Source organism: Flavobacterium melibiosi (assembly GCF_048158545.1).
In the GTDB taxonomy this organism is placed as follows: Bacteria; Bacteroidota; Bacteroidia; order Flavobacteriales; family Flavobacteriaceae; genus Flavobacterium; species Flavobacterium melibiosi.
The window spans coordinates 1-57,671 of record NZ_JBLNKU010000009.1 but is presented as its reverse complement, the minus strand read 5'-3'; the positions used below and the strand labels follow the sequence as shown (position 1 = coordinate 57,671).

General features: G+C 33.8%; 54 protein-coding genes and 3 tRNA genes (1 of these 57 running past the window's edge). 7 read left to right on the top strand and 50 right to left on the bottom strand.

Features of this window, described 5'->3' with window-relative positions; genetic code table 11:
• The 14 genes from ACM55F_RS12045 to ACM55F_RS11980 all read right to left on the bottom strand — a co-directional run.
• Window positions 1-448, bottom strand: the 5' portion of a protein-coding gene (locus ACM55F_RS12045; protein WP_416854045.1) for an HORMA-1 domain-containing protein. 68 nt of this gene lie to the left of the window's left edge; the window shows 448 of its 516 coding nt (coding positions 1-448); its start codon is at window positions 446-448; its stop codon lies off the left edge, out of view.
• Window position 449: 1 nt separating this feature from the next.
• Window positions 450-1,430, bottom strand: coding sequence for a CBASS oligonucleotide cyclase (locus ACM55F_RS12040; protein WP_416854044.1), 981 nt, complete (start codon window positions 1,428-1,430; stop codon window positions 450-452).
• A gap of 111 nt (window positions 1,431-1,541) precedes the next feature.
• Window positions 1,542-5,036, bottom strand: coding sequence for a DEAD/DEAH box helicase family protein (locus ACM55F_RS12035; RefSeq protein ID WP_416854043.1), 3,495 nt, complete (start codon window positions 5,034-5,036; stop codon window positions 1,542-1,544).
• Between the two features lie 102 nt (window positions 5,037-5,138).
• Window positions 5,139-5,708, bottom strand: a complete 570-nt coding sequence (locus tag ACM55F_RS12030) for a GIY-YIG nuclease family protein (RefSeq protein ID WP_416854042.1) — start codon at window positions 5,706-5,708, stop codon at window positions 5,139-5,141.
• Window positions 5,709-5,755: 47 nt separating this feature from the next.
• Window positions 5,756-7,801, bottom strand: coding sequence for a DUF262 domain-containing protein (locus ACM55F_RS12025; protein WP_416854040.1), 2,046 nt, complete (start codon window positions 7,799-7,801; stop codon window positions 5,756-5,758).
• A 58-nt stretch (window positions 7,802-7,859) separates the two neighbouring features.
• On the bottom strand, window positions 7,860-8,462 hold the full coding sequence (locus tag ACM55F_RS12020) for a hypothetical protein (protein ID WP_416854038.1): 603 nt from the start codon (window positions 8,460-8,462) through the stop codon (window positions 7,860-7,862).
• Window positions 8,459-9,637, bottom strand: a complete 1,179-nt coding sequence (locus ACM55F_RS12015; protein ID WP_416854037.1) for a restriction endonuclease subunit S — start codon at window positions 9,635-9,637, stop codon at window positions 8,459-8,461. The genes ACM55F_RS12020 and ACM55F_RS12015 overlap by 4 nt, the downstream gene beginning before the upstream one ends.
• Before the next feature lie 2 nt (window positions 9,638-9,639).
• The gene (locus ACM55F_RS12010; RefSeq protein ID WP_416854036.1) at window positions 9,640-11,301 is read right to left on the bottom strand and encodes a type I restriction-modification system subunit M; all 1,662 of its coding nucleotides are present in this window, start codon (window positions 11,299-11,301) and stop codon (window positions 9,640-9,642) included.
• Between the two features lie 20 nt (window positions 11,302-11,321).
• Entirely contained in the window at window positions 11,322-12,245 is a 924-nt protein-coding gene (locus ACM55F_RS12005) for a hypothetical protein (protein ID WP_416854035.1), read from the bottom strand.
• Window positions 12,242-14,704, bottom strand: a complete 2,463-nt coding sequence (locus ACM55F_RS12000) for an N-6 DNA methylase (RefSeq protein WP_416854034.1) — start codon at window positions 14,702-14,704, stop codon at window positions 12,242-12,244. Before ACM55F_RS12000 ends, ACM55F_RS12005 begins: the two co-directional genes overlap by 4 nt.
• Before the next feature lie 60 nt (window positions 14,705-14,764).
• Window positions 14,765-15,304 (bottom strand): WYL domain-containing protein, encoded by a 540-nt coding sequence (locus tag ACM55F_RS11995; RefSeq protein ID WP_416854155.1) that lies wholly within the window; start codon window positions 15,302-15,304, stop codon window positions 14,765-14,767.
• Between the two features lie 300 nt (window positions 15,305-15,604).
• Window positions 15,605-15,687: transfer RNA gene (locus ACM55F_RS11990), tRNA-Leu, on the bottom strand.
• Window positions 15,688-15,729: 42 nt separating this feature from the next.
• A tRNA-Lys gene (locus ACM55F_RS11985) sits at window positions 15,730-15,802 on the bottom strand.
• A 37-nt stretch (window positions 15,803-15,839) separates the two neighbouring features.
• Window positions 15,840-15,912, bottom strand: a tRNA-Lys gene (locus ACM55F_RS11980).
• Window positions 15,913-16,039: 127 nt separating this feature from the next.
• Between ACM55F_RS11980 and ACM55F_RS11975 the strand changes: the two genes are divergently transcribed.
• A complete protein-coding gene (locus ACM55F_RS11975; protein WP_416854033.1) occupies window positions 16,040-16,558 on the top strand; it encodes a shikimate kinase in 519 nt (172 codons plus the stop codon).
• Here the strand turns inward: ACM55F_RS11975 and ACM55F_RS11970 are convergent.
• Window positions 16,550-17,050: a phosphoribosyltransferase family protein gene (locus tag ACM55F_RS11970; RefSeq protein ID WP_416854032.1), complete on the bottom strand. Its 501-nt coding sequence runs from the start codon at window positions 17,048-17,050 to the stop codon at window positions 16,550-16,552. The two genes, ACM55F_RS11975 and ACM55F_RS11970, sit on opposite strands and share 9 nt — an antisense overlap.
• A 117-nt stretch (window positions 17,051-17,167) precedes the next feature.
• Complete coding sequence (locus ACM55F_RS11965; RefSeq protein WP_416854031.1) at window positions 17,168-17,566, bottom strand: RNA-binding S4 domain-containing protein; 399 nt, start codon at window positions 17,564-17,566, stop codon at window positions 17,168-17,170.
• A 79-nt stretch (window positions 17,567-17,645) separates the two neighbouring features.
• Here ACM55F_RS11965 and ACM55F_RS11960 point away from each other — a divergent pair, with 79 nt between their 5' ends.
• A complete protein-coding gene (locus ACM55F_RS11960; RefSeq protein ID WP_416854030.1) occupies window positions 17,646-18,632 on the top strand; it encodes an FKBP-type peptidyl-prolyl cis-trans isomerase in 987 nt (328 codons plus the stop codon).
• Window positions 18,633-18,705: 73 nt separating this feature from the next.
• Here ACM55F_RS11960 and ACM55F_RS11955 read toward each other — a convergent pair whose 3' ends face one another.
• The 16 genes from ACM55F_RS11955 to ACM55F_RS11880 form a co-directional block, all read right to left on the bottom strand.
• The gene (locus ACM55F_RS11955) at window positions 18,706-19,659 is read right to left on the bottom strand and encodes a transketolase family protein (RefSeq protein WP_416854029.1); all 954 of its coding nucleotides are present in this window, start codon (window positions 19,657-19,659) and stop codon (window positions 18,706-18,708) included.
• Between the two features lie 128 nt (window positions 19,660-19,787).
• Window positions 19,788-20,639 (bottom strand): transketolase, encoded by an 852-nt coding sequence (locus ACM55F_RS11950; protein WP_416854028.1) that lies wholly within the window; start codon window positions 20,637-20,639, stop codon window positions 19,788-19,790.
• 215 nt (window positions 20,640-20,854) lie between these two features.
• Complete coding sequence (locus ACM55F_RS11945) at window positions 20,855-21,493, bottom strand: YciE/YciF ferroxidase family protein (protein ID WP_416854027.1); 639 nt, start codon at window positions 21,491-21,493, stop codon at window positions 20,855-20,857.
• 133 nt (window positions 21,494-21,626) lie between these two features.
• Window positions 21,627-21,944 carry a rhodanese-like domain-containing protein gene (locus ACM55F_RS11940; RefSeq protein ID WP_416854026.1) on the bottom strand — a complete coding sequence of 106 codons (318 nt, stop codon included), beginning with the start codon at window positions 21,942-21,944 and terminating at the stop codon, window positions 21,627-21,629.
• A gap of 5 nt (window positions 21,945-21,949) precedes the next feature.
• Complete coding sequence (locus ACM55F_RS11935; protein WP_416854025.1) at window positions 21,950-22,225, bottom strand: rhodanese-like domain-containing protein; 276 nt, start codon at window positions 22,223-22,225, stop codon at window positions 21,950-21,952.
• 124 nt (window positions 22,226-22,349) lie between these two features.
• Complete coding sequence (locus ACM55F_RS11930) at window positions 22,350-23,519, bottom strand: hypothetical protein (protein ID WP_416854024.1); 1,170 nt, start codon at window positions 23,517-23,519, stop codon at window positions 22,350-22,352.
• A gap of 6 nt (window positions 23,520-23,525) precedes the next feature.
• Window positions 23,526-24,248, bottom strand: a complete 723-nt coding sequence (locus ACM55F_RS11925; RefSeq protein WP_416854023.1) for an ABC transporter ATP-binding protein — start codon at window positions 24,246-24,248, stop codon at window positions 23,526-23,528.
• A gap of 5 nt (window positions 24,249-24,253) precedes the next feature.
• Window positions 24,254-25,465: an ABC transporter permease gene (locus tag ACM55F_RS11920; RefSeq protein ID WP_416854022.1), complete on the bottom strand. Its 1,212-nt coding sequence runs from the start codon at window positions 25,463-25,465 to the stop codon at window positions 24,254-24,256.
• Between the two features lie 13 nt (window positions 25,466-25,478).
• Window positions 25,479-26,693, bottom strand: coding sequence for an ABC transporter permease (locus tag ACM55F_RS11915; RefSeq protein WP_416854021.1), 1,215 nt, complete (start codon window positions 26,691-26,693; stop codon window positions 25,479-25,481).
• Window positions 26,690-27,436 carry an outer membrane lipoprotein-sorting protein gene (locus ACM55F_RS11910; protein ID WP_416854020.1) on the bottom strand — a complete coding sequence of 249 codons (747 nt, stop codon included), beginning with the start codon at window positions 27,434-27,436 and terminating at the stop codon, window positions 26,690-26,692. The genes ACM55F_RS11915 and ACM55F_RS11910 overlap by 4 nt, the downstream gene beginning before the upstream one ends.
• A gap of 585 nt (window positions 27,437-28,021) precedes the next feature.
• The gene (gene dnaB, locus ACM55F_RS11905) at window positions 28,022-29,566 is read right to left on the bottom strand and encodes a replicative DNA helicase (protein ID WP_416854018.1); all 1,545 of its coding nucleotides are present in this window, start codon (window positions 29,564-29,566) and stop codon (window positions 28,022-28,024) included.
• 140 nt (window positions 29,567-29,706) lie between these two features.
• Window positions 29,707-30,660 (bottom strand): acetyl-CoA carboxylase carboxyltransferase subunit alpha, encoded by a 954-nt coding sequence (locus tag ACM55F_RS11900; RefSeq protein ID WP_416854154.1) that lies wholly within the window; start codon window positions 30,658-30,660, stop codon window positions 29,707-29,709.
• Window positions 30,661-30,774: 114 nt separating this feature from the next.
• On the bottom strand, window positions 30,775-31,662 hold the full coding sequence (locus ACM55F_RS11895; protein ID WP_416854017.1) for a DMT family transporter: 888 nt from the start codon (window positions 31,660-31,662) through the stop codon (window positions 30,775-30,777).
• The gene (locus ACM55F_RS11890; RefSeq protein WP_416854016.1) at window positions 31,649-32,737 is read right to left on the bottom strand and encodes an LptF/LptG family permease; all 1,089 of its coding nucleotides are present in this window, start codon (window positions 32,735-32,737) and stop codon (window positions 31,649-31,651) included. Before ACM55F_RS11890 ends, ACM55F_RS11895 begins: the two co-directional genes overlap by 14 nt.
• A gap of 96 nt (window positions 32,738-32,833) precedes the next feature.
• On the bottom strand, window positions 32,834-33,964 hold the full coding sequence (gene tgt, locus ACM55F_RS11885; RefSeq protein ID WP_416854015.1) for a tRNA guanosine(34) transglycosylase Tgt: 1,131 nt from the start codon (window positions 33,962-33,964) through the stop codon (window positions 32,834-32,836).
• 551 nt (window positions 33,965-34,515) lie between these two features.
• Window positions 34,516-34,680 carry a hypothetical protein gene (locus ACM55F_RS11880; RefSeq protein ID WP_416854013.1) on the bottom strand — a complete coding sequence of 55 codons (165 nt, stop codon included), beginning with the start codon at window positions 34,678-34,680 and terminating at the stop codon, window positions 34,516-34,518.
• A 592-nt stretch (window positions 34,681-35,272) separates the two neighbouring features.
• On the opposite strand from ACM55F_RS11880, the gene ACM55F_RS11875 reads away from it, so the two are divergent.
• Window positions 35,273-36,532 carry an asparagine synthetase B gene (locus ACM55F_RS11875; RefSeq protein WP_416854012.1) on the top strand — a complete coding sequence of 420 codons (1,260 nt, stop codon included), beginning with the start codon at window positions 35,273-35,275 and terminating at the stop codon, window positions 36,530-36,532.
• 38 nt (window positions 36,533-36,570) lie between these two features.
• Window positions 36,571-37,482 carry a glutaminase gene (locus ACM55F_RS11870; protein WP_416854011.1) on the top strand — a complete coding sequence of 304 codons (912 nt, stop codon included), beginning with the start codon at window positions 36,571-36,573 and terminating at the stop codon, window positions 37,480-37,482.
• Window positions 37,483-37,814: 332 nt separating this feature from the next.
• Here the strand turns inward: ACM55F_RS11870 and ACM55F_RS11865 are convergent, their stop codons facing one another.
• The 3 genes from ACM55F_RS11865 to cphA all read right to left on the bottom strand — a co-directional run bounded on the left by ACM55F_RS11865 (window position 37,815) and on the right by cphA (window position 41,026).
• A complete protein-coding gene (locus tag ACM55F_RS11865; RefSeq protein ID WP_416854009.1) occupies window positions 37,815-38,069 on the bottom strand; it encodes a Txe/YoeB family addiction module toxin in 255 nt (84 codons plus the stop codon).
• The gene (locus tag ACM55F_RS11860; protein ID WP_143388783.1) at window positions 38,066-38,317 is read right to left on the bottom strand and encodes a type II toxin-antitoxin system Phd/YefM family antitoxin; all 252 of its coding nucleotides are present in this window, start codon (window positions 38,315-38,317) and stop codon (window positions 38,066-38,068) included. The genes ACM55F_RS11865 and ACM55F_RS11860 overlap by 4 nt, the downstream gene beginning before the upstream one ends.
• Before the next feature lie 84 nt (window positions 38,318-38,401).
• The gene (gene cphA / locus ACM55F_RS11855; RefSeq protein WP_416854008.1) at window positions 38,402-41,026 is read right to left on the bottom strand and encodes a cyanophycin synthetase; all 2,625 of its coding nucleotides are present in this window, start codon (window positions 41,024-41,026) and stop codon (window positions 38,402-38,404) included.
• 264 nt (window positions 41,027-41,290) lie between these two features.
• Between cphA and ACM55F_RS11850 the strand changes: the two genes are divergently transcribed.
• Both ACM55F_RS11850 and ACM55F_RS11845 read left to right on the top strand, forming a co-directional pair.
• A complete protein-coding gene (locus ACM55F_RS11850; RefSeq protein WP_416854007.1) occupies window positions 41,291-42,163 on the top strand; it encodes a cyanophycinase in 873 nt (290 codons plus the stop codon).
• A gap of 70 nt (window positions 42,164-42,233) precedes the next feature.
• Complete coding sequence (locus tag ACM55F_RS11845; protein ID WP_416854006.1) at window positions 42,234-43,076, top strand: isoaspartyl peptidase/L-asparaginase; 843 nt, start codon at window positions 42,234-42,236, stop codon at window positions 43,074-43,076.
• A 241-nt stretch (window positions 43,077-43,317) separates the two neighbouring features.
• On the opposite strand, the gene ACM55F_RS11840 is transcribed toward ACM55F_RS11845, so the two are convergent.
• The 10 genes from ACM55F_RS11840 to ACM55F_RS11795 all read right to left on the bottom strand — a co-directional run bounded on the left by ACM55F_RS11840 (window position 43,318) and on the right by ACM55F_RS11795 (window position 50,625).
• On the bottom strand, window positions 43,318-44,121 hold the full coding sequence (locus ACM55F_RS11840) for an endonuclease/exonuclease/phosphatase family protein (RefSeq protein WP_416854004.1): 804 nt from the start codon (window positions 44,119-44,121) through the stop codon (window positions 43,318-43,320).
• 14 nt (window positions 44,122-44,135) lie between these two features.
• Complete coding sequence (locus ACM55F_RS11835) at window positions 44,136-44,822, bottom strand: nucleotidyl transferase AbiEii/AbiGii toxin family protein (RefSeq protein WP_416854003.1); 687 nt, start codon at window positions 44,820-44,822, stop codon at window positions 44,136-44,138.
• Window positions 44,815-45,336, bottom strand: coding sequence for a hypothetical protein (locus ACM55F_RS11830; protein WP_416854002.1), 522 nt, complete (start codon window positions 45,334-45,336; stop codon window positions 44,815-44,817). Before ACM55F_RS11830 ends, ACM55F_RS11835 begins: the two co-directional genes overlap by 8 nt.
• A gap of 154 nt (window positions 45,337-45,490) precedes the next feature.
• Window positions 45,491-45,739 carry an exonuclease/endonuclease/phosphatase family protein gene (locus ACM55F_RS11825; RefSeq protein WP_416854001.1) on the bottom strand — a complete coding sequence of 83 codons (249 nt, stop codon included), beginning with the start codon at window positions 45,737-45,739 and terminating at the stop codon, window positions 45,491-45,493.
• Between the two features lie 196 nt (window positions 45,740-45,935).
• On the bottom strand, window positions 45,936-46,373 hold the full coding sequence (locus tag ACM55F_RS11820) for a hypothetical protein (RefSeq protein WP_416854000.1): 438 nt from the start codon (window positions 46,371-46,373) through the stop codon (window positions 45,936-45,938).
• A 634-nt stretch (window positions 46,374-47,007) separates the two neighbouring features.
• Window positions 47,008-47,313 carry a hypothetical protein gene (locus tag ACM55F_RS11815; protein WP_416853999.1) on the bottom strand — a complete coding sequence of 102 codons (306 nt, stop codon included), beginning with the start codon at window positions 47,311-47,313 and terminating at the stop codon, window positions 47,008-47,010.
• A 168-nt stretch (window positions 47,314-47,481) separates the two neighbouring features.
• Window positions 47,482-47,769 carry a hypothetical protein gene (locus tag ACM55F_RS11810; RefSeq protein ID WP_416853998.1) on the bottom strand — a complete coding sequence of 96 codons (288 nt, stop codon included), beginning with the start codon at window positions 47,767-47,769 and terminating at the stop codon, window positions 47,482-47,484.
• A 215-nt stretch (window positions 47,770-47,984) separates the two neighbouring features.
• Window positions 47,985-48,653: a DNA-binding transcriptional response regulator gene (locus tag ACM55F_RS11805; RefSeq protein ID WP_416853997.1), complete on the bottom strand. Its 669-nt coding sequence runs from the start codon at window positions 48,651-48,653 to the stop codon at window positions 47,985-47,987.
• A gap of 10 nt (window positions 48,654-48,663) precedes the next feature.
• A complete protein-coding gene (locus ACM55F_RS11800) occupies window positions 48,664-50,133 on the bottom strand; it encodes a tetratricopeptide repeat-containing sensor histidine kinase (RefSeq protein ID WP_416853996.1) in 1,470 nt (489 codons plus the stop codon).
• Between the two features lie 312 nt (window positions 50,134-50,445).
• Window positions 50,446-50,625, bottom strand: a complete 180-nt coding sequence (locus tag ACM55F_RS11795) for a hypothetical protein (protein ID WP_416853995.1) — start codon at window positions 50,623-50,625, stop codon at window positions 50,446-50,448.
• A 344-nt stretch (window positions 50,626-50,969) separates the two neighbouring features.
• Between ACM55F_RS11795 and ACM55F_RS11790 the strand changes: the two genes are divergently transcribed.
• The gene (locus ACM55F_RS11790; RefSeq protein WP_416853994.1) at window positions 50,970-51,839 is read left to right on the top strand and encodes a hypothetical protein; all 870 of its coding nucleotides are present in this window, start codon (window positions 50,970-50,972) and stop codon (window positions 51,837-51,839) included.
• A 44-nt stretch (window positions 51,840-51,883) separates the two neighbouring features.
• On the opposite strand, the gene ACM55F_RS11785 is transcribed toward ACM55F_RS11790, so the two are convergent.
• From ACM55F_RS11785 to thrS, 5 genes are all read right to left on the bottom strand, one after another.
• Window positions 51,884-53,347, bottom strand: coding sequence for a tetratricopeptide repeat-containing sensor histidine kinase (locus ACM55F_RS11785; protein ID WP_416853993.1), 1,464 nt, complete (start codon window positions 53,345-53,347; stop codon window positions 51,884-51,886).
• 419 nt (window positions 53,348-53,766) lie between these two features.
• A complete protein-coding gene (gene rplT, locus ACM55F_RS11780) occupies window positions 53,767-54,111 on the bottom strand; it encodes a 50S ribosomal protein L20 (protein ID WP_035633036.1) in 345 nt (114 codons plus the stop codon).
• 100 nt (window positions 54,112-54,211) lie between these two features.
• Window positions 54,212-54,409, bottom strand: a complete 198-nt coding sequence (rpmI, locus tag ACM55F_RS11775) for a 50S ribosomal protein L35 (RefSeq protein ID WP_022827375.1) — start codon at window positions 54,407-54,409, stop codon at window positions 54,212-54,214.
• Between the two features lie 95 nt (window positions 54,410-54,504).
• Window positions 54,505-55,062 carry a translation initiation factor IF-3 gene (infC, locus tag ACM55F_RS11770; RefSeq protein ID WP_370273076.1) on the bottom strand — a complete coding sequence of 186 codons (558 nt, stop codon included), beginning with the start codon at window positions 55,060-55,062 and terminating at the stop codon, window positions 54,505-54,507.
• A 16-nt stretch (window positions 55,063-55,078) separates the two neighbouring features.
• Window positions 55,079-57,025, bottom strand: a complete 1,947-nt coding sequence (thrS, locus tag ACM55F_RS11765) for a threonine--tRNA ligase (protein ID WP_039109229.1) — start codon at window positions 57,023-57,025, stop codon at window positions 55,079-55,081.
• Window positions 57,026-57,671: the final 646 nt, after the last annotated feature.

Below are 57,671 nucleotides of genomic sequence, written 5' to 3'. Positions count from 1 at the left end.
GATGTGAAAATGAAGTGTCATCAGTAGTCGCTGACCAGCTAAGTCGAAAATAATTGTTGGTTTGAAAATCCTTCTTTTGTTGTTCAGATAGACCGTGCCATTTGGAGGAGTAAGAGAGATACATTGTTAGATACGTATTGTCAATATTCTCCCAATCATTATTCTGTCCAGGTCTTGCGCTATCTGTTGCATTACCATCTGCATTAATAGAAAATTTTGTTGCTCTTAAAGTATGGTCATTTGAGTTTTGTTTCAATGCAATTGAAACAGTATCCAAGTAATTATTCTCGGCTAATTTAATTATGTCGTGCATAATTTTATCAACATAGTCAGTTGACCATTTATTGGTTCTTCTAGCTATTGTTCTAATGTCTGCTTCACAATTTTCAAATGTTTTACGAATATCGATAACCGTATACGTATTAGTACTTGTCTTAGTATTGTACATATTAGTTGATATTAAAAGTTGGACCAAATACTCGCTTCCATTCCTCAATCGTAGCACCTTCATTATTTTTTGATTGAGCATAATTTAAGCAGTCAAAAGCTTCTTCGGCTTGCTCAATAATTTCTTGCCACACCGTACTGTCAATTTTTTTCGAGGCATTATTTTCATTGTTCGTATCATCGGCAATGTAAATTGGAGTGGAATAAGAAGGGATCTTATTTATGGCGTGATCAAATTTGATATTTGGAAAATTGGAGCCACTAACAAATTGGAAAAAACGGATAATTGCTTCTTCAATGTTAGTTTCAACTCCTAATGTCTCGTCTAAATAGGCAACAATCAATTCAATTGCAAAGGATGTGATTCCGGGTTCAGTATCCGTTGGCTTCAGCTCCTTGTAGTTTTTCCACCATTTTAATGACCTTACAATAGCGGTGTAACTTGGATTATTCTTGCGCAAACTGATTGAGAAATCAATGTGGTTTTCGATACTTGTTATGTATTTTCCACCACCGCCTCTTTGTGGTTGCCAAACGTAACGTTCGGGATTGCTTATTGGAACCACCGGAACAATATCAACCTCTAGTCCGGAACCAGAAAAACGAATGGTTATTGATTTTGTATTGCCTTCGGCATCTACATCTCTGTTAATATCTTTTTGAGGATAGATTTCCTTTAAGTATTTGACAATGTAGTCGTGTAGTTTTTTTAAATCATTTTGGATATTACCATCTCCACCAACAAAAAGGATTAAATCGATGTCGATTGGATTGTCTCCTGTTGGTTTTAGAATGGTGTGTTTTTTCCACGAACCTGCCAATAGGTATTTGGTAACTTTGAGACCGTTACTTTCGTTATTCTTGATTTTGTTTTCTAACTTTGTTTTGAGATTGTTTATTTGATCTCGGTACTTCTGCATGTTGTCCTTTTGTAGTTTTATTTTATCTACAAAATTGAATAGTTGATTGTTTTCTAATTTCATTTTACAGTATTAAAGATTAACACTGCAAATATTAGCACTAACTATGCATTATATGTGCACAGTAAAAATGAGATAAATGTTAGTTTTTGTAAGTTGTTTTAAAACAGCACTTTAAGTTCCGGATTGATTGTTGTTGAAGTCTTGAATAATTTTAAAAATGAAGTCAGCTTGTTGTTCATTGAAAACGCCATCAATACCTAAGCTATGAAACTTTTTAAACGGGGAGTCGTATAGTTTTGTAGGATCTATTTTTCCATTTTTGGTTAAGAAAAGTTTAATCGTATCCAGAAATTGTATTTGTACTGCACTCAGTTGGTAATCGTTTATAAATTTAGCGAAAGCGGCATCCACACAATCAGCAGATAAGCCAATGAGTGATATGATGAATTGCACTAGGTTCAGTTTCACGCCTAATTCCTGTTCGATATGGTCTTTTTTGATGTCTTTTTTAAAGAGTATTGTTTCTAAGGATTCTAATTCTTTGGCTGTTATCGTTTCCCCTTTCTGGATTCTATTAATGGTTATGTTGTCTTTGTTTTTTCTAATTATTTCCTCCAGACGATGAATATTACTTGTGAATGGTGATGGATATGGTTCCCGTTTTTCATTCACAAAATCGGTAGTAACCACCTCATCTTCATTTAAGAAATCTTCAAAATCGGTAGTCACGTATTTTTGGTCTATTGGATCGATATACTTTACAAGATCTCTTATTCCGGAACGTATTTTTTCAAGATGTTGAATGCCATCAGTTTCCCAGAATTTTTCTTCTAATGGTAATTTGATTAACCCTTCTTTCTCTTTTACGTCTGGAATGGTGGTTTTCTTGAGTAACTTTTTTGATAAAATGGCCACTTTTGTAATCGGAATGGTTAAGCTAGCTACAAACTCGGGTGTGTTTGGTGTTTCCAATCGCTTAATCATAAGTGCATACAACAGCTTGTCATAAAACCTTGCTAAGTCTGTATCTCCCTTGGTTGGTCGGACTAATGGTGCTAGAATTTCCTGTATGGTTTGAACATCTTTCTTTGATAAATGGTTCCACAGTTCCCGGTTTTCGCTGCCATATTCTAACACAGCCTGCATTTTCATTTTAACATCAAATCGATGCTTATCTAGTTTTGCTATTTCTGAATGAAGTTCGTTTAGTAAAGTATTGCGATAGGCTGCTAGATAGGCATCACATTGGAATTTCTCCTCTTTTAGATATTGCGCCAATTGTAATTTTAGACCAAAGACCACCTCTGACAAACTTCTTTGAGAGCTGGTTTCAAAACCCTTTGGATTTTCTTTGAAGAACTCAAAGTTACCGCAGAGATCGAATATTAAAAATCGTTTTTTATCTTTTCCAATACCAAATAGATCCGGTCGTAATCTTGAACCACGTCCTATCATTTGCCAGAATTTCGAATAGGATTTTACGGGTTTGTAGAATACTAAATTGACACAACTCGGCGCATCAATTCCCGTATCCATCATGTCTACAGATATTGCGATTTGAGGCAATCTTTCTTTTTCCTGGTCACAGAAACGCAGTATGAATTCTTCGGCTTTTGCTTCTCCGTGCGTAATCACTTTTACATAGTCATTGCCAAATTGTTCTTTGTCCAATTCCATAAAGATGTCTTTCAGGAACTGTGCATGTTTTTTATTTCGGGCAAAGATGATGGTTTTACCCAATTCTTCGTCACCTCGTTTTTTAATCCCGTTTTTGATTACAAATTGAAGTGTTTTTCGGGCGGTGTCTTTATTAAAAAGCCATTCATCCAGTTCTTTGGATTGTATCCATTCGTTGCCAGACGCTTCTTCTCCGTCCAGAATCTCCTCTTCAAATTCTTCTTTTTCTTCGTCCGACAGTTCATCATATTTGATGCCATCTCTCAAGAATTTGGTGGGTACTTCTATAGATCTATACGGCGATAAATGTTTGTTGGCTACCGCGTCTTCAAAGGTATAAGCATCTGTGGGCGACTTATCGGCCAAGCCAAATATGGAATAGGTATTTTTATCAATACTATTTTTTGGCGTTGCCGTAAGTCCTAAGTAGAGTGCATCAAAATAGTCGAAAATAGCTTGGTATTTTTTGTAAATGGATCGGTGCGCTTCATCAATAATGATTAAATCAAAATGACCTACGCCATAAAATCGTTTGTCATCCACTTTTGAACCGTCTATTAAACCCATCATCGTCTGATAGGTCGAAAAAGCAAAACGCGCATCGGGATTGTCTTTTTCTTTTAAGAGATTCACGCTTGAATGTTCGGGCAATAACTTTACGAAATTACCTTTGGCTTGACTTACCAAACTTTTTCTATCGGCCAGGAATAATATTCGTTTTGCCCAATTGGCTTCCAGTAATAATTTAGAAAGTGCAATACTGGTTCTGGTTTTTCCGGTGCCGGTTGCCAATACCAATAAAGCGCCTCTGCTGGTTCCAATGAGTTTTCCGGTGGATTTATCGTTTCCTGCAAAATGTTCTGCAATACTTTTGATGGAACGCAGCTGGTAGCCTCTCCCAGCTATATTGGTGTCGATAATCGCTGTCCTAATGTCGGCACGGTTCTGACGGCGGTACATGAGTGTTTGTAATTCTTTCTTGGTATAAAAACCATGAACTAATCGAGCAGATTTATAAAACTGGTCGTCCCACAAGAAGGTTTCAAAACCATTACTGTAATACATTACTGGGCGACGGCCATACATTTTTTCTAAGCTATCAGCATACAATTGGGCTTGGTTTTCGCCTTTGCTGGCGCTTTCTAAGGTTTTTTTTGCTTCTACTAACGCTAAAGGCAAACCATCATCATCCCACAATACATAATCTACATAACCCGTTTCGGAGGTATTGGTTGAGGAAGGCATGTACTGTACTTTGAATTCCCGGTCTTTTATACCCGCCAAATCCCAACCTGCTTCACGCAAGGAAACGTCTATAAAATACTTTCGCGTTTCATATTCGTTGCGTGGGTGATGTACAGCATCATCGGTATTGGCTTCTTGTTTGTTGGCCTCTATTTGTATTTGTAAAGCTTCAATTTGCTTTTTGAATAGCTCATTTTCTTGCTCTAACTGCTTATTTTTATCGGAAGCTTCTTTGAGTTGTGTTTTAAAAGTAGTTAACTCTTTGTCAAACTGTGTTTGAACACTTTTTAATTGCTTTTGTGAAAGGGTATCGTGTCCTTCGGTAGGCACCAATTCCCAGTCGAACATTTCTAATGGACCTACCTCATTAACGGCATAGGATTTTGCAAACCATTTGCTGAAATAAAACAGATTGGATATAATTTGCTCTGCATCAGTATCCGAAACGGGTTTGTTGTGTATGGCCAAATTCCCCACTTTGCGGATGAGGTCTATTTCATTATACAACTTATGCGGAAATTGTTCTTTGAATTCGTGATGCTTCATCAATGAATTTAATGAAGTGTCAAAAGGGAGGTGTAGTTCGGAGTCGTTATTGAACATCCAGTTGATAGCGAGTTCCAACGCCATACGCGCGTAGGTCAACGAAGTACGTGGATCTGTAATGGCGTATTGTTCTGCTTTTTGGCTTCTTTCGAAAAAGGCCGACCATTCTTGTGCTAAAAACTGAAAGTTTGTTTTCATTTGTCTTTACTATTTGTTCTTTATGGTCAAATGTAATTCGTCTAATTTATGAACTGTATTAGTATCATACTTCCGGAAAGCACATTTCATACGACTAAGATACTAATGTGTTCTGAAACTATTCCATTTTGTTTTGAATTTTCCTGCTAAAACAACTTCCAAAAAATATAAATCGTAATCTTCTGGTACTGAATATAAAACGACTTTGTAATTTTGAATTACCGTTTTTGCTGGAGTCATATCCTCGTTTGTGACGGTTGTTCTAGTTGTTTCTTTACCTTCTAATTTTCGTTTTGCTTTTGTTTTTAAATAGGCTAGGGTACATTGATTGTGGTTTTTGCCCCAAGCGTGTTGCCGTAACCTTCTAAAAACGGTGCGACTAATACCAATATATACAGGAACAATACGACCGTCTTTCTCTTCACCAAAAATATACAGTCCTTTGAATTCATTAGACTCATTCGCTGTATAGCCCAATTCGTCAAACTCCTTTTTGTTTCTTATTCTTTTACCGTTGACTACAACATACAAATCACCAACTCTTTTACAGTTTAGTGCGTTTAATTTCTCCGTAATACTAATCGCGGCCTTATCTGCATGTTTCAGTAAATTATCTAAATCTTCTGGATATTTTTCTTGGTCGTAATTCATTTGCAATATTAAAAATGACATTTGTAATTAAAAGCATTTATTTGTGTATTTGTTACTATTCCACTCCTTTAGTTTAATTTTTCACTAGTATTTATTAATTCATTTATTTTAAGATCGTTCCAAAATTTTTCATAGATATTAATCATACGAGTTGTTATTGCTCGAAAATGATTCTCTACTTTATCATCCCAAATCCTAGTCTCTAAATTATGCCAATACTTCCAATCCTCCTTAACAAATGAACATTCTCTTATTTCTACAGGTGCAAGTCTGTCTTTAGGAGAAGCAGTATTACTTTCACTTCTGTTTTGTTCGAGTGAAATAGCACGGAAATTACCGTTTGTATTATTCCAATCTTTTAAACTTTGATTACAATATTGTTTGCGATATACCCATTCGCTTGGATAAATATGATCCCAATCCCAAGGAACATTAGTATCATCTACATCATCCATTTGGTTGTAATCACCAAAAGTTGCGTTTATATATTCTCTTTGGGCAAATAAAATCAGTTGCCTGTTATGTTGAATTTTACCAATAAATTTCCAAAAATAATCATTCGCTGTTTTTACATCGTATTCTTGCGATTTCACACTATTATAGTACTTCATTATTTCTGTACCAACACCATCTTCCCAAAGTCCCCATCTATATTCGTGTGCAGTAATAAACATATTTTCTATTTGGGGTTGTAAATAATATTCCCTTAATAAATCCGGCTTAATCAAAAAGTGGATACCATGTATATTGTCCCACCATATTAATTCGTTCAATGGTTCTTCCCAGAAATTATTATTGTTAATTTTTTCATTCCACAAACGAGGAATGTTTTCAAAATCAAACCAAGCAAATGACATCAATTTTCCAACCATTTTAAGTTTAATTTGATTGGTTAATTCGATAGTATTGATGTGTAACCAATAAACAAAGAACAAAAATAACTCCTGATTTTTCTTGATAAACTGTTTAATAATGACTGGTGGAACTTCGCCCTCAAACAAAGTATTATCTTTACAAGATAAAATATCTATTGCTTGTTTAAACAATTTTTCTAGTTGTTGCGTTTCAATTTGGATTTTTAGTCCTTCTTTAAAATCATTGTTTTTTATCCTACGTTGAAAATCTCTTACATTAATTTTCTTTACATAGTTATTATTTTCTAAATCAGAAATAACAATACGAGAAGCCAATGAAAGTACTTGTGTTGGAGCAATAAAATTTAAACCAATATTTTCCATTAAGATCTTAGCTTCTGGAAAAATGGCTTTGTAAATCGAATAGATTAAATCATCACCAGTTAAGGTTGTACCTGAAGAATTTATTCTAACAAAAAGTGTAGGGTTTTCTGTTTCGTTTTCTTCCTGTAAAACCCGATCATCAATAATATTTGATTTGATTTGTAATTCGTCAAGTTGCTTTACACTATCAAAAATCTCGTCCAGTTTCTGTTTTAATTCTGTTTTGAGCAAAGACATAAATTCACTTTTGTCTTTAAAACCGCCTCTTAAGGTAGAAAAGTAAACTGGTAAATGTTGTTCTACCTTTTCTATTACTTCATTAGTGTTTTTTGATTCAATTATAAAAGCTAATGGTATAGGATATGTAGCATCAAACGGAAATGTCGTTGTGTTTTTAAATGAGGTATATCCATCTTTATTGTCTGGATGTTGTTTGAATAAGTTTAACGCTTTGCGCCTATCTGATACGCTTAATTTGGTATCATTATTATTTGCTTGATATCCCCAAGGATGCGAACGCGTTGTTAAACGGAATAGATATTTACTTGTTGCTGGTTTGACCTCTGGTTTTATATCCAACCAAACAATAGGTAATTCTCCTTTTATAGCCCATGCTTTGGTAGCATTAAATGGATTGAAATGGCCTAAAAATATGGATGTTGCTCTTTGTTGCCCATCCATCAAATGCAGTTTGGCACTGGTTTTTGAAAATAAAAAAGAGCCAATAGGATATCCTCTCAAGATAGAGTCCCATAAATCTTCTATTTGTTTTGGTTTCCAAACAAAGCCTCTTTGAACAGAAGGTAATTCTACCATTGATGATTCGGAATCTAATTGCCAATCGGCTATTTCTTGCAATAAAAAAGTATCTTTCAATTCTATTTTGGTTTTATATTTCGGACTTTACACTAATTCTCCTTTAAATACTTTTGTGTTACAATCCTACAGCCTCTACCGGTTGTTCAATTAGAATTAAATTATTCTGTTCTATGACTTCTAATTCTTTTATATCAATTAACAAAACCTCTCTTTCCTTTTCAAAATTTTCTAATTCACTAAGGATGTGAATATGCTTTTTTATAAGACGGTTTCTAGATTTTTCTTTTATTTCTTTTACCAATTTATCAGGACTTCCATAAATAATAAAACCAAAAAAAGTATATACTAACACAATAGCTCCATTTATATTCAAAAGGCTGCCTAAATCAAAAGACCAATTTGTATAATATAGATAACCTAAGTTGATTGCTAGAAATCCGGTTGCTATTATTATCCTGGACCACAAATAAATTATTTTTTCAGTGTTGTTTAAATGATTGCGACGTGGACATAATTTTGTAATGTTTCTTTCTACTTCATTTAACCTTCTTTTCTTTTTATCAATGCTCTTCTCCGGTATAGTATCTATTTCTTTTGTTTTTGACTCCTTGCTTTTTTCAAATAGTTCGCCAATGAAAAATATAATTCCAATAACAGCAAAAACCCCTATAATGATATCGAGTAGTGACAAATCCTCTTCTTGCTTCTTTTTACTCATGCCAATTCCCCTTTAAACGCTTTTTGCAACAAGCAATTGAACAAATCTTCACTTTCCTTGAGTTCTTGTTTGGCTAATTCTTTTTGCTTTTCTATTAAATCTATTTTTTCTGCGAATTGGTTTTGGAGTTTGATAGGTGGATGTAAAATCATGATATTTTGTAATTCTTGGGCATTGATATTTGCCATACCAACAATACTCTTACACATATTTCTTAAAACCAACTTGCCATATTTGGAATTTAGATAGGCTCTTACAAAGAATGGATTAGCATTTTTATTAAACCTAACTCTAATAAGGTATCCAGCAGCAACCATAGGCTCTAAGGAATCAAAAACTGCTGTTTTACCAACAAGTTCTTTACTATTAGTTCTATTGAATAATAAATCTCCTTTTTCTACTAAATATTTATGCAAATGATTATCAGAGATGTCAACGTATTTCATACTTGAATAATCCATATAACCTTCATAAGTTAAATTATTCATTCTAAGATATGGATATTGACCTTCATCACTTGCTTTTTCACTAGTTCCATATTTAACATCATTCACTAAATCCCTAATACTTCCTTTTGGGAAGTTAAATTTATTTGTGACCGGATCACCAAACATATCTGAAAAAATAGATTTTGCGAGTAGATCATATTCTTTTAAGAGTTGCTCGGTTTTGTTACGTAGATCAGTAGCATCATCTAGAATTTTTGTGATGTGTTTTTGGGTTTCTAAAGATGGCAAAGGAATTTTCGATTTCTCTAAGTATCTTGTTAATTGTAAGTTTATAATCCCTGTTGTTTTATTTTGGAACATTTCTGTTATACCAAACTTGTGATTAGCGAAAAGAATATGATGCAAATATTTAGGAAAAACTTTCTCTCTTTTTGGTCTCAGTATTGATGTGAAGTTATTGCAAATAAAATCACCTTCTTCCTCAAAATATACAACTCTGCCAACAGGTTGTGTTGGACTACCACCAGATTTTTCTATAATAATATCTCCTTTTTGAAGTTTTTTCTGTTCAATTATTTTATCTGAAACATTTCTTGTAACTACTTTGTCAAAGTTTAAAATACCCTTATTTGTGAAGTTGGTTGTTCTAAGTACTTTAATTCCTTCGCCATCTGAACCCCACTCACCACTTATAGGCTTACTTATTAATTCTTTTAGACTTATCATAATTAGCTAAGATTTTGTTCTAATTGTTTTGCGATGACTTCTCTTAGAATATTGATACTGTTTATTCTTTTGAGAATATCTTTTGGTGCATCATAAATCACTTCTTCGTACACTATCTCTTTATAACGATTGATTGACAAATCCCAATCGTTATCTTTTATTTCCTGAAAAGGAACTAAGAAAGATTGTGAAGTTCTGTTGCTATAATCGTGGGTGCAGGTATTTTCTAAAAACTGACCAAAACCTAGATTTAGAGGTAAGTCGTTAATCTGAAGCAACTCACCATTGACTGCATGCATTTTCTTAAAAAAGTCACTTTTTATATAGCGGTAATGGTCTAAGATTTGAGGTAGGTTAAACTTTTCGTGAACAGCTAATTTTAAATCCTGATCCGCTTTTTCGAAGCCATCGCCAAAAGCAAAGGCCATGAATAGGTCTTCATCTACTAATAAATTTCTTTTATCATCTAATGATTTTCCATCCGCCAGCATATTGTAAAACCAAACATTATTTGTACCACCCGAACCTGTTTTTGTAAAGATCATAATGGCGGTGCTTACTCCAGAATAGGGTTTGAATACACCACTAGGCATAGAAATAACGGCTTCTAGTCTATTATTGGCTATGATTTCTTCACGAATGCTTTTGTGTGCTTTCCCACTTCCAAAGAGGACACCATCCGGTACAATTACGGCAGCGCGACCACCTGTTTTGAGTTGGCGAAGTATCAAGGCAAGAAACAGTAACTCTGTTTTTGAAGTATCGGTTACATTCTTTAATCCTACGGAGATACTGTCTTTGTCAATGGTACCTTTAAATGGTGGGTTTGCTAGTACCAAAGTATAAGCGTTAGAAACGGTATTGTCCTTAGATACTGCATCCACATCCACAATGTTGGGTTCTTCCACACCGTGCAGGTAAAGGTTCATAGAGGCGATGCGTAGCATGGTGGCATCGAACTCCGTTCCGTTGAACATGGTTTTATTGATATGCTCGGAATGTTTGTCTAGTTCCGTCATCTCATTGTGCTTGTCTATGTATTCTTTGGCGGCAACCAGAAAACCGGCAGTACCGGCAGAAGGGTCGCATATTGTATCTTCAAGCGTAGGTTGCATTAATTCGACCATCAACTTAATGATATGACGTGGTGTACGGAATTGTCCGGCAGTTCCACCACCTTCTAATTTAGAAAGCAGGTATTCGTAAATATCTCCTTTTGTATCTTGATTGGTCATGTCGATACGTTCCAGCTTTTCCATTACCTGGTCTAATACCGAAGGTTTAGAAATTCCGAAAGTAGCGCCTTTCATATAGGTGCTAAACAAACTTTTGTTTTGTCCTAATGAACGGATGAACGGGAAAACACCATCAACGGTATTGGTGAAAATGTTGTGTCGCGCATTGACATCCATTTCTTTGAGGTTCTTCCAACGGAAATCTTGTTGGTTCACTTCGTCTTTCTCCCCTTTGTATATTGCAAAAAGTGGGGTGTATTTAAAGCCACGTAATGCTTTGCGCTCGTTACGGGTTTCGGTTTCGTCAAGGTCTTTTATAAAGATGAGGTAGGTTAGTTGCTCTACTATGGTAATGGTATTAGAAATTCCTCCTGTCCAGAAAGTATTCCAGATGCCATCTATTTGTGTTTTTAATTCTCCGGTGATCATTGGGTGTAATTGAGTTTATTTTAGATATTTTCTTTGTATGTTTTTTTGAACCATAGTAATAATTCTAATAATCCTGAAAACATGGATTGAACCGCATAATTGGAAATAACATTACCTGTATAATGTGCTTGGTCTAAGTGATGAATATAAGTACCACAAGTTAAATAAATCCATTTTTGAAGGTTTTCAATTTCAGAAGGTTGATACTGCAGTGATGTTGCGATATATTTACCCGAGGCATTTTTAGTAATATTTCCTGAAAGATGTCTTATTTTTTTACTAAACTGATCTAGGTTAGGTAAGACTCCAATTTCTTCCAATTTAAGAAAGGTACTTTCGTGTATACTTCTAATATTTACTAGTATTGCTTTAAGCTCTGCTCTCTCGTCGTAAAACGGTTTTTTAAAGATTGATAACAATTGACTTTCAACATCATCAGGCAAAATACCTTCTTCAAAAATTGAAAATATTTCAGGATTTTCAACCTTTATAATTCTTTCAGGATTTTTATCAGCTTCATTTTTAATTTCATTGAGCAGTTTAGTAAAATCTTCGTCTTTGTTTTTATCGAAAACTTTACCATTAGCAAAACTTGTATCTTTTAGAACATCAACTAGTACATTTTTATCTTTAACAAAAGAACTTTGGCCAGAGAAAATGAACCAAGGTAAAATTTTGTTTTGGGCTTTCAAGTCACTTAAAACTTTGGCAACTTCGCCAAATGCAGATTGATCAACATCTGTTCCTGTTTGTTCTTCATTTTTTAAAAATAAACCATCCAAAATTACAGCATCGTATTCTTTATAATTGTCTCTTAATTCAGGAATTCCTTCTTTTGCATTTGAATAACCTATTAATCGAACGTCTTCAAGAAGAGCTTCGTCTTTAATAGATTGAAATTTTTGATGTTCATCATCAAACCATATTACTTTGTATTTTCTCACAGTGCTTGAATTATTGGAAAAGTTAATTCCATTGTTGTTACATATTCACCATCAATTCCTTCTGGACCAGTTTCATCAGTATAACCAAATTTTCCTTTATGAATTTTCATTACTTCGTTTACAAACCAAATACCTACACCGTCACCAGAATTCTTACCTGACGAGCTACCTTTTCTAGTCAGAGAATCGTGTGTCATACTTTCTGGGAGTGGATTTCCGGTATTAGAAATATCAATTTGAACATTATCATCTTCAAAATCATATAATAATTCTATTTTGATTTTATTACCACTATTGATACTGTTGGTGAATGCATGCTTTTCTGCATTTTCAATAATGTTATCAAACATTTTTCGAATAATGTCTTTATCTCCATGAATTAGAATGCCTGAAATGCCATATTCTTTAATTGCATTTTCATCTAAATCAAGTGTAACTGTAAATAAATTTTTAGCTCTAATTTTTAGACTTTCAGCATATTCTTTGATAAATAAGAGTAGGTCAAAATATTCAATGTTTAAATCTAATAGGTCAATTTTATCACCGGCTTTATTTACAGCTTTATTTATAGAAATTAAATCACGCTCAATGATGTTCATATAATTAGAAAAAGTGGTTTCTAATTTTACGTTAGCTTTTAAATTATCTAACTCTGGAATTTGAGGTCTAACCTGTTCTTCCAAAATCCTTTTAACAAAATTAAAAGCACCTCTAACGTTTTTTAATGATCCTGCTATTTGATGTCTTAAAAAACTGTTTTCATCATTTACATTAATTTCTTGTTCTTTGTAAACTGTATTGAATTCTTCAGCTCTTGTAGAAAGATATTTTTCAGCTTGAAAATAATATTTTTTGTTTTGTTCTTCTAAAGATGGTAATTCAATTTTTAAGTTGAATAAATCCACTTTTCTAATCATTGGGATGACACTAGCTATTCTGTACCTGTCTAGCTGTTTATTTACATAATCTGAACTAAGTTCATTTATTAAGTAATTAATATTGACTCTGTTTTCATCAATCTTAATTGCAAATATATCATTAGAAATATAGATTGCTTCACCTTGGTATTTAAAATAGGTAGGTTTAAGGGTTTTCCATCTGACTGCCACAAGAAGGCAATCCTGTTCAATTTTTCTAACATTATTACTAGGTATTTCTTTATAATCAATTGTGTTTGTGTCTAAATAAAAATTTACAATATCATCCTTTAAATCTTTAATCTTAACAAATTTGGCGATTTTTTCTCTAGCACTTCTAGTTCCAGATATGAAATGACCAATTTCTGATAATTTTATACCTTCAAAATCATCATCAATCAAATAGCGATTAACTTTTAAATTATAATCATTTTCTTGAATTTGAAATAAGTCAATATTTCTCACGAAATCATTTTCGTAATCAGCTTTTATGTAGTCCAATAGTCTTAAATCATCAAGAATTTTGCCTTTTTTATCCAATGATTTTATTGCAAATTCAGAAGCATCAACAAATTTGATAAAGTTATGATTAATAGAAGTTTTTCTAAAAATGACAATACAAACTGGAATTGCAGTATGTTTTAATAAACCAGATGGAAGAGAAATTATGGTGTCAATAAAATTATTGTTTACTAAATATTCTCTATATTTTTTATTGTTAATACTAGAAGTATATAAAAATGATTGAGGTAAAATAACAATCAATTGTCCTTTTTTAGGAAGTTTTTGTAAACTTTTTTCAATTAAGAACATTTCGACTGATGAATTTGCTCCATTAGTAAAATGTCTAGGGATTTTAATTCCAAAAGGGGGGTTAGATACAATTAAATCAAATTCTCCAAAGCTCATCCAATTTTCAATTGAATCCTCTAGTTTATAGTCAAAATGTTCTTGGTTATAAGCCATAAGACGTAAAGAACCTAAAGCCCATGTGCGATGATTTATTTCTTGACCATAATATCTCTGATTAGGGTGCAAGAATGTAGCAAAAGAAACTAAGCCAGCAAAAGGATTGTATATTGTAGCATTATCATTTAAGTCCGCTAAATTCATTATAAGTCGACTAATTTCAAATGGTTGAATAAACTCTCCAGAATTTTTACCTTGAGCATTTGAAATTCTATAAAGAATTGAATCAAAAATTTCTGGAAAAAACTCTTGTAATTCACTTTGATTTATTCTATTAAATAATATTAAAATATCACTTAATTTTTGTCTTGGAATGTATCTAATAATTGATGAATAAACTTCTGCAATATTGTCGTATTTGTTATTTCTATTATAGTAATTTATTAAATCATTATTTAAATCGATGTATTCATTTTGAAGTGTATCAAATAGACCATCTTTATACCCTGATAGTAAAAATAATAGAACATGTAGATCTTCTACAGGTATCGAACTTCTTAAATAATCAAAAATGTGCCATATCTCGTTTGAAATATTTTTAACTTGGTCGTTATTATAATATGGTTTATTCATAGATGCTTTTAAACTTCTCTGCAAAGATATATTTACATAGTGCATTATATGCGCACAGTATTAATAATTATTTAGTTGCTTTTGTATTCTTTCTTTTATTTGGATTACTAGTGAATCAGGGGCAAGTACTTTTACCTTTTCACCAAATGATAGTATCCTCATCTCTAATTCATAGTTTAGCATAACCTTGATTCTTACCTCTAAAGAACCGTCTTCAAGCAATTTTGTTTTTTGAGACCAGTGCAGTGGTTTGGTATCGATGTAAGGGGCCTGTTCTTTGCTAAATACCAATTTTACTTCTTCTACTTGTCTATTTGGATCTTTAGAAACTCCAATGATATCGTCAAAGAATTCTATCCAATCGGTAGTGTCTTCTCTATATTTTTCATTTGACTTTTCGATGTCTCCATTAATTCTGTCTAATGCCAGGTTCCAATGTTGGTTTTGATTGAATTCGTTATATCCGAAAACAAACCACCTGTTATTGTATTGTTTTAAGAAGTATGGATGAAAAGTTACTTTGTATTCCGGTGTATTGAATGGTTCATATTTTACAGTAATTACACTTTTGTTAATTATTGCGTTAAATAATGGTGTTATGTGTTTGTAAACTGGAATCGAAATTATCAGTTATAAATGAAGACAAGGATAATATTGATGACTTGTTGAATTCCGGTATAGAAAATCTCCTGAAGCTTCATGAATGCTACATTAGCGGAGAATGGGTAGATTCGCGAGATTTGATTGGTTCGATTTACCCTGAAAATTTCACTATTTTAAAAAATGAGTTTCGAACCACTAGAATCAACGAAGTTGTGGGGATTATATATTTGATTAACAGTCGAATACCCTTAAATAAAAATGGGACAAGGAAGAATTTTTCTTCTTTGTCCCATAAAGTGACCACGGTGGGATTTGAACCCACACGCCCTTGCGAGCACCAGCCCCTCAAGCTGGCAAGTCTACCGTTTCTCCACGTGGCCTTAAAAGAGAAAAGGCCAAGTAATAAATTACTCGACCTTTTGTGACCCGACTGGGGCTCGAACCCAGGACCCCATCATTAAAAGTGATGTGCTCTACCAACTGAGCTATCGAGTCAATGCTTCAAGAAAAGTATGTGTTGATCACAAATTTGTGACCCGACTGGGGCTCGAACCCAGGACCCCATCATTAAAAGTGATGTGCTCTACCAACTGAGCTATCGAGTCAAATTCTTTCCTTGAATGCGGGTGCAAATATAAGGACTTATTTTGGAGTTTTCCAAGCAATTTTATTATAAATTTGTCTTTTTTTAACAAAATTACTCAACACCTTAATTTGTAAGGTTTTATTCAGATGAAAAAAATTATATTATTAGGTTATATGGGTTGTGGTAAGTCTACAATTGCAAATAAACTGTCAAAAGTTATCGAAATCCCTTTTGTGGATTTGGATAAAAAGATCGAAGAGAAAATAAATTTGTCAATTAATGACATTTTTGAAAAGTACGGAGAAATTTATTTTAGAAAACTAGAACACGAAGTTTTTGTCGAATTATTGAATTCTCCCGACAGCTTAATTATAGGTTTGGGCGGAGGAACACCCTGTTATGCAAATAACCATGAGTTGTTAATAGGCGATAATGTGGTGTCTGTTTATCTCAAAGCTTCAATAGAGACGTTATTCAATAGATTAGCTCATAATAAGAGTAAACGTCCTCTTATTGCCGATAAAAGCGAGGACGAAATGAAAGAGTTTATTGCAAAACATCTCTTCGATAGAAGTTATTATTACAATCAAGCGCAACATAAGGTGATTGTAGATGATAAGACAGTCGAACAGACAGTTTTGGATATTGTTGAAATTTTAGCTTAAATAAGCGTAATTGTCTCCGTTTTCGTCAAAAACAACCTGTACGTGTTCTAGTAGTGAAGTGGATAGCGAGATGCCTTTAAAATCAGCTTTTACGGGGTATTTTTTATGGTTTCTATCCACTAGGACCGCTGTTTTGAATTTTTTTAAAGGAACATCGATAAAATGCCTTACTGCATAGATTAGTGTGGTGCCTGAGTTCAATACATCATCAACAAGAACTAATCCTTTATTGGCATATTGTTCTTTTAATAAAGAAGTGTGAATTGGTAATTGAGGATTCTGCTTGTTGATTTGAACTTCGCAAAGCGAAACTTTAAGTGGAGAAATAGTTTCAAGTACGAGCGCTATTTTTTTTGCAAAAGTAAAACCATTGGTTGCAATTCCTGCAATGACAATTTCTTCTTCATCTACAAAGGTTTCATAGATTTGGTAAGCTATTCTTTTTATTTTATGCTCAATTTCCTGATTCGTTAGAATGATATTTTTGCTCATGTTAGTGTTTTTTTTCTCTCCCCGGCCCTCTCCAAAGGAGAGGGTGCCATTTCTGGCAAAGGGGAATAGTTTTTTGTATTAAATATTATTTTGTTTTATAAATGTCTATTACTATTTTCAAGACTCGTCTCCCTCTCCTTCGGGGCGGGGCGGGGTGGGGATAAACCCATCGATATCTCTTCTGTCTTTTTTGGTAGGTCTTCCTGTTCCGTTTTTTCGATAATGCTCTTTCGATAATTTTAAAAGTTCTAAATGTTGATAGGCCTCGGCGGGAGTATCGTTTCTTCTATAAATATCTACCAATTTAGCCCCAACACGATTTTCTGGAATGTCCAGAACAGTTATAATTTGGGTAATTTGGTCTTTCCGGAACGTGATTTTGTCAGTAGGGAAAACTTCCTTCGATGGCTTGGCAACAAGGCCGTTTACTGTCACATGATTCTTTTTACAGGCTTCAGTAACCATATTTCGGGTTTTGTAATACCGCATGCACCATAAATATTTATCTATTCTCATAAATTTTCTAAAATCGGAGTTAAATAGTTTACAAAAATCAATCAATATTGTATCTTGCGCACTTAAAAATTTAGCTATAATGAACAAATTTAAGTATTATTTTATTCTATTAATTACAACCCTCTCTTTATTTTCATGTTCGAAGGATGATGCTGCTGAAATTGAACCACCTAGAGATTATGCAGTGCAATATGCTACTGATTTAAAGGATATTGAAGAGTATTTAAAAACATATTATATTACCGTTACAAATAATCCTGGGAAAAGCGACGATCAGGATGTGACGTTTACTAAAATTCCAGATGGAGGAACTCAACCTTCAATTTGGTCGTATAAAGATCAAACCACTTTTCCTAAACTTTTGAGTAAAGACGTAAGTCTTCATGATATTACTTATAAGGTATATTATTTAGTATTGAGAGAAGGAGTGGGGGAGTCCCCATCTAATGTAGATGGTGTATTAGCTTCATATCGAGGGGATTATTTGCAGCAAGTAACAGCATCAAATGTTACCACACTCACTGTAACACAATTTGAAGAAGTAAAATATCCACAAGCCATATTGAGTTTATTTAGTACAATAGTTGGATGGGGAGAAGTGTTTCCACAATTCAAAACGGGAACTTATGCGTCAAATGCTGATGGGACTGTTTCTTACAATGACTTTGGGGCTGGGATTATGTTTCTACCGTCTGGATTGGCTTATTATTCTTCGGGGAGTGCATCTATACCGTCTTATACTCCTTTAGTATTTAGTTTTAAATTATATGAAATTCAACGATTGGATCAAGATGTCGATGGCATACCGTCTTATTTGGAGGATTTAAATGGCGATGGTTTTATGCGAATATTAGCAACAGGAGTTGTGAATCCTGATGATACAGATGGAGATGGAGTTCCTAACTTTGCTGATGTAGATGATGATGGAGATAATTATATCACTAACTTGGAAATTAAAAACCCTGCTACCGGATTGTCTTATTCATTTACAAGTATTCCAAGTTGTGATGGTAATACAACAGATCCTGCAAGAATCAAAAAGCATTTAGATAAAACCTGTCAATAATAAAACCTGACAGTAAACAAAAAATCCCATTCGTATTACGAATGGGATTTTTTTATGTTCAAAATGAATTGAATTATTTTCTTTTAATAACTCTTTCAACAGCTTCAACAATCGCTTGGTTGTTCAATTTGTATTTTTCCATTAATTGTTCTGGTGTTCCAGATTCTCCAAAGCTGTCATTTACCGCAACAAACTCTTGTGGAGCTGGACTGTTTAATGCTAATACTCTAGAAACGCTTTCTCCAAGACCACCAAGAATGTTGTGCTCTTCAGCAGTAACAATACATTTAGTTTTAGCTAATGATTTCAAAATCGCAGCTTCGTCTAATGGTTTAATCGTATGGATGTTGATTACTTCAGCAGAAATTCCTTTAGCTTCTAAAGCTTCGGCAGCAATAAGTGCTTCCCAAACTAAATGTCCCGTAGCAACAATAGTTACATCAGTACCCTCGCTTAATAAAATAGCTTTTCCTATTACAAAAGGTTCATCAGCGGGCATAAAGTTAGGCACAACCGGACGACCAAAACGCAAGTAAGCCGGACCATGGTGATCAGCTAAAGCTAATGTAGCCGCTTTAGTTTGATTGTAATCACAAGTATTGATTACAGTCATTCCCGGTAACATTTTCATTAATCCTATGTCTTCAAGGATTTGGTGTGTTGCACCATCTTCACCTAAAGTTAATCCTGCGTGTGAAGCACAGATTTTTACATTTTTCTCAGAATAAGCAACTGATTGACGAATTTGATCGTAAACTCTTCCTGTAGAAAAGTTAGCGAAAGTTCCTGTAAAAGGAATTTTTCCTCCAATAGTTAAACCGGCTGCAATTCCAATCATGTTTGCTTCAGCAATTCCAATTTGGAAAAAACGCTCCGGATGATTTTTCTTGAAATCGTCAAATTTTAATGAACCAATTAAGTCAGCACAAAGTGCAACAACATTTTCATTCTTTTGACCTAATTCAGTCATTCCCGCTCCAAAACCCGAGCGAGTATCTTTACTTCCTGTATTTGTATATTTTTTCATTTATTTTCTTTTTAAGGTTCTGGGCCACAAAGGCACAAAGACACTAAGTTTTTTTGGATTACTAAAAACCCCTGATTATCTAGATAGTTATCGGGAATAAATACTGCGACTGAACACTGAATACTAAATTAGTAGTCCGTTTCGTCTTCTGAATAGTTTTGACTTAAAGCATTTTCCAATTGTGCGTCATTTGGCGCTTTACCATGCCAAGCGTGACTGTACATCATAAAATCTACTCCGTTACCCATTTCAGTATGCAACAATACACAAACTGGTTTACCTTTTCCAGTTCTTGATTTTGCGTCATTCATTCCGGCAATAATAGCTTCGATGTCGTTTCCTTTTTCAATTTCCAAAACATCCCAATCAAAAGCTTCAAATTTAGCACGGATACTTCCCATACATAAAACTTCGTCAGTCGTACCATCAATTTGTTTTCCGTTTAAATCGATTGTAGCGATAAGATTGTCAACTTTTTTAGCAGAAGCATACATTATTGCTTCCCAGTTTTGACCTTCTTGTAATTCACCGTCACCATGAAGCGTGTAAATGATATGGTTGTCACCATTCAATTTTTTTGCTTGTGCAGCACCAATTCCTACTGATAATCCTTGTCCAAGAGATCCTGACGCAATTCTCACTCCAGGTAAACTGTCATGTGTAGTTGGGTGTCCTTGTAATCTTGAATTAATAAGACGGAAAGTTGCTAATTCAGATACCGGGAAATACCCACTTCTCGCTAAAACGCTATAAAATACTGGAGAAATATGTCCGTTTGAAAGGAAGAAAAGATCTTCTCCAATTCCGTCCATATCAAATCCTTCTTTGCGTTCCATCAAGTTTTGGTACAAGGTTACAAGAAATTCAGTACAACCTAGAGAACCTCCAGGGTGACCTGAGTTTACAGCGTGAACCATTCGAAGAATATCTCTTCTGACTTGGATAGTTAAATCGTTTAATTGTTGTGTGTTAGGCTTCATTTTGTGTGTAAAAGTTAAACTGGTGCAAATGTAATTTTTATTTAGGGTTACCGCAAACGTTTTTTTGAATATTTAATGGATAATCCATTACAGTTTGGGATTATCTAAATTAGTAATTCAGATAACAATAATCAACAAAAAAGCCCGCGTTGAGCAGGCTTTATATCAAATAGTGAAACAATAAGAAATTACTATTCCCCAATTAAAATTACATTCTAAGTATTTGTAATGGCATCTGCTTTATAGGCTAGTCTATTGACAGCAGATAAAGCAATTCCAGTTAATGCAGCATCAGTTTTTTTCTCTTCATTAAGATTCATAGCGAGCAATTCAGCTGCTTTGTTTTCACCTAAAGTTTTTGCAAATGCATGTAAAGTACCATAGGTTGCAATTTCATAATGTTTTACTTTTTGATCTGCTGCAATAAGTCCTGCATCACGTACCATACCAATATCGGTTTCTCTAATAAGACCATTAGTTTCTTTCAATATACCTTGCATGGCATCACATTTTTTTGCTGTTGGTGCAATACCTGTTACTTCAAATATTTTTTCCAGACGTGATACATGTTCTTGTGTTTCACTTAACTGGTTTTTTAAAGAGTTAACTAATTCTGGAGAAGAAGCATTTTTTACCATTTTTGGTAACGTTTTAGTCAACACTTTTTCTGCCCAATAAATGTCTTTCAATCCAACTTCAAATAAATCTCTCAATCCATGTGCTGCATTTGATTTTGCTTGAACAGCTCCTTTAAAAGGTTCGTTTTTACTACTTTCAGTTCTCATAATAGTTGTTTTTTTAAGATTAATTGTTGTAAGTGGTACTAAATTTGGTGCTTTATCATACAAACTCATTACTTACTTTTTTAATACTATAAAATTAAACAAACTATAATCGAATCAATTGTTAATTAACTAATTGTAAATACGAATAATATGATTTTTTTTAAAATTTAACTTGCTGTATTTGTTGATTGCTTTTGTCTTATTATCCAATTTTATTTTGAAGACTACGCCATCCGCCACCGTTGTACACTTGAGTAAATCCATTTGATTTCAAAATACTTTCTGCGGAAGCGCTTCGCATTCCTGAGGTGCAACAAGTAATAATTGTTTGGTTCTTGTCTTTTAGTTGGTATAGGTTATTTCTCAAAGTATCGACGGGAATATTTACAGCACCTTTTATATGTCCTCCGGTATATTCACCCTTACTTCGAACATCCAAAACAATGGCTCCTTGTTTTATTAATTCAGAATAGTCCACTTTTGGTCCTAACCCGAATAATTTTTTGAGTCTGTTTATCATTTTATTTAAGATTGATGATAATTTACATCTAACCAGGAGCCTCCATTATAACATTCAATTCCATGCTCAGTCAGAAAGAGCTGTGCCTGTCCACTTCGGTTTCCCGATGCGCAACAAAGTACTAATGGCTCTTTAAGGGTTCGTAATTCTTCAATTCTTTGCGGAATTTCATTCAGGGGAATATTAATGGAACCCGCAACATGACCGCCCATAAATTCACCGTGGCTACGCACATCCACTATAGTTCCCAGTTTTTCTTTAATTATTTTTGCTACTTCCATTTTGTTATTTTTTAAAGATTATTCAGCCTTTTATGTAAATTTTAGTGTTACAAATTTACGATTACATAGCTGATTTTATGGTGCTATTTGTTACATAAGATAATTTTTGTTTTGATTTAATTGTCTAAAAACTCCATCTGCCTCGAATATAAATTTGGGTTATTAAATTTGTATAGGAATTGTTTTGCTCCGCAAAAAAAGATTGCGCCGTAAAATCCAAATCAAAATTGGTCGCCACATTCCACGCATAAGTGGGAACAAAAATCAACGTGTTTTTTTCGGGCGAATAAATAAAGGAAAAGTTGCATGACGCAATAGGGGAAATTGTTTTCATAATCGTCGTATAAAAATTATAGCGGAACGGAAACAACAATTTTGTTGACAAATTAGAATTATAAAAACTTCCATTGAAGGCAAAAACATTCGTAGGATTGCTATTGTATAAACCGGCAAGTGAAATATACCAATTGTTTTTAAAAGTTTGATCCGCCATGATAGAAAAGCTGACCGTTTTGGATGTCTCCAAAGTGTTTCGCTTTGGAATAAAATAACTGAATTCCCCTTTAAATCCGGCCTTTTTAATATTTCCAGCCCAACCGCCACCAAATACATAATCAATTTGATACATCCCGCCCAACATCTGAAAATCATATTTCCATTTGTTGAATTTATATAGAAAAGCGGCCGTATGTTCGTCTTTATTTTTGCTAGGCTTGTAGGCAAATTCTAAAACGGAATTATTCTCAAGATTGCGCTGAATTCGTATGGCATCATTGCCAGGTCGTTCTTCATAATCAAAATCCAGAAAGTTATAGGCATTGAAAATATCATTGGGATTCCAAATGTTGTTAATTCCCCAGTTGATGCGCTGTCTCCCAATTTTGATATCCCATTTTTCATCCCCATATTGAAGTAACATTCTATCGATAACCGAATGTGCGACGAATGATTTTTCGTCAATCCACAAATGAGAAAGATTGAATAAGCCATTGTATTTGTTGATGGTTTTTCCAAAATCAGGAATCTGTTTGACTTGTTCCCCATAAAAAATGCGATTCCGAATTTCTAACCTTCCACTTATTTTGGAAGAAATATTAAACTTAAAATTTAACCGATTGTGAATCAGATTCATTGATGCATTCGAATCAATTTTCTGAATAAAATAAGTGCTTTGCATGTCTTTGATATAGCCGTTGAGTTCTATCCAAGGCGTTTTTGTGCTATCCGCTTGCGCAACAACTGTCGTGTAAGTGAAGTATAAAATTGTGGTGAATATGTAGTTATAAAATTTCACAACAGTTTATTTTATTTCTTTTGATTCATGTATGGTTTCAGTTGGTGCGGTATCAGCAACAATTTTCCCGTCTTCGAGCGTGATGACTCTTCTAGCTCGGTTGATGACCCTTTGGTCGTGTGTCGAAAAAACAAATGTCATATTTTCTTCCTGATTGAGTTTTAGCATCATATCCAATAAATTTTCTGCTGAAACGGAATCGAGATTTGCCGTGGGTTCGTCCGCCAGAATGAATTGTGGTTTTGGTGCCAATGCTCTCGCCACGGCCACACGTTGTTGTTGTCCGCCGGATAATTCCCGGGGACGTTTATTAATTTTATCTTCCAATCCTATTTCTTTCAGTAATTCCAAAACCCGTTGCTCCATTTCTTTTTTGGGACGCTTTTGCAATAGCATGATAAACTCAATGTTTTCTTTGGCGGTAAGCACCGGAATCAAATTATAGGATTGAAATACAAAACCAATATTGTTCAATCGAAAGTCAATCAATTCATTGCCTTTCAGCTCCGTGATGTTGGTTCCGTTAATTTCGACAAAACCTTCGGAAGGAATATCCAAGCCACCAATCATATTCAATAAAGTGGTTTTTCCTGATCCCGAAGGCCCTTTAATAGCCGTGAATTCACCACGTGAAATATGAAGATGTACTTTGTTTAGCGCATAAACCGGAATGGTTTTTTCATCGTATATTTTCGATAAATTGTGCGCATCTATTACGGTTTCTTTCATGGCGATTATTTTTTTAAAGATTCTGCCGGATTCAATTGCAACGCTTTTCTCGCCGGAAATAAGGCCGAAAATAGAGCGGTAAGCAAGACTAAAAGCATTATAATTACAAACTGCCTTGACGTTAAATTGGGATAAATTATGGAACTGTAGCCAAAACTCGAATAGACATCTGAGAAGCGGCTAAAGTCGATTCCGGTTTTCTGGGTAATTCCAATAGCGGCAAAGGCAAGTAGTATCCCGACCGGACAACCGGCCAATATCAGAAAAAAAGTTTCCAGTAGAATCATCATGAATATTTTGAATTTATTCATGCCTAAAGCCAGCAACATTCCTATTTCGCGTGTTCTTTCCAAAACCGCCATCATCATGGTATTAACAATTCCAAAAGCCAACGCCAACAGAATAATCCCCATAAAAATAAATACCATTTGGTCTCCCACGGAAACTGTTAATCCAAGTTCCGGTGCTATTTCCTTCCAGTTTTTTATTTCTGTTCCGGGAAATTTTTGCTTCAGATGGGTTTGACTTTCATCCAATAATTGGTTGGATTGTAGTAAAACGGCAATTTCATTGACAGCATTTGGAATTCCTGCCAGCGAATCAATATCGGTAATTTTTACAAAAACATTACTGTCGTCATAAGGCGTATTTGTTGTTTTGTAAAGAGCCGTAATTCGGAATGCCGCCGATGCCAGATTACCTTCCTTATCCTGAAAAGTCAGAATGGTTTTTTTGTTGAGGTTCAATTTTAGTTTTTTTCGGAGCTTTTCACTCAGGATGATTTCGTTTGTCTTTTGTGGATTGAAATAATTTCCTTGTACTATTTTTTCCTTGAGATTGGTGAGTATTTGTTCCTCGGTGGGCATCACTCCGTTTATGGTTATACCACTGCTTCCGGAGGCCGAGGCAATCATTCCTTTTATAATTATGCGACCCGCTGTGGCTTTTATTTGGCTGTCTTTGCCAATGATTTCGAGCATTTTTCTGCCTTTCGGCAAATGATACTTTATTTCGTATTCTTTTCTGAACTCGGGATGATGCAATTGGATATGGGATAATTCGCTTGTTATAGCTGTATTCACGCGTTGTTCAATCATGCCGTTATAAAAAGCCATCATAAAAATACCCGCCCATAAACCAATGCTCACCGCTATGATGATGATGAGGCTTCGTTTTTTACTCCTCCAAATATTTCTGCTGGCGATTTTTGTTAACATGGTGGTTTCATTTTTATTTTTTCATTGCTTTCACTGGATCTAAGCCTCTTATATGCCAAAGCGGGTATAAGCCAATAACTATTGCCATTGCCAAAACAATAAGGGATTGGGTTAAAAAAATGTTTTGGTCCACATCGGTAGGGAAGAGGGCTTCAAAACCAAATTGTTCGTATACTTTGGCGATTTCCCCTCCAAAACGAATGGGTCTTTCTTTCAAATAAATCACTAATGGCAAGCTCAACAAAAAACCCAAAAGCACACCAAAAAAAGTAATGAGTATAGTTTCTCCCAGTAAAATCAGTTCTAATTTGGTTTTTTTCATTCCAATGGCAATCAGCATTCCAAATTCATATTTGCGTTCAGCAGTCATCATTAAAACTGTTCCAAAAAGTCCGAAGCTAATGATGAGGTATAAAATCCCTGAAAAAATGTAAAACGAAAAACCGTCGGCTTTGATGTGATTGGCAATTTCCGGCATCATTTCCTGCCAAGGCATCACTTCGTATTGTTGCCCAATGACATTCTTTAGATTTTGTGCAATCGCATCTGTGTTTTCGGGATTGTCAATTCCCAGTGAGACCGATGTAAGTCTGTTTTCGGCACTCAAAAAATATTGGGTTGCAGCCAATGGCAAATACACAAAAGCATCATTCATAGCAGGCGAAGCCAAATGAACAATGCCTTTTATTTTGTATTTTCCGGCCGCCATAACACCATGAAAACCCTGACCGAAAAGTACAATGGTATCGTTGACGCTTACATCCAATCTTTTTGCCAAACCTTCGGCAAGGAGAACTGCTTCTTCGTTTTTTTCGAAATATGTTCCTTTAATTAGTTTGCTTTTCAATTGAGTCAGATTATTTTCTCTCACGGCATCAGTTCCCACGAGCAAGCATCCTTTGGTTGTAGCTCCTTTGGAAGCCAAAACAAAAGTTTCCAATCGAGGAACTATTTCCCTTATTTGTGAATTCTGTTGAAGTTGGGCTGTTAAATAATTTTTTAGTTCAAAGCTGTTTTCGAGAACCTGTTCGTCCCAATATCCGTTTTGATGAATTTGGACATAGCCAGAATAATAACCCACCACATTTTTAATTAAATTATTGAAAACCCCATTCTGAAACGATTTCATCAAAACGGCAAATAAAACAGCAAAAGCAATCGAAGCCATCGTAATTAGCGTACGTCGGCTGTTGCGCCAAAGATTTCTCCAAATTAATTTCAGAATCATTTTACTTTGGTTAAGTTTTGGGTGGTAAAGAAAGAATCGTCCAGCGGTGTGTCAAAAACAAGTGAGTTGTATATTAAGATGGTTTTGTTTTCTTTTTTGTTTGCAGGAACCATTTCCATTTTTCCGGGTAACAAGCGACCTCCCAATAGTTTTATATCGGTACAATGCATCGTGTTAATGAGCGCTCCATCTTCATCAAAATATTCGACATGCAGCATCATGAAATCTTTTTTGTCAATCACCATAATTACTTTTCCCCAAACCACTGCTGATTTGGGTTTGGGCAGCAGTTGAATTTTATAACAAGATCTGCCATCAATAACGACCTCTTTCAAAAAGGAATGATTGTAATCTTCTAGAATAGAGGCTTCTTTTACGAAATCATCATTGGTAAAATCCGTTCCCATCCAACTTTGGCTCATCATCGAAGGTGGCATTTTGATGTTTCGTTCTATTGAGGGAATCCAGTTCCAGACTTCTTTTTTTCGTTTCAAAAACACTACACCTTTTTCTTTGGCTGGAGCCAAAACCAATATGAGGCTCAAATCATTGCCTTTTGTCCAGGCTTTCACACTCATTTCCCGGGACCAGCTGGGGCGTATGGTTTGGATGGTGATACTGGAAATTGAGGTTTTTCCTTTGGCTTTTTCGTCTGCTTTTCTTACAATGTCTTTTGCCTCTTGAGAAAAAGCAAAAGGCATAATTGATAAATGAAAAAATAATAGAAAGAGTATCTTTTTCATGCTATCGATTTTAATGGTTGCGCAGTATTTATTCGATATAATTGCTAACTTTTTTTATGAAAAGGTAATTAATCCATTAGGTCTAATGGCTTGAGATGGGCTGGTTTTCTAAACAATCGATAATTCAAAAGATGAAAAAGGATTCTTATTACTATCTCAAAGATAATCAAATATTCCTTTGTTTACTGCCAAAAAGTATTACTATTCTAAGTTAATTAGCTCATTTTTAAATATTTGTATTTTTTTACGTTTCCTATGTGAAATTTGATGTTATGAATAATATATTTCAAAAATTGTTTGTTTCAGTAGTATCGAATTTTTTTGAGTGACTAAATGGAGTATTCTTAGGTTTTATTAATCTCACGAATTTTATAATCCGTTAGATTTGTTTTAGAAATATATCCAAAATGAGGCTAAGGAAAGTACTTCCAATAAAATGAGTGATGGAAGTTTAATCGAATAGGTAGAATCATAATTCAACTAATTGGTTTTATATAAATGAAATAAAAAAACGCCTCAAATTATGTTTTTGAGACGTCTCCTTACTTTATATTAATCAACACAGTATCAAGGTTGTTTTATCCTCTAAAAAGGAACATCGCTGTCATCATCAGGGTCATTAAGATTACTTCCAAAAGCTTCATTGGCTGATGGGAGGTTTTTAGTAATAAAAGGATTATCATCTTGATTCATACTTGAAGGCAAATCATCATAACCCCCACTGAAATCTTCCAGATTATCAAACTTTCCTAAATGTCCAATAAACTTTAACCGAACATTTTCTATACTACCATTACGGTGTTTGGCTATCATTATTTCTGCCTGACCTGCAGTTGGTGAGGCTTCATCATCATCCCATTCGTCAATTTTGTAATATTCTGGACGGTACAGAAACGATACAATATCAGCATCTTGTTCAATCGCTCCTGATTCACGTAAATCGGATAATAATGGTCTTTTACTGGAACCACGTGTTTCGACCGCACGTGATAATTGAGAAAGGGCAATTACCGGAACGTTTAATTCCTTTGCCAATGCTTTTAAATTTCGAGAAATCGTAGAAATCTCCTGCTCTCTATTTCCTCCTCCTTTTCCGTTTCCACCGGCAGTCATCAATTGCAAGTAATCGACAATAATAATTCGTATTCCGTGTTGCGAAACCAAACGTCTCGCTTTTGCTCTTAAATCAAAAATAGAAAGTGATGGCGTGTCATCAATGAACAGTGGAGCTTTTTCTAAATTTTTAACTTTGGTACTCAATTGTTCCCATTCGTGTTTTTCAAGTTTTCCGGTACGTAATTTTTCAGATGATAACCCTGTTTCGGAAGAAATCAAACGAGTGATCAACTGAACCGATGCCATCTCCAGGGAAAATAAGGCAACTGGCATTCCGAAATCAATTGCCATATTTCTGGCCATCGATAATACAAATGCAGTCTTACCCATTGCTGGCCTTGCCGCTATAATAATTAAATCACTGGGTTGCCAACCTGAAGTAATCTTATCTAATTTGTCAAACCCTGTTGCTACACCACTCAATCCTTCCTGACCGGCGATTTCCTCGATTCGTTTTTTGGCCTGTAACACTAAACTCTGTGCCGTCTCCGAACTTCGTTTAATGTTTCCTTGTGTTACTTCGTATAATTTGGATTCGGCTCTGTCTAATAAATCAAAAACATCCGTTGTTTCATCATACGATTCTTCAATAATTTCAGTAGAAATCCGAATCAGACTGCGTTGAATAAATTTTTGAAGTATGATCCTGGAATGAAATTCAATGTGTGCGGAAGACGATATCTTTTGCGTAAGCTGAATTAAGTAAAAATCTCCTCCTGCCAATTCTAATTTTGCATTTTTCTTAAGTTGGGCAGAAACGGTTAATAAGTCAATAGGCTGCGTCTCTGTAAACAGTTGAACGATAGCCTCAAAAATATGTTTGTGTGCATCTTTGTAAAAAGCATCGGGCTGTAAAATGTCAATTACATCATCTACCCCTTTTTTATCAATCATCATGGCGCCTAGTACAGCCTCTTCTAAATCGAGAACCTGCGGTTGTAATTTTCCTTTTTCAAGGCTTATTATAGTAGTTTTATCAACCTTCACAGGATTAATATTTCTGAAGTTTTCCATACAGCGAAAGTAACAAAAATTAAAAAAATATTGTCATTGAGTTGTTACAAATAATTGTTCATAAGTAACTATTTTTTGTTTATAACCATAAAAAAATCCGAAACTGTAAGGCTTCGGATTAAATATCAATTTGTAAGGTTTTACTCTTTATATTCGCCCATTTTACTGTATTTCTCCATTCTTTGAGCAACTAATTGTTCTGTTGATAAGTCTTTCAATTCATTGAAACCTTTCATAATATATTGCTCCACTGTTTTGAAAGCGGTCTCTCTATCATAATGCGCGCCACCTAATGGTTCAGGGATGATATCATCCACTAATTTTTGTTTTTTCATGTCAGCAGAAGTCAATTTTAATGCTTCGGCAGCTTGCTCTTTATATTCCCAGCTTTTCCATAGAATAGAAGAGCATGATTCCGGAGAAATAACAGAATACCAAGTGTTTTCCATCATATATACCTTGTCACCAACACCTATTCCTAATGCTCCACCAGAAGCTCCTTCACCAACAATTACAGTAATAATTGGCACTTTTAGACAAATCATTTCAAATATGTTTCGGGCAATAGCCTCACCTTGTCCACGTTCTTCGGCTTCAAGTCCTGGATAAGCACCGGGAGTATCAATTAAAGTCAATACAGGAATACCAAATTTCTCGGCCATTTTCATCAATCGCAATGCTTTTCTGTACCCTTCAGGATTTGGCATTCCGAAATTCCGAAATTGACGTGTTTTGGTGTTGAATCCTTTTTGTTGACCAACAATCATAAAAGATTGTCCATCAATTTTTCCTAAACCACCAATCATGGCTTTGTCGTCTTTAAAACCTCTGTCTCCAAAAAGTTCTAAGAAAGTATCACCACATAAAGCACGTACGTGATCCATTGTATAAGGACGACTAGGATGTCTTGATAGCTGTACACGTTGCCAAGCAGTCAAATTTTTATAAATATGTCTTTTGGTCTCTTCTAGTTTTTTGTTGATTTGTTTGCAAGTATTCGTCACATCAACATCTGATTCCTGACCAATAACCAGACATTTATCTAACTGTTCTTCTAGTTCTTTTATCGGAAGCTCAAAATCTAAATATTCCATAGGATTTCTGCGTTTTGTTTTTATTTGGAAAGGCAAAGATAAAATTTTAAATCGTTCAAAAAGGTAAATTTAATATTTATGTGCAAAATTTTGCTTCATCAAACTTTGAAGAACTTATTCTATTTTGTCCTTTTGATAGTGTTTAATTACACCGTTTAGGATTACTGTGATTACAATTATTACGGCTCCGATATAGAATTCAAAGCTCATTTTTTCTTTCCCGCCAAGGATAAAATAGGCTAAAACTATCCCATAAACGGGTTCTAGATTAGTCGTCAGCATTACCGTATAAGGCGAGAGTTTTCGCATGACTTTCACCGAAGCAGTAAAGGCATAAGCGGTGCAAACAGAAGCTAAAATCAAAATTAAAATCCAGTTATTAGTAGTCAGTATAAAGAAGTCTACGGTGAATTTTTGCTGAAATAAAAAGTATACAGTAATAAAGAATACACCTGCCATGAATTCATAAAACGATATAACGGAAGGATCGTGATTTTCTATCAGTTTTCCGTTCATCAATGTAAACAAAACCCCTAATATTATGGATCCCAAAGCATACAACATGCCATCTAAATAATTGACTTCGACTTTCATAATTAATGCTAATCCAGCGATGATAATAAGTCCAAAAAAGACTTCATACCAAAGTACTTTCCTGCCGTAAAAAATGGGTTCCAGTAGCGATGCAAAAAAAGCACCCAAAGAGAAAACCGAAAGCGTAATGGAAACATTAGAAACATGAATTGCTTTGAAAAAAGTGATCCAATGCAGTGCAATCAATAACCCCACAAAAATCAATTTTAAGAGGGATTTTATAGGAACTCTAAATGATTTTTTTTTGAATAGAATAAAAAGTGATAAAAAAACGCTTGCAAAAAACATGCGATACCAAACCAAAGCATCGGCAGTTATGGTGATTAACGCCCCTAAAATAGCGGTAAAACCCCAAATAAAAACAATCAGATGTAGGTTTATATAAGGCTGCAATTTATCGTTTTGCATTTCGTAATAAATAAATGGCTAAAATTCCAAAAGCAACATTGGGCAACCAAACTGCTAACATGGGAGGAATACTTGATTTTTCGGCCAATACACCAAAAATTTTATCAAAGAAGACAAAGGCAAAAGCTAAGGCAATTCCTATTGCCAAGTTGACTCCCATTCCGCCTCTTCGTTTCATGGATGAAACCGAAACCGCAATTATGGTAAGAATAAATGCCGAAACAGGAACACTGAATTTTTTATACAGTACCACTAAATACACATTGATATTAGACGAACCCCGTTTTTTTTCCTTGTCAATAAACTTAATCAGCTTATTCAAACTCAATGTTTCAGCAATATAAACCACGGGAGCTAAATCCTCTAAATCAAAACTAAAACGGGCATTTTTTTGAGGTGCTTTTTCAATTTTATCACCAAATTCACCTACCGTTCTTTTAGTATAATCAAACATGGTATAAGTTTTATCCTTTGGATTCCATTTGATTCTGCTTGCCGTAATTTTATACTCTAGTTTCTCTTTATTGAACTTTTCCAATGAAAAATTAAAGGCTACCTTTGACAAAGCATTAAAGCTGTTTACATAGATAAATTCATTGTCGCTAATTTGTCGGTAAACATCGGTGTTATCTCCTCTCATAGCCTCTTTTCCACCAGTCTTCAGGTACGTATATCTAAAGTTATTAAAACCTTCGCTGGCAGCAGGAACCACAAAGAACCCCATCAATAAAACAAAAACAGAAATAATGGAAGCCCCAATAATGTATGGTCTTAAGAATCGGGTAAAAGAAATTCCCGAACTCAGAATGGCAATAATCTCTGTATTGTTGGCTAATTTTGAAGTAAACCAAATAATGGATAAAAATAAAAAAATTGGGAACAAGGAATTGGCAAAATAAATCGTGAAATTATAATAATAGGTAGCAATTTCCAAAAATGGAACTTTGTTCTCTATCATTTTATTAATCTTCTCCGAAACATCAATAATAATCCCAATAGGTATAAACATCAACAACATAACCGCAAAAGTGGCTAAATATCTTTTAAGGATGTATTTGTCTATTATTGTTAGCATAAAGGTTTAATCGGTTAATCGTTTATTTGGTTATTCGTTAAAATAGCTGCTGGTTCATTCGATTAAACAAATAACCGAATTAACAAATTAACGAATTTACAACCTCTGGCTCATATTCTTCACCATCATTTCTTTCCAAGGTCTGAAATCACCCGCTAAAATATGTTTTCTGGCTTCACGAACCAGCCACATATAAAAACCAAGATTGTGTATGGTGGCAATTTGTTTTCCAAGGTATTCATTGGCAGCAAAAAGGTGACGCAAATACGCTTTCGTATATTCTGTATCCACGTAAGTGATTCCCATTTCGTCAATTGGCGAAAAATCATCTTCCCACTTTTTGTTTTTGATATTTATAGAACCATTCGCCGTAAACAACATTCCGTTTCTGGCGTTACGCGTAGGCATCACACAGTCAAACATGTCAATTCCTAGGGCAATATTTTCCAAAATATTTATCGGAGTTCCTACGCCCATCAGGTAACGGGGTTTGTCTTCCGGTAAAATTTCACAAACTATTTCGGTCATCGCATACATTTCCTCTGCAGGTTCCCCTACTGAAAGTCCGCCAATCGCATTTCCTTGTTGATTTGAATTTGCAATATATTCTGCCGATTGTTGGCGTAAATCTTTATAACAACTTCCTTGAACAATTGGGAAAAACGTTTGTTCGTACCCGTATTTAAAAGGCTGCGTATCTAAATGATTGATGCAACGATCCAGCCAACGGTGGGTCATTTTCATGGAGCGTTTTGCGTAGTTATAATCACAAGGATACGGCGTACACTCATCAAAAGCCATGATAATATCGGCACCAATGGTACGCTGAATTTCCATCACATTCTCTGGTGTAAAAAAGTGGTACGAACCGTCAATATGCGATTTGAACTTTACACCTTCTTCCTTAATTTTTCGGTTGGCTGATAGCGAATAGACTTGATACCCACCAGAATCCGTCAAAATATTGCGGTCCCAGTTCATGAATTTGTGCAAACCGCCTGCTTTCTCAAGAATTTCGGTTTGTGGTCGCAAGTATAAATGGTAGGTATTTCCCAAAATAATATCTGGGTTTATATCGTCTTTCAATTCTCTTTGATGCACGCCTTTTACGGAACCAACGGTACCAACAGGCATAAAAATTGGGGTTTCAATCACACCGTGATCAGTGGTAATACTTCCCGCTCTGGCTTTGGACTGCGGATCTTTTTTTAATAAATCAAACTTCATAAACACGTTTTTCTCCCGACCGTTCGGGACGGCAAAGATAGGTTAATTTGAAACCCACATCAAAAAAATATTTTTCTTCCAATGAAATGAAAAAGTGGGTTCCTGACAACCAAAATTTAAATTTTTTTTTCAGAATAAAATTAGATAATTACATAATATAAAAATTTAATTACCATTTGGGAATTATCATTTAGCAAGGGCTAACAAAGCAGTTTTTGAATCGAATCATCTTCCAAAATTTTAAATTTGGCTGTGACCTCGTTGCAGAACTAAAGGTACAAAATTCTATTTTTACAGCAACAAGTGCGGGCTATTTTTGTAATTTCTCTTGCCTCGTTTTAAGAACGAGACAAGGGAGGATTTTCACTTTTATCCCTCACACAAGAAAATTGGAATTTCAACTCCAAAAAAAATTTTCGGTTTCAAAAGAGACAAAACCTAAAAGGATTTGAATAAAAATAATTCTATCAATATATTATTGTAAAATCAAACTTCAAGTCGTAAAAAAAACTGTCTTTTGGGACAGTCTTTATTCATTTATATAAAAAAAATTAGTTGAATTGTGCAGATACATATTCAATTAATTTTTCATCACTCATTTTATTAGAAGTACTTTCTTTAGCCTCTACATTTTTGAATTGTGGAGTCTCATTCAAATATTTAATAAATTGTTCTTGAGCTGTGCCGGTTACATATAATTCATCAACATTTTGCATGTGTGAAGTGATATTTTTGAATAATTTGTGAAGCGAATCTCTTTCAGCATTGTTTGCTGCATTTTCACTAGAGTTACTGCCTTTACCATTAGCTTTTTAATGGCCTAATATTACGAATTCACCTAAATCTACATTTTCTCTACCTACAATAGTTGCATGATGTAAATCCATCCAAACACCAAATTTTTTTTTACTTTTTTCTGACATTATATATTTATTTTGTTAATACTATTATTAAATTGACAAAAGCGTGCCGTGAAGGGTTAAATAAATTTTATTTCAAAAACAGGTGATGGTTTTCAAGTAATGGAAGAGATTCATTGTCTCGCTTTTAACAAAATAAATGTTTAACTTCCTTACTAGCGCTCATATTCGTAACCCAGAATCAATTTTTTACTTAAAATATAAACACTTTCCTTTCAGTAATTTCAAAAAAAAATACTGCCTCACCTTCATCATTTAAAGGAGTAGTTTGGCTATACATATTTTTACGTGTTTATTTCTAAAATGATTGTGTCATTTATTTAAACGTTAAATTTTAGTCATTTAAATCTGTTCCTTTCTATCTTTGATGTATAAAAATTAATAAACGATGTCCAAACGATTCTTATTTATTCTTATTATTCTTTTGTCAATAAGTGTAAAAGCCTCTTTTATTTTGTTGCCAATGGATGAAACCATGCAACAAAATCATTTAAAGGCATATGGAATCACGTATTGGTGTTTGGACAAAAATTACAAAGCCAGTTGGTTGCTGAATTATAGAGGTGGTTCTTTTTTATTGCCTGATGCTGAAGAAATACGCAAAGAGTGCCAGATTAGGGGAGTGAGTTTTGAGATCCTTTCGGATAGTGAAGAAGCCAGAATTCTAGATGAAATTTCGAGTCCTTCTCAAAATATGGAAACGGTGATACTTGAAAAAGCGCCAAAAGTTGCCGTTTATACGCCAAAAGGAAAACAGCCTTGGGATGATGCGGTGACACTGGTGTTGACTTATGCCGAAATTCCTTTTACACCTATTTATGATGAAGAAGTATTAAGTGATCAGCTGTTACTTTACGACTGGTTGCACTTGCATCATGAAGATTTTACGGGGCAATACGGTAAGTTCTATGGAGCTTACAAAAATGCGCCTTGGTACATCGAACAAAAGAAAGATGCCGAAGCATTAGCAATTAAATTAGGGTACTCGAAAGTGTCACAAGAAAAGGGCGCTGTAGCCAAAAAAATCAGGGACTTTGTTATTGGCGGTGGATTTATGTTTGCGATGTGTTCAGCAACAGATAGTTTTGATATTGCTTTGGCTGCTGATGGTGTAGACATTTGCGAAGCTATGTTTGACGGTGACGCCAGTGATGCTAATTATCAATCTAAGATGAATTACAATAATTCGTTTGCTTTCAAAGATTTTATTTTAGAAAGAAGACCGGAGCAATATGAATTTTCAGATATTGATATGACTATGAAAAGAAGAATTCCTATGGATAAGGATTATTTTACCTTAATGGAATTTTCGGCAAAATGGGATCCAATTCCCAGTATGTTGTGTCAAAATCATACACAGTTGGTAAAGGGATTTATGGGACAGACAACTTCTTTTGATGCTTCGCTTATAAAGTCTAATATTTTGGTGATGGGAACTTGTGAGTTGAATAGCGAAGCACGTTATATTCATGGCGAAAAAGGTAAAGGAATGTTTACTTTTTATGGTGGCCACGATCCTGAAGATTTTCAACATCAAGTCGGAGATGCACCCACGGTTCTTGATTTACATCCCAATTCCCCTGGCTATCGCTTGATTTTGAATAATGTTTTGTTTCCTGCAGCTAAGAAGAAAAAGCAAAAAACCTAACTGAAAGTTTTCAAAAAACATTTTATTAAATTCCTTACATGAACTATAAAAAAATTTTGCAAGAAGTATATCAAGAGGCAAAAATACTTCCAAGTAGTGGTAATGTTTCTACATCAATACCCGAATTAACAAAAGTTGACCCGGATAAATTTGGGATTCATTTGATAAGTATTGAAGGCGAGGACTTTGGAATTGGAGATAGCAACGAAAAATTTTCTATTCAAAGTGTCTCTAAAGCTTTGACTGTAGCCTTGGCATTTTCATTCTTGGATGAAGAGATTTGGGAACGAGTAGGCGTAGAACCTTCAGGAAGTGCATTTAATTCATTAGTACAATTGGAATATGAAAAGGGCATTCCTCGAAATCCATTTATCAATGCAGGAGCAATTGTTATTGCAGATATGCTTGTGACCCATTTGGAAAATCCTAAACAAGATTTTTTGGATTTTATACGAATGATTTCAGGAAGTCCAACTATTGATTTTAATTTAAAAGTAGCACAATCTGAGAAAGACACTCGGTTTAGAAATGCCGCATTGGCTAATTTTTTAAAGTCATTTGGGAATATTACAAATGATGTAGAAACGGTTTTGGATTTTTATTTCCATCAGTGTTCCATAGAAATGACGTGTAAGGAATTAGCTCATTCCTTTTTCTTCCTTGCCAATGAAGGAAAAACGATATCAGGAATACAAGTTTTAACTAAAAGTCAAGTAAAACGATTGAATGCTTTAATGCAAACATGCGGTTTTTATGATGAGTCAGGTGAATATACTTATAAAGTAGGATTGCCGGGAAAAAGCGGAATAGGTGGCGGAATTGCAGCTTTATTCCCTAAAAATTTCGTGGTTGCCACTTGGTCACCACGATTAAACGAAAAAGGGAATTCAGAATTAGGGATGAATGCTCTAGAATTATTGACTACTAAAACTGGAATGTCGATTTTTTAGAAAAAACAGAAAAAACCTCGAAAGTTTTTGCTTCCGAGGTTAATATTTTATGACTATCCGTAATGCGAACTAAAATCATTTCGAATACAATTTTAGTCGTTTGTACATTTATAAAGCATAAATAGTAGCCCACAGATTGTACAGATTATACCGATTTACACGGATTTTTTTACTTGGTGAATCAAGATAGTTATTTAAATCTGTGCAAAATCCGTTCAATCCGTATTATCCGTGTGCCCTATTTTATCCTTTGGAACATATTGCGGACTGTCATATAATATTTAATGTGATTTTAAATCCTAATCCGTGTCAACTTTTTCAAGACTAGACAATTAATAATGGTATTTACAAGTAATTATTATCAGATCTTCTTCTTTTATGGTATAAACCAAACGATGTTCGGAGTCTATTCTTCTTGACCAATACCCTAGAAGTTCGTGTTTTAAAGGTTCCGGATTTCCGATTCCTTCAAAAGGAGTTCTCGTTGTAGATTTTATTAACTCATTAATTCTTTTGAGTTTTGATTTATCTGTTTTTTGCCAATAGAGATAATCATCCCAAGCTTGTGAATGCCAAATTATTTTCATTCTTCAATCAATTCTTTTTGGAATGTTTTTTTATTTTTTACGTCTTCGACTGCTTTCAGTAATATTTCTCTGTTTTTCCCTGATAAAAGATAATTGGTCTCTTTTAAAGAATTATACTCATCAAGCGAAATTAAAACCAAATCTTTATTGTCTTTTCTTTTTACGATGATTTCTTCCATATCATCAATAACACTATCCATCCATTTTTTTAGATTTAGACGTAAATCGGTATAGTTTATTACTTTCATTTTAAATTATTTTAAAACAAAATTACAAAAAAACAACTCAATTAAGTACTTAATTGAGTTATTTTTAATTTATTGTATTTAAAGCTAGACAGTTCCGTGTTCGTTTTCTTTATCTAAATATTCTTGTACAATATCGATGGCATTAGTGACTACATCACTTAATGCAGTTATAAAACTTCCTTCTTCGGCGCAATTGATAGCGTGTTTAATGGCTTCAGTTTCTTTAGGAATAATTTCATAAGTAACTATTTTGCCTGAAGTTTTAATTCCATCGAGGATTAAATTAATAATTTCGTCTTCGGTTCTTCCTCTCAGGTATTTTTCTTGACGAATGATAATATGGTCAAACATTCGAGCTGCTATATTTGCACATTCTCTAATGTCTTCATCACGTCTATCACCAACTCCAGCGATAATTCCTATTTTTTTGGTAGCCTCAACACTTTGTAAATACTCTTCAACTCCTTTGTAACCTGATGCATTGTGAGCAAAATCAATCAATACTTTGAATTTTTTAAACTCAAAAATATTCATACGACCGGGAGTTTGTGCTGCACTTGGAATAAAAGTCTGCAAGGACAAACTAATATCTTCGGTTTTAAATCCCCATAAATAGCTGGCTAAAGTTGCCGCAAGTACATTGGCAATCATGAATTTTGCTTTCCCGCCCAGTGTTAAAGGAACGTGTGTGGCACGCTCAATTCGGATTTTCCATTCCCCTTTTTTGATGGTAATGTATCCGTTTTCATATACGGCTACTGTTTTACCTTCGGCAGAAAGTTTTTTGATGAAATCACTGTCTTCGCTCAAACTAAAATAAGCGACATTGCAATTTAGATCTTGACCTATTTTTACACAATGTTCATCATCTCCATTCAAAACTGCCCAGCCGTCTTTCTTGATACTTTTTACTACTGTCGCTTTAACTCTGGCCAAATCTTCTAAGGTGTGAATGTCACTTAAGCCCAAATGATCTTCCTGAATATTGGTAATAATTCCGATATCGCAAAGGCTGAACCCCAAACCGGAACGAAGGATTCCACCACGAGCCGTTTCTAAAACTGCGAATTCCACCGTTGGATCTCTCAAAACATATTCGGCACTTAGAGGTCCGGTAGTATCTCCTTTTTCCATCATGTGATTTTGAATATAAATCCCATCCGATGTGGTGAATCCCACTTTGAAGCCATTATTTTTTACTATATGTGCCAAAAGTCGGGTAGTGGTGGTTTTACCATTGGTTCCCGTCACAGCCATTATAGGAATACGAAAGGATTTACCCGGAGGATATAACATGTCAATAACCGGTGAAGCAACGTTTCTGGGCAATCCTTCAGAAGGAGCAAGATGCATTCTAAAACCTGGAGCCGCATTGACTTCCAGTATTACACCACCGTTTTCTTTTAACGGTTGAGTTAAATTCTCTGCCATGATGTCAACACCACAAATGTCCAATCCAATTACTCTTGAAATTCTTTCGGCTAGAAAGATATTTTCTGGGTGCATCATGTCAGTAACATCTACAGAAGTCCCGCCAGTGCTTAAATTTGCAGTGGATTTAAGGAATACTATTTCACCAATTCTTGGAATGGTTTCTAATGTATAGCCTAATTTTTCTAATAAATCTTCGGTATCTCTATCGATATCTATTTGAGTTAATACATTTTCATGGCCATAACCTCTTCTAGGATCCAGATTGGTTGTCTCAATTAATTGATGAATGTTGTCTTTTCCAGTTCCTATTACGTGAGCGGGAACACGTTTTGCGGCGGCAACTAATTTATTATCTATCACCAATATTCTAAAGTCGAAACCGGTAATGAATTTTTCAACGATGACACGTTTGCCATATTCTTGCGCAAAAGTCAAACCTGAAACTGCATCTTCCCAATTAGTGACATTAATGGAAGCGCCTTTTCCATGATTCCCACTTAAAGGTTTTAATACGAGAGGATAACCAATTTTTTTAATAGTTTCGGCCAAACTTTCCTCGTCAGTACAAATACTCCCATTGGCAACGGGAATCGATGCCATATCCAACATTTTTTTGGTTTGCTCTTTATTACAGGCAATATCTACAGCAATACTACTCGTTTTACAAGTGATTGTTGCTTGAAAACGCATTTGATTAATTCCATATCCTAACTGAACTAAGGAATTTGTTCCAAGTCTTATCCAAGGAATATTTCTGGAAACGGCTTCTTCTACAATACTTCCCGTACTTGGCCCTAGTCGCACACGTTCCCGTATTTCCCGCATTTTTTGTAAGTCGGCATTCAAATCGTAATCCGTTCCGGCGATTAACGCTTCTGCAATTGCAACAGAAGATTCTGCAGCAAAAAGGCCAACATTTTCTTCGGTATAACTAAAGACTACATTATAAGTTCCTGGAGTTTTTGTTTCTCTGGTTCTTCCAAAACCAGTTTCCATTCCTGCCAAAGATTGTATCTCAAGAGCAATATGTTCAATTACATGTCCCATCCAAGTACCGCGTTCCACTCTGGAAAAAAATCCGCCACGACAACCTTCAGAACAGCGATGCTCAATCATTGTAGGGAACATGGCTTCAATGCGTTCTCTAAATCCTTCTATTTTATTAGTTGGAAATTGTTCCATTTCCTCCAAATCCAATCGCATTTGTATTAATTTTTTTCTTTGGATACTCCAAATATTGGGTCCACGAAGGGCTTGTACTTTAATTATTTTCATAAAACGGAAATGTTATTTTTTGAATTGAAAAATGGATTTGTAATGAATTGATTTTAAATTTGATAGATTCTAACTTTGAAAAAAAGGCAGGTATTTAGATAGTGTTTTTTTAGAAAAAGTACAGAATGCAACTAAAGTAGCTTTTTTAAAATAGGAATCAAAATTTATTTCTTTAAAAATAAACAATAATTATTCAGTTTGTTATAATTTAAAAAAAAAGGCTACATCAATGGCTTTTTTTATCTTTTTGGTTATTTTTACAAAATGAATATACTAGGAAAACTAATAATAATAGGAGGTGCGGTAGATAAAGGAAGTTTTACTGAAACTGATTTAGATAAAAATGCAACTAGCAATTTAAACTTTTTTGAAACTGGGATTTTAAAAAGGATACTAAACGAATCAAAACACAAAGAGAATTCTCGAATAGAAGTTATTACAACTGCTTCAGTAATTCCAAAAGAAATTGGTCCGGAATATGTTAAAGCATTTGAGTATTTGAATGCCAAAAATGTAGATATACTTACTATAGAAAGACGCGAACAAGCTGCAGATGAAACCGTTTTAGCACGATTAAAGGCTGCCGATATCGTTATGTTTACCGGAGGCGATCAATTGCGATTGACTTCCATTCTTGGAGGAACACCGTTTCATGACATTTTATTGGATAAATACCATAAAGAAGAATTTATTTATGCCGGAACTTCTGCAGGTGCTGCAGCAGCATCCAATAATATGATTTATCAAGGGAGTAGTTCTGAAGCTTTATTGAAAGGTGAAGTAAAAATTTCTAGCGGATTGGGTTTAATAGACGGTGTTATAATCGATACTCATTTTGTACAACGCGGACGAATTGGCCGACTTTTTCAAGCGGTTGTTGGTAATCCCAGAGTACTGGGAATAGGGCTTGGGGAAGATACAGGATTGTTGATTACCAATAATACCCAAATGGAAGCTATTGGTTCCGGATTGGTTATTTTGGTTGATGGTCGTGAAATAAAAGATACTAATTTGACGAAAGTAGAATTAGGACAACCGATATCAATTTCACATTTGGTAACACATGTCATGAGCAAATTTGACACCTATAATCTAGAAACGCATTTAATGCATATACAATCTTCACATTATTTGTAATTCAGGTTTTGGGTAATTGGTCTTAGGCTTTGGTCCAAATATTCAATACCCAGTACTCAACATCCATACCATGAAACTAATTATACACGGCGGTTTTTTCTCAGAATCTTCTACTAATCACGAAACAAAAGTTGCCAAGCAAAACGCGCTGGAGCAAATTGTAAAAGATTCCTATGCATTTTTAAAAACACATTCAGCATTAGAAACAGTTGTTTATGCCGTTTCCCTTTTGGAAGATGACGAATTGTTTAATGCAGGAATTGGTTCCCAAATACAAAGTGACGGTAAAATAAGAATGAGCGCTGCGATTATGGATGGTGAAACTCAGAAAATGAGTGGCATTATCAATATCGAAGAAGTGAAAAATCCCGTTCAGATTGCCCAAATATTGATGCAATATGACGACAGGGTTTTGGGTGGGAGTGGCGCAACTAATTTTGCGCGGGAACACGGTTTCGAATCTTTTTCAACCGAGATTCCGCAACGTAGAGCTGAATATGAAGCAAAACTGAAAGCACTGGGAACAGGAACGGTGGGTTGTGTGGCTTTAGATCAAAACGGAAAAATTGCCGTGGCTACTTCAACAGGTGGAAAAGGTTTTGAAATCCCGGGACGCATTTCAGATTCGGCAACTGTAGCCGGAAATTATGCCAATGCAATTTGTGGTGTGAGTTTAACTGGAGTGGGCGAGGATATTGTAAGTAATGCAACAGCTGCCAAAATTGTCACTCGGGTTACCGATGGCTTTACATTACAAGAAGCCTTTACTAAAACGTTCAACGAATTAAAACCTTATAATGGTTTTGCCGGTGCGATTGCTATTGATAAAGAAGGAAATATGTTTCATCAGGATTCGCATCCCAGTATGGTTTTTGCCAGTTTTGATGGCCATAATTTTGAAGTTTTCGATTGATTTATTGGCACACAGATTAAACGGATGGAACAGATTTTCACTGATTTTATGTCCATTAATCTTTTTGTACCATGGATTATTTAGATGCAGATTACATGAATTTTTACCAGATTTTCAATGATAATTCATGAAATCATTGAAGTTTTTATTTTGAATTAGTAACTATATGTATGATTTTTTTAATTCGTATAAATCTGTTCAATCCGTTTAATCGGTGTGCTATTTATTTTATTCAATTTTATCAATTTAAAGAAAATTCAAACCAGATAGGAATATGATCGGATATTATTCGGGCTTCTTTTAGGGAATTAAAGTTTTTGTAAAACGAAATAACCCCCGAGTTTATGGTATTGATTTTCGAAGTTTTGAAATACATATTGTCAAATTCTGATGCGAGGCATTTATCATTTTTGCATTCTTGTTTCAGTGATGTTTTTTGGTCAACCAAAATAGACTGATACCCCATTTTCTTCAAAGGATTGAAAACCGTATGTGATTGCGGACAATTGAAATCACCTGCAAAAATTAAATTCAAAGTGGGATATTCATCGGGTAAAAATTTGAAATATTTAATCTCGGTTTCCGGTTGTTTATTTTTGGTTATAGCATGAAAATTAACGACTGTGAATTGTTTATTTTCATATTCAAACGTACAGAAATAAGGTTCTCTGTCAATCTCCAAATGGTATTTTTTTTCAAGCCAGGCTCTCCCAATTTTCTTTAACTTGGCTGTTTTCCAGATAAAAGCGTAGCGTTCGGTTTTATAAGCACTGCTGCTGGTTGGGTCACTAATTACATAATCCCATTTGGCTCCTTTGCGATTGAGTTCATCCGCCAGTTTTGCTACTGCCTGCGCTCCACCGTAACCCGCTACCACTTCCTGGATGGCAATAATATCATACTCTTTTAGTGAATTTGCAATGTAGTTGATTGTTTGTTCAGATTTTGATTTGCCAAAATTTTCCAGATTCCAGGAAAGGAGTTTGGTTTGGGAGTGGGTGTATTGACAGACTAGGATTAAGAGTAAAAAGGATATTTTTTTCATGAAAGGTTGAGGAATTATTGAATGATGAAATTGATTTTTTCCATTAAAAGTGCGAATCGTTCTCTCGCAATTGAAGGATGAATATGCATGGATAGAATTTCAGTTGCATTTTTATGATTTGTTAAAAACTTTAGCTCCTCTTTTAAATAATTTTTTACTTTTTCGTCAGAAGATAAAATTTCATTGACAATTGTTGTTCTATTATCTAGTATAAATATAATGTCTTCAAAATCATGACTGCTTCTATAATCATTTAAACCTCGGTTTTTAAATGCTTCAAATTTGGTTGCCAAAAAATAGGGTGCACTTAAAATTTGGATGTTTAAGTTGTTTTGAATTACTACTGTTTTTAAATCCTTAAATCCTGGTATATACCAGCTATTTGCTTCGCCAATTGAACTATTTTCTGCAGGCATAATGTCAATTGAAATTCCTTTAAATGTATAACTACAAATAGCATGTCCGAATGGATCGGGAAAAAATTCTAGCTCGGAGAGACGTTCTTGAATTTTTGTCCATTCGTAGTAACTGTCTAATTTTAAAGTCATGTCAATATCTTCAGTTGGTCTTATTTCTTCGGCAGCCAAATCATCGTTGTAAAGATTAATCACGGCACCACCAACAAATACCACTTTTTCTCTTAATTCTTTTAATCCTAATGCAACATTGGCTAGTGATTGAATATCTACAAAATTACTCATTCAAAATTCTTTTTTTTAATTCCATTTTTGCAATTTCTTTTTCTCTTGTGCTTCCAACGCGCATGACATCCACTAATGCTAAAAGCTCATGTAATTCAGTATCCTTTAAACTGGCTTCAATTGCTGAACTGTAAAGGGGTATAATAGCCTGTCCTCTAATGTTTCCTTTTGCATAAGGCCAAACATATATTTCTGTTGCACTTACCATTTTATTTATTGGGGCAGCAGAATGTGCTGTTGCAATACCCCGAACTAGTGCAGCCGGTTTTTGTGGAAAAGCATAACGAATACCGTGTATTAAAAACTCATAAAATGCCATTTTATTAATTTTTTTGCCTGAAAAATCAAGTAACTGTCCATATTTAGAGCGTTGTAACGATTGGCTGATCTCCGATTGGCTCATGTTTAGTTCTTGTGCCAATGTTAGTTGTTGCCATTCTTTATCTTCTAATGCTATAATTTTTAATAAAACCAGAATATCTTGTGGTTTCATATTGTATTTTGACTGTATCATAATTGATTAAATATTGCATATTTCGATATGCAATATTATGACATATTATGTTATTTTGCAACACTTTAAAAAAAAATATCGCATATTGCGATATGCGATATAGTTTGTAAATTTAATATTGCCCAAAGTCAGGAGACATTGGAGAGGGGAGTCACTAATCCCATTTGGCTCCTCTCTGATTGAGTTCATCTGCCAGTTTTGCTACTGCCTGCGCTCCACCGTAACCCGCTACCACTTCCTGAATGGCAATAATATCATAATCCCTAAGCGAATTTGCAATGTAGTTGATTGTTTCTTCGGATTTTGATTTGCCAAAGTTTTCCAGATTCCAGGAAATGAGTTTGGTTTGGGAAAAAGCAACGGTAGAAATAAAAAGGAGCAAGAAGGAAAGGAAGGATTTCAATTTGTTTTAATTAGGTAAATACTAATACTGTGATTCAAAGTTAAGATAATAACAGGAAGTTTAAGGCTTCAAAATTTATTTTTATGTTTAATCCTTTTGAGGCAATTTGTAAACCACATTCATTTTTTATTTGATATTCAAAAGCACAGTTTGAATATCATTTAATTTAGGAATAAGCAGTTTTTATATATAGTATTCATATAGAAAATTGATGTAAGGCTTCGTTACTATTTTTTATTTTATAGTTGTAAATCTCTTTTCGAACATCATTTACTATATCTATCATTTCATGTTTTGATTTTACAGGTACTTGTTTTTCAAAAGTCTCCCCATTTTTTAAACGTATTTTAAGGCCATAACTTTTATAATCATTCATTTTAAAAATGATTGTAATAACTATTAAGAAAGCTATAATTAGGATTATGTCAGTTTGTAGATACAAGAAAGAAAATGCTGCGATGCCTATTGACAACAAAATAATTAAAAGGCTATAAATAGGTTTTATTTTGTTTACTGTAATATAAATTTCATCTAATTCAGAAAATGAAATTTCTTTTTTCGGTTTTGACTTGTAACCTAATATTAGTCCATTTTTAACTAAAGTTATTTTTTTGAATTTAGTATTAATAATCATAGTTGTAATTTTTTTATTCCTGATTGGTGGATTAAGTTTGATTTTTTATTTGATAATGGAGTAGGGTCATGCGGTATGCTTGCTATTTTTTAGCGCGCACTTTTTTATTTATTTTTCCAAATTATATATGCCAAATAAATGATACAGATGATACTCATATCTATTGAAGCTATTTGTATTGAAAATAATGGATTAAAATTTGAAAAAATTAAAGATTACATAAATTTGGCTTTTTAATAGACTCCAAAATTACTTTCAATTAGAATCACTTCCTTGCGGGAAACCTCATTTGGGATTGAAAAAAATGTATTGCACACCTTAAACATTGGTACACAAACTTTATGGGTTTAAAATATTTTTATTCTAAAAGCTATTTACCGAGTGTTTTTTTAGAAATAATGAAGGATTTAGATTGTAATACTTTGATGCTGTAATATGGATCTCATTAAGTATAGTTTACATTATTTTCTGTAATTTTTCCTAATTATTTGATCATCGTCATATTTATAATCGGAGGTATTGTAATAAATTCGTTGCTTTTTTGTCTTGTTTTTTGGCACAGGATGGAAGCGTAAAAAATAGGATGAGTCCCATGAGGAATAACTTTTTCATTGAGGCACTTAATATTGAAAATTTACTCACAACAAGTATTGACTATTTTTATCTGAATTTTCATTACTTTTTTTATTTGCTCACCAGTCAATAATCCCCTTTTTTTGGCTTTCTCCAATTTCATGCCTAAAGCTTCCCATTTTACTTTCATATATGGGTATTTTGATAATGAAATTGAATTTCCTTTAAGCGATTTTTTATAATGAATAATATATTCTTTTGCATAATTTGAATAATCATCAATTCGTTTGACCCATTTCTGATTCATAATGGGATTGCTTTTTGTCGGCGTATCATTAAATATAAATTCAGTATTGTTTTTTATCATCACTTAATTATTTTATGAAATTGGGTTTTACTTTTTTTTAAACAAAAAAGTAGACACAATAAGAGTTATGTCCTTACAGGAAACCGTAAAGCAGGAAATAAGAATAAGTTTGAAACTTAATCCAGATTATTTTTTTTGTATGAATTTACACAGAACTTAAGGACTGGATTATAATTTAATCCAGTTGCTCGCAATCCAGTCTAATAATTCTTCTCGATAAATTTGATGTTCTAAAATAGAGTGTTGTAAAAAGCTTTCTACTTTTTGGAAACTTGCTTTTGTTTGAGGGACTTTATATTTTTCTAAAAACTGATTACAAAAATGGACTACTTCGTATTCTTCCGTTTTATCTACATAAATGGCATTAAAAATTTCAGTATGGTTGGGATTATTTGTTTTGCCGATAGTTTGGGTATATCCTGTAAATGCTAAGTCTTCAGTTGTAAAATTGGCCATTTTTTAAATTTTAAAGTTAAACAGGCCAAACGTAATTCTAATAAAAATTAATTCTTTACGGGAAACCGTAAAAGGAGTAATTATTTTCAAAAAAATTAAAAAAATATTTAGTTCCAAGATTAGGAATTACTTTTTTTCAAATTGATTAGTCACTATCATTTCAACTGGCTATGACTTTTTGGCCTCCTCTTTTTATAGGAGGATAGTGGAGAAGATTATACCAATCCTAAATCTTTGGTTATGGAAATAAGATGTACATTGTTGGTGGCTTTGAAGTATATTTTGAGTTTATTGATTCGTTTCTCGATGCTACTACTGCCATTGGGAATGATTCCGGATTTTTTAAATTCTAATGCTATTTCGTCTAGAATTAATCCTTTAGATAAAAATTTCAAAAGTGAAATATCATAGGCTTCAATTTCTAGGATTGATTTGTCTCTTAATATATGGGATAATTCAAGGGAAATGATTTTATCATCATTGTTAAATATGTTTTGAACAGCATTTTTAAGTTGAGGAATGCTATTGCGTCCCTTAGATATGTATGCATTTATTCCAGAATTATTAAAAAGGGATTTGATTCTAAAGGATTTATCTTCAATAGAAAATACTATTGTTTTGATGTTTGGTTGTAGTTTTTTCACAGCGTCAATTAACTCCTCACCTGTAGAGAGTCTATTTTCTCGATGATCGGGTTTAAATGATAAATCACTTATCAGTAAATCAAAAGGCTCCTCATCATGAAGTGCTTTTTTTATTTTCAAAAAAGCATCATCACAGTATTTTGCATGGTGAATTTCTACAACAGAAAGTTCCTCGAGTGCTTGAACAACTGTCATACTGATACTGTCTAAATCTTCGGCAACTAAAACTTTACGGAACATAAGGCTATTATTATATTGGAAAAATGAAACTTACTTTGAATCCTTTATTGGATTTAGTATCAAAAGTAGTTGTTCCTTTTATAGCCTGAATACGGTTTTCCACATTTTGTAGTCCATTTCTCGAATTTTTTTCATCAAATGTCGCTCCAATGCCGTTATCAGTGTAATCTATTTGTAATTTATTTTCATTTTTTTTGAAAGTTAATATGACTATACTACATTGGCTGTGCTTTTTCATATTGACAAGTAGTTCTTGGAGCACACGGTAAACAGTTATTTTTTTATTATTGTCTATAGTTGCCCAATTGATAGTATCAATTCCATTGGTCAATATATTAACTTCATTAGTGTTAAATCCGGACATCATATCTTTCAAGTTGGATATAAAAAGAGAGCCTGTCTCGATAGTACTGTTTTCTTTAGAAATATTTCGTGTTCTGGAATAAATAGTATCCAAATTGTTAAGCAATTTTTCTTTGTTTTGGCTGTTGGAAAGATCTTGTGTTTCTGCAAAAGCCATAGTATGATAAACATCGTTAGCCAACTCATCATGTAGTTTTTTTGCAATTCGGATTTCAGTATTGTAGGAGGTTTTTATTTTTTCTTTTTTACTTTTGGCTACAAGAAAATTGAATATGAAAATACTGATCAAAATGATAATTCCAACAACAAAATATAAAAGCTGGTTTCTATTTTTTTGTTGCTCCAATTGAAGAGCATTCTCTGCTTTTTGGGCTTTTAGTTTTAAATTTTCTTCTTTTTCTTTTTTGGAATCGTATTTTATTTTAGCAAATTGATTTTTTGCCTTTTGTCTCACTTTGTTAATGCTGTCATTAATATGTAGGTGTAACATGGAGAATTTTTTTGATTCATTCCCAATGCTATTTTCAATCAATAGTGCTAATGATTTTAGGCGAATATTTACATTGTTAATTTCTGTGGCTTTTTCATAGGCCATTCTTGCATAGCTGTTTGATTTTTCAAAATTATTATCTTTATAAAATTCCGTAAAATGAATATAACTTGCCATTATTCCAAAGCTATCTTTTATCTGTTTTCTTATTTTCAAAGATTGATTCATATAGTCAAGGCTTTTTGGATCACCAATTTTAAAATAGCAATAGCCTAAATTATCGAGTGCTCTGGCTTGGTTCTCGGCACCGTTTAAAAGATCTTTATTTAGGGCTAAAGGGAAAAGAATTTGTATGGCATGTTGATAATCTTCTTTATCCATGTATACCACTGCAATATTATTTTTAAGGACTACTTTTTGTAATTCATTATCTGCTTGTTTGTAGGCTTGATTGTAATAATAAATGGCATTGTCATAATCATATAGGTTCTCATAATTAATCCCTAATAGATTAAAAACAGCACATTTGTAAGCTGGATTTGTATTTTTTCGAAATAGTGGTAAGATTTCAGTAGCTGTAGTTTCACTACTCGAATAATCACCTTCATTTTGTTGAATGATAGCCATTTTTAATAATGAATAAATTATCTTTTCATTATCTGTTAAAACATCAGAAGTAGATTTTATTTTATTATAGTAATAGAAGGCACTATCGTTTTTTTTGTTTTCAAAATAGTTTTCAGCAAGTGTTAAATACTTTGCATAATCTGTATTAACTTTAGATTTTGAAATATTTTGCTGTTCTTTTTTGCAGGATTGTAGTGCAAATAATTGTACAAGTAATAAAATGTAAATCGGGAAATGGAACCTTTTAAGTATCATTTCCCGAAAATACAGAAATTAATTAAAATATAGGAACATTCGAATTAACAATTTATATTATGGTTTTGGAGGACTAATCGGAGTTTGACCATTTTGTCCATCAATTGGATCACTGTCCGTGTCAGCAGATATTTGTTGTTTGTTATTGTTTGGAGTTGTTTCCACTTCGTCATTGGTACAAGAAACCATTGCAACACATGTAATTATATAACACGATACTAGAATTATTCTTTTCATTTTTTTGGAATTAAAATTAGACATAGGTTGGGCTGTCCGATATTCAAATCGAATCTTTGCCCAAATAGGCAAGCCATTAAAAACAGTTTGATCTTTCGCTTTTTGGGAAGTGAAGTGCGCTGAAACAGAATAGATTATTTATACTTCCCGAATAAACTTGCCATGCTGTTTAGCGACACTTTTTTAGAACTAGTTTTGTACATTTGTCTTGATTGCAATTCAAAACAGGAACTGATTCTGTAGCAAAGAAATGCTGTCTTTATTGAATAATTTTAATGAAATTCCGGTAATTCCAGTAATTCCGATGAATTCCGTTTAATGCTTGTTAATACCAGTAAATGCTTATGAATAAAATTACTTTCGAACAGTATAAGAGTGCCATTAAAGTAAAATATGAAGAGAAGAAAATAGAAGATGTTTCGGGTATTTTATTGAATCCTACGCCAGCTCAATTACGAAATCTGTGTTTGATGATTTTCGATAATTCGGTATCAAAATCTGATGAAAATATATTTAAATTATTTTTTAATGTAAAAGAGGAGGGGAGTTTAAGGAAGTCTATGGAGAATTCTGATATAGCTAGATTTAGACCTATTATATCATTTTTGAAAGGAGAGAAAGATTCAGACAATTCCACAAGGATTGAATTGGCAGCCATTCTTATTGATTTTAATCCAAGACCTTACAATAAGTATTTGCTTAATGTAAAAATTAATGAAATAGGTAATGTAGAGGTTCCTTCATTAATGGAGAAAGATGAAGCGGGTGATGAGAATCTTCCTTTAGATAAATGGGTTGAAAAGGGATTTGAACCAAAGAATATTGGTAGAATCGAAAAAAGAAAAGTAATTATTTTTACTGTATTCTTATCCTTGTTTTTTATGGGGTATACTGTAAAGAATATAATTTTCCCCGAAAAAGAATGTATGATGTGGGACGGCAATCATTATGAAGCTGTGGATTGTGAAAATAAAAAATTAGGTCCTGAAAATTCTACATCAGTTGAAGTTTTAAACGAAGATTTATTATCCTTAAAAAAAATCGAGGTTAACACAAATTCTGTTTTCTTCAAAAAAGGTAAACCTATAGTTTGGTATGGAAAATCATTTGATGGAAATTACGAATATTTCAATCAGCCTGGACTACATCCAGAAACAGAGAAAACATTAAAGCCAATATCTAAATATATTATTAAAAAATATATACGTAGATAATGGCTTAATCAATTGAAAATTTGACAACCAAAAATAAGGCTATATTATATTGGAAACATAAAACTTACTTTGAATCCTTTGTTTGATTTAGTGTCAAATAAAACAGTTCCTTTTATGGACTGGATGCGGTTTTCTACATTCTGTAATCCATTTTTTGAGTCTATTTTTTCAAATGTAGCTCCAACCCCGTTATCACTATAACCTATTTGTAATTTTCCTTCATTTTTTTTGAAAGAGATTACGACTAAGCTGCATTGACTGTGCTTTTTCATGTTGACAAGCAATTCTTGAAGTACACGATAAACAGTGATTTTTTTATTGTTGTCTAAAGTCGTCCAATTGATTGTATCTATTCCATTTATCAATATATTCACTTCATTGTTATTAAAGCTGGACATCATTTCTTTTAAGCCGGATAGAAAGAGTGGTCCTGCTTCTATAATACTATTTTCTTTGGAAATATTTCTGGTTCTGGAATAAATTGTATCCAGATTGTTAAGTAATATTTCTTTATTTTGGCTGGTGGATAAATCCTGTGTTTCAGCAAAAGCCATGGTATGATACACATCATTAGCCAACTCATCATGAAGTTTTTTTGCAATTCGAATCTCTGTAGTATAGGAGGCTTTTATTTTTTCTCTTTTGTTTTTGGCAATAAGAAAATTAGATGTTAAAATACTTATCAAAATAATAATTCCAACACCGAAATATAAGAAGAGATTTCTGTGATGTTGTTGTTCTTCTTGAATTATCTTTTGGGCTTTTAGTTTTAGATTTTCTTCTTTTTCTTTCTTGGAATCGTATTTGATTTTAGCAAATTGATTTTTTGCTTTTTGTCGGACTTTATTAATACTGTCATTAATATGGAGATAAAGCAAGGAATATTCTTTTGATTTATTTCCAGTACTGTTTTGTATTATTGATTTTAGACATTGAAGACGGTCATCAACAACGTTTACTTTAGTTGCTTTTTTGTAGGCAATCATAGCATATTTATTAGATAAATTGGGGTTTCTCGTTTTGTAATATTCTGATAAATTGTAATAGCTTGAAACCAATCCCCAGTTATCTTTTATTTGCTCTCTTATTTTTAATCCTTTATTTAAATAGAAAAATGCTTTTGAGCTTCCAGATTTATCATAGCTGTGTCCCAAATTATCATTTATTCGAGCAAATGTTCCGGGATTATTTATAAGCTCTTTTTTTAAGATCAAAGGCAAGAGAATTTGTATTGCTTTTTGATAATCACCTTTTTCAGTGTAAGCCATACTGATATTATTAATAATGCCAGATTTTATTTCTTCATCAGTTTTTGAATTTATTGCTTTTTTGAAATAATAGATTGCATTATCATTATCAAATGTGATTAAGTAATTGTTTCCTAGTCCAATATATATGTTAGTTTCTCCATATAGATATTTATTAGAATTTTCTATAAACGGAAAGGCCTCAATACTTGTAGTTTCACTTCCAGAATGATCTCCTTGATTACATTGTATTTGTGCCATCCCACTTAAGGAGTGTATGATTCTAGAAGTATCTTTTTTTAATTCTGCGGCATGTTTAGCTTTGTTATAAAATAGTATGAACTATCAAATTTGCCATTTTCATAATGGCTATGAGCCTGTTTTATTAGTCGTTCAATTTCGGCTGTGTTGTGCTGTTTTAGGTAGTTTTTTTGTGTTTTTTTCTCACAAGATTGAAGTATTAAAAAAAGCATTAGTATTAAAATATAAACCGGAAAATATTGCTTTTTGAGTATCATTTGCCGAAAATACAGAAATTAATTACAACACAAAAGCGATCTGATTAGTATAATTTTTATTTCCTATAGATGATTTAAATGCTATTTAAAACACAAAAAACCTCAATCTTTCGATTGAGGTTTCTATATAAGTAAGTAATCTAAATTGAGTTGATAAAACGTTTATTTTACTTTATTAAGTACAGCTTTGAAAGCTTCAGGGTGGTTCATAGCTAAATCTGCAAGAACTTTTCTGTTCAATTCAATTCCGTTAGCTTTTACTTTACCCATGAATTGTGAATAAGACATTCCTTCCAATCTAGCTCCAGCGTTAATACGTTGAATCCATAAAGCACGGAAATTTCTTTTATTCACTTTTCTGTCACGGTAAGCGTAGCACATTGCTTTCTCCACCGCATTCTTAGCAACTGTCCAAACGTTTTTACGTCTACCAAAGAAACCTTTGGCTTGCTTCATTATTTTTTTTCTTCTTGCTCTTTTAGCAACTGAATTTACCGATCTTGGCATAATTTTACTGTTTTTTTGTAGCAGGCGGCTTGAATTTAATCAAAAGCACTTAATGGCCATACTCCAAGGTTATTTGAAATTGTTTTAACCTAAAGAATTATTATATAATTCTTAATTGTTGTTTGATGCTTTTCATATCTGTTTTGTGAACTAGAGCTGAGTGTGTCAAAGCTAATTTACGTTTTTTAGATTTTTTAGTCAAGATATGACTTTTAAAAGCATGCTTTCTTTTAATCTTTCCAGAACCAGTAACTTTAAAACGTTTCTTGGCGCTAGATTTGGTTTTCATTTTAGGCATTTTTTCCTAGTATTTTAATTTATTCTTACTTACTTATCTTTTGTTTAAAGCTTCATGTTTAAAGTTCGAACTGAAAACTGAACACTGCAAACTGTTTACTTTTTCTTCTTTGGAGCAATGAACATAATCATTCTCTTTCCTTCCAGAACTGGCATCGCTTCCACTTTACCAAATTCTTCAAGATCTGTAGCTAATCTTAATAATAAGATTTGACCTTGATCTTTATAGATAATCGAACGTCCTTTAAAAAAAACAAATGCTTTCAATTTCGCACCTTCTTTCAAGAACTTCTCAGCATTCTTTCTCTTAAATTCGTAATCATGCTCATCTGTTTGAGGTCCAAAACGAATTTCCTTAACGACTACTTGCGTAGATTTCGCTTTTAGGATTTTATCACGTTTCTTTTGCTCGTAAACAAATTTCTTGTAATCCATGATTTTACAAACCGGAGGTTCAGCATTAGGAGAAATCTCAACTAAATCCAATTCAAATTGATCTGCTAATCTTAAAGCTTCCGAAAGTTTAAAAACTCCAGGTTCAATATTTTCACCTACAAGTCTTACTTCTTGTACACCACGAATAAGGCTGTTTATTCTGTGGGCATCTTTTTTTTCTACGCGAGGTTGGTAACCTCTGTTGCTTCTTATTGCTATGACTTTATAATTTAAGTTAAACTGTAAATACTTTTAATGTTTTATTGATTTCTTCGTTTACAATAGCAACAAATTCTTCTATTGTAACGCTAATATTTCCTTTTCCTTCCTGCCCATGACGACGGATTGAAATAGTTCCGTTTTTCTCTTCTTCCTCACCTACAATCAACATAAACGGGGTTTTTTGCATTTCTGCATCCCTGATTTTCTTGCCAATTGTCTCGTTTCTATTATCAATGAGGGCGCGAATTTCGTGATTTTCTAGCAAATCTAAAACTTTTTTCGCATATATTTCATATTTCTCGCTCAAAGACAATATTATAGCTTGTTCAGGCATTAACCAAAGCGGGAAATTTCCTGCTGTATGTTCTAGTAAAATTGCAATAAATCGTTCCATAGATCCAAAAGGAGCTCTGTGAATCATAACGGGTCTATGCAATTCGTTATCAGATCCTTTATACGTCAAATCAAAACGTTCCGGCAGGTTATAATCTACCTGAATCGTTCCTAATTGCCATTGTCTTCCCAAGGCATCTTTTACCATGAAATCCAGTTTTGGGCCATAAAAAGCAGCTTCGCCATATTCAACTACTGTATTCAACCCTTTATCGGCAGCAGCATTGATAATGGCATTTTCCGCTTTTTCCCAGTTTTCATCAGTACCTATGTACTTATCTCTATTCTCTTTGTCTCTCAAAGAAATCTGAGCCGTAAAGTTTTCGAATCCTAATGAACCAAATACATATAGTACTAAGTCAATTACTTTTTTAAACTCTTCGTCCAGTTGTTCTGGAGTACAAAAAATATGGGCGTCATCCTGAGTAAACCCTCTTACACGAGTCAAACCGTGTAATTCACCACTTTGTTCGTATCTGTAAACTGTACCAAATTCAGCATAACGCTTAGGTAAATCTTTGTATGACCAAGGGCGTACATTATAAATTTCACAGTGATGAGGACAGTTCATGGGTTTCAATAAAAACTCTTCTCCTTCTGCTGGAGTGCTTATAGGTTGGAAGCTATCAGCACCATATTTTGCATAATGCCCTGAAGTTACATACAATTCTTTCTGACCAATATGTGGCGTAACTACTTGCTCATATCCGCCTTTTTTCTGTGCTTTTTTCAAAAACTGTTCTAGTCGATCTCTTAAAGCAGCGCCTTTCGGTAACCACAATGGCAAACCTGCACCTACTTTTTGTGAAAATGCAAACAACTCAAGTTCTTTTCCTAGTTTTCTGTGGTCACGACGTTTTGCTTCTTCCAGTAATTCTAGGTATTCTGTTAAGTCTTTTTGTTTGGGAAACGAAGTTCCATATACACGGGTCAACTGTTTGTTTTTCTCGTCACCACGCCAGTATGCACCGGCAACACTCATGATTTTCATCGCTTTGATGATTCCGGTATTCGGAATATGACCACCACGACATAAGTCAGTAAATGTGTCATGATCGCAAAACGTAATTGTTCCGTCCTCAAGATTGGTAATCAATTCAGTCTTGTAAACATTGTCTTTGTATAATTCCAAAGCTTCTGCTTTAGAAACAGGACGCAGTTTGAATTCATGTTTTCCTCTTGATATTTCAAGGACACGATCCTCAATTTTTTTGAAGTCAGCATCTGTTATTTTCTGGTCTTCAAAATCTACATCATAATAGAATCCATTAGATATTGCTGGTCCAAGAGTTAATTTTATTCCAGGGTACAATTCCTCAAGAACCTGTGCCATCACGTGGGAAGTGGAGTGCCAAAAAGCTTTTTTTCCATCAGCATCATTCCACGTATATAATATAAGACTGCCGTCCGTCGTCAAAGGAGTTGTGGTTTCCACAGTTGTACCATCAAAAGAAGCCGAAATCACATTTCTGGCGAATCCTTCACTAATGCTTTTAGCAACATCCATAGGAGTTACCCCTGGAGCAAACTCTTTAACTGACCCGTCGGGCAAAGTAATCTTAATCATTGTTTATTATTTTAAGAATGCAAATATAGACCATTACAAAAATACATACAATATATATGTAAGGTTTGTTACTATATAGGTGTAAAAACTAAATCGGTACTCCTTATATGTAGGTAAAGAACGAATGTTTCTATTTAGGAGCTATTTCCCGCTATTCGTTTCAATCTTTTCTCTCGTAAAGAAACGAGAGAAAAGGATTTCCACTGCTATCGGGGCTAGGGGAGTCGTTTTGGAGGTGTAATCCGTTCATGACGACAATAAACCTTATTGTTTAGAAAGTTTCAATAGATTGAATAAAGTAGTAATAAGGTTGCTTGTGTATAGAGACATCCATGTTTTTTTTACCCATAAAGTCACTCTTTCCTTCGGAGAGTCCCGAAGCTTCGGGATGGATAGTTAAAAAACTTCATGCTCCAAAAACCATGTTTTCAGTGGGTTAAATTTTAAGTTAAGGAAATATGAAAAAAAGTGATTAAAAAAGCTTGTTAAAGCGAATAAAGGTGGTACTTTTGCACCCGCAATGACGCAGACGTTCTTTAATAGACTGGCAAGTAAACTGGATTAAAGGAGAAAATTTATTTTCTAAAAAAGATTCTAAAAAGCTTGTGAGATTAGAAAACGCTTGTTACATTTGCACCCCGCAAAA

What these genes read in the sequence shown, in the direction of transcription:
- ACM55F_RS12040 (WP_416854044.1), bottom strand. Translation starts at nt 1,430, where the DNA reads ATGAAATTAGAAAACAATCAACTATTCAATTTTGTAGATAAAATAAAA.
- ACM55F_RS12035 (WP_416854043.1), bottom strand. Translation starts at nt 5,036, where the DNA reads ATGAAAACAAACTTTCAGTTTTTAGCACAAGAATGGTCGGCCTTTTTC.
- ACM55F_RS12030 (WP_416854042.1), bottom strand. Translation starts at nt 5,708, where the DNA reads ATGTCATTTTTAATATTGCAAATGAATTACGACCAAGAAAAATATCCA.
- ACM55F_RS12020 (WP_416854038.1), bottom strand. Translation starts at nt 8,462, where the DNA reads ATGAGTAAAAAGAAGCAAGAAGAGGATTTGTCACTACTCGATATCATT.
- ACM55F_RS12015 (WP_416854037.1), bottom strand. Translation starts at nt 9,637, where the DNA reads ATGATAAGTCTAAAAGAATTAATAAGTAAGCCTATAAGTGGTGAGTGG.
- ACM55F_RS12010 (WP_416854036.1), bottom strand. Translation starts at nt 11,301, where the DNA reads ATGATCACCGGAGAATTAAAAACACAAATAGATGGCATCTGGAATACT.
- ACM55F_RS12000 (WP_416854034.1), bottom strand. Translation starts at nt 14,704, where the DNA reads ATGAATAAACCATATTATAATAACGACCAAGTTAAAAATATTTCAAAC.
- ACM55F_RS11975 (WP_416854033.1), top strand. Translation starts at nt 16,040, where the DNA reads ATGAAAAAAATTATATTATTAGGTTATATGGGTTGTGGTAAGTCTACA.
- ACM55F_RS11970 (WP_416854032.1), bottom strand. Translation starts at nt 17,050, where the DNA reads ATGAGCAAAAATATCATTCTAACGAATCAGGAAATTGAGCATAAAATA.
- ACM55F_RS11965 (WP_416854031.1), bottom strand. Translation starts at nt 17,566, where the DNA reads ATGAGAATAGATAAATATTTATGGTGCATGCGGTATTACAAAACCCGA.
- ACM55F_RS11960 (WP_416854030.1), top strand. Translation starts at nt 17,646, where the DNA reads ATGAACAAATTTAAGTATTATTTTATTCTATTAATTACAACCCTCTCT.
- ACM55F_RS11955 (WP_416854029.1), bottom strand. Translation starts at nt 19,659, where the DNA reads ATGAAAAAATATACAAATACAGGAAGTAAAGATACTCGCTCGGGTTTT.
- ACM55F_RS11950 (WP_416854028.1), bottom strand. Translation starts at nt 20,639, where the DNA reads ATGAAGCCTAACACACAACAATTAAACGATTTAACTATCCAAGTCAGA.
- ACM55F_RS11945 (WP_416854027.1), bottom strand. Translation starts at nt 21,493, where the DNA reads ATGAGTTTGTATGATAAAGCACCAAATTTAGTACCACTTACAACAATT.
- ACM55F_RS11940 (WP_416854026.1), bottom strand. Translation starts at nt 21,944, where the DNA reads ATGATAAACAGACTCAAAAAATTATTCGGGTTAGGACCAAAAGTGGAC.
- ACM55F_RS11935 (WP_416854025.1), bottom strand. Translation starts at nt 22,225, where the DNA reads ATGGAAGTAGCAAAAATAATTAAAGAAAAACTGGGAACTATAGTGGAT.
- ACM55F_RS11925 (WP_416854023.1), bottom strand. Translation starts at nt 24,248, where the DNA reads ATGAAAGAAACCGTAATAGATGCGCACAATTTATCGAAAATATACGAT.
- ACM55F_RS11920 (WP_416854022.1), bottom strand. Translation starts at nt 25,465, where the DNA reads ATGTTAACAAAAATCGCCAGCAGAAATATTTGGAGGAGTAAAAAACGA.
- ACM55F_RS11915 (WP_416854021.1), bottom strand. Translation starts at nt 26,693, where the DNA reads ATGATTCTGAAATTAATTTGGAGAAATCTTTGGCGCAACAGCCGACGT.
- ACM55F_RS11910 (WP_416854020.1), bottom strand. Translation starts at nt 27,436, where the DNA reads ATGAAAAAGATACTCTTTCTATTATTTTTTCATTTATCAATTATGCCT.
- dnaB (WP_416854018.1), bottom strand. Translation starts at nt 29,566, where the DNA reads ATGGAAAACTTCAGAAATATTAATCCTGTGAAGGTTGATAAAACTACT.
- ACM55F_RS11900 (WP_416854154.1), bottom strand. Translation starts at nt 30,660, where the DNA reads ATGGAATATTTAGATTTTGAGCTTCCGATAAAAGAACTAGAAGAACAG.
- ACM55F_RS11895 (WP_416854017.1), bottom strand. Translation starts at nt 31,662, where the DNA reads ATGCAAAACGATAAATTGCAGCCTTATATAAACCTACATCTGATTGTT.
- ACM55F_RS11890 (WP_416854016.1), bottom strand. Translation starts at nt 32,737, where the DNA reads ATGCTAACAATAATAGACAAATACATCCTTAAAAGATATTTAGCCACT.
- tgt (WP_416854015.1), bottom strand. Translation starts at nt 33,964, where the DNA reads ATGAAGTTTGATTTATTAAAAAAAGATCCGCAGTCCAAAGCCAGAGCG.
- ACM55F_RS11880 (WP_416854013.1), bottom strand. Translation starts at nt 34,680, where the DNA reads ATGCAAAATGTTGATGAATTATATGTAACCGGCACAGCTCAAGAACAA.
- ACM55F_RS11875 (WP_416854012.1), top strand. Translation starts at nt 35,273, where the DNA reads ATGTCCAAACGATTCTTATTTATTCTTATTATTCTTTTGTCAATAAGT.
- ACM55F_RS11870 (WP_416854011.1), top strand. Translation starts at nt 36,571, where the DNA reads ATGAACTATAAAAAAATTTTGCAAGAAGTATATCAAGAGGCAAAAATA.
- ACM55F_RS11865 (WP_416854009.1), bottom strand. Translation starts at nt 38,069, where the DNA reads ATGAAAATAATTTGGCATTCACAAGCTTGGGATGATTATCTCTATTGG.
- ACM55F_RS11860 (WP_143388783.1), bottom strand. Translation starts at nt 38,317, where the DNA reads ATGAAAGTAATAAACTATACCGATTTACGTCTAAATCTAAAAAAATGG.
- cphA (WP_416854008.1), bottom strand. Translation starts at nt 41,026, where the DNA reads ATGAAAATAATTAAAGTACAAGCCCTTCGTGGACCCAATATTTGGAGT.
- ACM55F_RS11850 (WP_416854007.1), top strand. Translation starts at nt 41,291, where the DNA reads ATGAATATACTAGGAAAACTAATAATAATAGGAGGTGCGGTAGATAAA.
- ACM55F_RS11845 (WP_416854006.1), top strand. Translation starts at nt 42,234, where the DNA reads ATGAAACTAATTATACACGGCGGTTTTTTCTCAGAATCTTCTACTAAT.
- ACM55F_RS11840 (WP_416854004.1), bottom strand. Translation starts at nt 44,121, where the DNA reads ATGAAAAAAATATCCTTTTTACTCTTAATCCTAGTCTGTCAATACACC.
- ACM55F_RS11835 (WP_416854003.1), bottom strand. Translation starts at nt 44,822, where the DNA reads ATGAGTAATTTTGTAGATATTCAATCACTAGCCAATGTTGCATTAGGA.
- ACM55F_RS11830 (WP_416854002.1), bottom strand. Translation starts at nt 45,336, where the DNA reads ATGATACAGTCAAAATACAATATGAAACCACAAGATATTCTGGTTTTA.
- ACM55F_RS11820 (WP_416854000.1), bottom strand. Translation starts at nt 46,373, where the DNA reads ATGATTATTAATACTAAATTCAAAAAAATAACTTTAGTTAAAAATGGA.
- ACM55F_RS11815 (WP_416853999.1), bottom strand. Translation starts at nt 47,313, where the DNA reads ATGATAAAAAACAATACTGAATTTATATTTAATGATACGCCGACAAAA.
- ACM55F_RS11810 (WP_416853998.1), bottom strand. Translation starts at nt 47,769, where the DNA reads ATGGCCAATTTTACAACTGAAGACTTAGCATTTACAGGATATACCCAA.
- ACM55F_RS11805 (WP_416853997.1), bottom strand. Translation starts at nt 48,653, where the DNA reads ATGTTCCGTAAAGTTTTAGTTGCCGAAGATTTAGACAGTATCAGTATG.
- ACM55F_RS11800 (WP_416853996.1), bottom strand. Translation starts at nt 50,133, where the DNA reads ATGGCTATCATTCAACAAAATGAAGGTGATTATTCGAGTAGTGAAACT.
- ACM55F_RS11795 (WP_416853995.1), bottom strand. Translation starts at nt 50,625, where the DNA reads ATGAAAAGAATAATTCTAGTATCGTGTTATATAATTACATGTGTTGCA.
- ACM55F_RS11790 (WP_416853994.1), top strand. Translation starts at nt 50,970, where the DNA reads ATGAATAAAATTACTTTCGAACAGTATAAGAGTGCCATTAAAGTAAAA.
- ACM55F_RS11785 (WP_416853993.1), bottom strand. Translation starts at nt 53,347, where the DNA reads ATGGCACAAATACAATGTAATCAAGGAGATCATTCTGGAAGTGAAACT.
- rplT (WP_035633036.1), bottom strand. Translation starts at nt 54,111, where the DNA reads ATGCCAAGATCGGTAAATTCAGTTGCTAAAAGAGCAAGAAGAAAAAAA.
- rpmI (WP_022827375.1), bottom strand. Translation starts at nt 54,409, where the DNA reads ATGCCTAAAATGAAAACCAAATCTAGCGCCAAGAAACGTTTTAAAGTT.
- thrS (WP_039109229.1), bottom strand. Translation starts at nt 57,025, where the DNA reads ATGATTAAGATTACTTTGCCCGACGGGTCAGTTAAAGAGTTTGCTCCA.